Raw genomic sequence first — 57,671 nt, forward strand, 5'->3', positions numbered from 1 at the left:
TTCCAGGGCCAGGCCCTTGCTGGCGACCAGGGCGATGACCAGGTAACCGAAGTGGGCGATCGACGAGTAACCCAGCAGACGCTTGAGGTTGCTCTGGGTCAGTGCCAACAGGTTACCGACCAGGATCGAAGCCACCGCGATCACCGCCAGAACGGTGCTCAGCACGCCGCTGCTGGCAGCAGGGGAGAGCATGAACAGGCGCACGACCACGGCGAATACCGCAACCTTGCTGGCGGTGGCCAGGAACGCAGCGACGGGCGCCGGAGCACCTTCGTACACGTCCGGGGTCCACAGGTGGAACGGCACCAGCGACAGCTTGAAGGCCAGGCCGACCAGCATCATGCCCAGGCCCAGTTGTGCGACCAGGCTTGGCATGTTGGTGGCTGCCAGGGCTTTACCGATCTGGTCGAAGCTCAGGCTACCGGCATCGGCGTAAAGCAATGCCATGCCGAACAGCAGGAAGGCAGAACCTGCAGCCGACAGCACCATGTACTTGATGCCGGCTTCCAGCGAACGCTTGTTGAAGAAGGCATACGCCACCAGGCCATAGACCGGCACCGACAGCAGCTCCAGGCCGATGAACAGGCCGGCCAGGTGGTTGGCACTGACCAGCACCAGGCCACCCAGTGCCGACATCAGCAGCAGCAGGTAGAGTTCTTCACGGTTGCCCGGGAAGCCTTTGGCGCCTTCGCCAAGGTAGGCATGGGCCAGCGTGACGCAGGCCAGCGTGGCCACCAGGATGATCGCCATGTACAGGCAGGCGAACTTGTCGATGGTGATCAGCGAGGTCACCGCCAGGGGCGCGACCTTCAGTGCTGGCAAGATCGACAGCAAGGCCAGGTTCAGGCCCACGGTGGACAGTAGGAAGGTCTGCGAGTGGTTGCGCTTCCAGGCGATCGCCAGCATCACCACCACCGTGGTGATGGTGGTGATCAGCATCGGCGCCAATGCGATGAAGTGTTGAGTGGTGAATTCCATAGCGCTCTTACCGGGCCGAAGCGAGTTGAGTGAAAGCGGAACCAAGCCACTGCTGCACACCGCTCATGGTGGCGGCAGAAGTGTCGAGGAACGGCTGCGGGTACACACCAAGCACGATCAGCAGCACTGCCAGGCCCAGCACCATGATCAGCTCGCGGCCGTCCATGCCGGCCAGCACGGCGTCGCTTTTGCTTGGGCCGAAGTAGGCGCGGTGGATCATGATCAGCGAGTAGACCGAGCCGAAGACCAGGCCGGTGGTGGCGATCACGGTGATCCACGGCACGCTGGCGAAGCTGCCGATCAGGATCAGGAACTCGCCGACGAAGTTGCCGGTGCCTGGCAGGCCCAGCGATGCGGCGGCGAAGAACAGGCTGATCGCAGGCAGGTAGGCGATGCGGTGCCACAGGCCGCCCATTTGACGCATGTCACGGGTGTGCAGGCGCTCGTACAGCTGGCCGGACAGGATGAACAGCGCGGCTGCCGACAGGCCGTGGGCCAGCATCTGGATCACCGCGCCTTGCAGGGCTTGCTGGCTGCCGGAGTAGATACCGATCAGCACGAAGCCCATGTGCGAAACGCTGGAGAAGGCGATCAGGCGCTTGATGTCGGTTTGCGCGAAGGCCAGGAAGGCACCGTAGAAGATACCGATCAGGCCCAGGGTCATGGCGATCGGCGCAAACTCGGCCGAGGCGTTCGGGAACAACGGCAGGGCGAAGCGCAGCAGGCCGTAGGCCGCCGTCTTCAGCAAGATACCCGCCAGGTCCACGGAACCTGCAGTCGGTGCCTGGGCGTGCGCATCAGGCAGCCAGGAGTGGAACGGCACCACCGGCAGCTTGACCGCGAAGGCGATGAAGAAGCCCAGCATCAGCACGTACTCGACACCGGCCGGCAGTTCGGCCTTGAGCAGATCGCTGTAGTTGAAGGTGAGTACGCCGGTGGTGTTGTAGTTGACCAGCACCAGGCCAAGGATCGCCACCAACATGATCAGGCCGCTGGCCTGGGTGAAGATGAAGAACTTGGTTGCAGCGTAGATCCGGGTCTTCTTGCCGTCTGCGGAGCTGTGACCCCAGAGCGCGATGAGGAAATACATCGGCACCAGCATCATTTCCCAGAAGAAGAAGAACAGGAACAGGTCCAGGGCCAGGAACACACCGACCACACCGCCCAGGATCCACATCAGGTTGAGGTGGAAGAAGCCGACGTGGCGCTGGATCTCTTTCCAGGAGCACAGTACCGACAGTACACCGAGCAGGCCGGTCAGCAGGATCATCAGCAGCGACAGGCCGTCGAGGGCCAGGTGGATGCTGATGCCGAAGCGCTTGATCCACTCGACTTTGTATTCGAGTGCCCAGGCAGGTTCGGCGCCCGGAGCAGGGGCCAGGGTGTAGTCGCCGGTGCCCCACAGGTACAGGCCGATGCCGAGCAGCAGGGACATGGTCAGCAGCGCGATCCAGCGCGGCAGGGTGGCGCCGAAGCGCTCACCCAGCCAGCACAGGAAGCCGCCGATGAAGGGGATCAGGATCAGCCAAGGCAAAATCATGACGGGTTGGTTTCCTTTGGCAAAGTCGCAAGATTCATAGTCATACCGCGGCCACTACCACAGCGCCGAGTACCAGCACGGCGCCGACGGCGATCGAGGCGGTGTACCAACGCAGCTGGCCGGTCTCGGTCTTGCTCATGGCGACGTGGCCGCCACGGGCCATCCGAGGGATCAGGCCGATACTGCGGTCAACCGGGTCCTTGCGCAGGATGTGGCTGATCAGCAGGTAAGGTTTGACGAAGAGCTTGTCGTAGATCCAGTCGAAGCCCCAGGCAGCGAACCACCAGGCCGACAGGACGCGGCCGATGCTGCTGTTGGCGACGGCGCTGACGAAACGACGCTTGCCCAGGAACAGCAGGGCCGACAGCAGGATACCGGCGATGGCGATGGCACCCGAGGCGATCTCCAGCGAGTGCTTGGCGTCGCCACCGGCATGGCCGGCGCTTTCAGGCAGTACACCGGCCAGTGGCGGGGTGATCCAGGCGCCGACGAAGGTCGACAGCACGATCAGCACGCCCAGCGGCAGCCAGTGGCTGATGCCGTGGCCCGCGTGGGCTTCGGTCTTGGCTTCGCCGTGGAAGGCGATGAAGATCAGGCGGAAGGTGTACAGCGAGGTCATGAACGCACCGACCAGGCCGGCGTACAGCAAACCGGTGTTGCCGCTGGCGAAGGCTTCCCAGAGGATCTCGTCCTTGGAGTAGAAGCCCACGGTGACGATCGGCAGGGCAGCCAGGGCGGCACCACCGACCACGAAGCTGGCGTAGGCCAGCGGCAGTTTCTTCCACAGGCCGCCCATCTTGAAGATGTTCTGCTCGTGGTGGCAGGCAACGATCACCGCACCGGAGGCAAGGAACAGCAGGGCCTTGAAGAAGGCGTGGGTCATCAGGTGGAAGATCGCCGCGTCCCAGGCGCCAACGCCCAGGGCCAGGAACATGTAGCCGATCTGGCTCATGGTCGAGTAGGCGAGGATACGCTTGATGTCGGTCTGAACCAGCGCGGCGAAGCCGGCCAGTACCAGGGTCACACCGCCGACTACGCCGACCAGGTGCAGGACGTCCGGCGCCAGCAGGAACAGGCCGTTGGTACGGGCGATCAGGTATACGCCCGCGGTCACCATGGTTGCGGCGTGGATCAGTGCCGAAACCGGGGTCGGGCCCGCCATTGCGTCGGCCAGCCAGGTCTGCAGCGGCAGCTGGGCCGATTTACCGACCGCGCCACCCAGCAGCATCAGGGTAGCCAGGACCATCCAGGTGTCACCCGCCTGGAACTTCTGCGGTGCCAGCACCAGCAGTTCCTGCACGTTCAGGGTACCCAGCTGGGCGAACAGGATGAACAGGCCGATAGCCATGAACACGTCGCCGATACGGGTGACGATGAAGGCCTTGAGTGCTGCGTTACCGTTGTTGCGGTTGCTGTAGTAGAAACCGATCAACAGGTACGAGCACAGGCCCACGCCTTCCCAGCCGAAGTAGATGAACAGCAGGTTATCGCCCAGCACCAGGAACAGCATGCTGGCGATGAACAGGTTGGTGTACGAGAAGAAGCGCGAGTAACCGGCTTCGCCACGCATGTACCAGGACGCGAACAGGTGGATCAGGAAGCCTACGCCGGTGACCACGCCGAGCATGGTGACCGACAGGCCGTCCACGTACAGGGTGAAGTTCGGCGCAAAGCCGTCCACCGACATCCACTGCCACAGCAGCTGGCTGTACGCACCGCCTTCAGGCGGGGCGACATTGAACTGCCAGATGACGTAGGCGGCTGTCGCGGCCGAGAGGCCCACCGAGCCGACGCCGATCAGGGCGGACAGGTTCTCCGAGAACCGCCCGCGCGAGAACGACAGCAGCAAGAAGCCGATCAGGGGGAAGACGAAAGTCAGGAAGATAAGGTTCATCCGCGCATCTCACTGGCAGCATCGATGTCGAGAGTGTGGAAGCGGCGATACAGCTGCAGCAGGATAGCCAGGCCAATACTGGCCTCGGCGGCTGCCAGGCTGATCACCAGAATGAACATCACCTGCCCGTCGGGTTGGACCCAACGGGCACCGGCGACGATGAACGCCAGGGCAGAGGCGTTCATCATGACTTCCAGGCTCATGAGCACGAAGAGGATGTTGCGGCGGACCATCAGGCCAACCAGACCTAAGCAGAACAGGATGCCGGCGACCGCCAGACCATGCTCGAGAGGGATAGCACCCATGATTTACTCCTTCGCCTCAACGCGGCCCAGGTGGAAGGCGGTGACGGCTGCGGCGAGCAGCAGCATCGACGCCAGTTCGACCACCAGCAGGTACGGGCCGAACAGGCTGATGCCCACGGCCTTGGCGTCCACGGTGGTACCGCTGATGGCTGCGCCGCTTGGGGTGACGAACAGCACGTACAGCAGCTCGAGCAGCAGCAGGGCGGCGAGGATCACCGGCCCGGCCCATATGCCAGGCTTGAGCCAGCCGCGCTCCTGGGCGACCGACGCCGGCCCCAGGTTGAGCATCATTACCACGAAGACGAACAGCACCATGATGGCGCCGGCGTAGGCGATCACTTCCAGGGCGCCGGCGAACGGCGCACCCAGGGCGAAGAAGATCATTGCCACGGAAATCAGCGAAATGATCAGGTAGAGCAGGGCGTGCACGGGGTTGGTGCCGGTCACCACCCGAAGGGTGGAGACCACGGCGATCCCGGATGCGAAGTAGAAAGCGAATTCCATCTTTCTGTCCTTATGGGAGCAAGCTCTTCACGTTGATCGGCTCGGCTTCGTTCTGTGCAGAACCTTTCGGCTTGCCAGCGATCGCCATACCCGCAACACGGTAGAAGTTGTAGTCAGGGTTCTTGCCGGGGCCGGAGATCAGCAGATCTTCTTTCTCGTACACCAGGTCCTGACGCTTGAACTCGGCCATTTCGAAATCCGGAGTCAGCTGGATCGCGGTGGTCGGGCACGCCTCTTCGCACAGGCCGCAGAAGATGCAGCGCGAGAAGTTGATGCGGAAGAACTCGGGGTACCAACGACCGTCCTCGGTCTCGGCCTTCTGCAGCGAAATGCAGCCGACCGGGCAGGCCACCGCGCAGAGGTTGCACGCTACGCAGCGCTCCTCGCCGTCGGGGTCGCGGGTGAGGACGATGCGGCCGCGGTAGCGCGGCGGCAGGTACACCGCTTCTTCGGGGTACTGCAGGGTGTCGCGCTTGCGGAACCCGTGGGAGAACACCATGGCCAGGCTGCGCAGCTGAGTGCCGGTGCCCTTAACGATGTCGCCGATATACTTGAACATGGGTCAAATCCTCACTGGGCCGCGACGGCTGGCGTGTTGTAAAGCACGATCGCAGCGGTCACCAGCAAATTGATCAGGGTCAGCGGCAGGCAGAACTTCCAGCTGAAGTCCATCACCTGGTCATAGCGTGGGCGCGGGATCGAGGCGCGCAGCAGGATGAACAGCATGATGAAGAACGCGGTCTTCAGCGCGAACCACAGGAACGGCACCTGAGGCAGCAGGTCGAACGGACCGTGCCAGCCGCCGAAGAACAGGGTCACCAGCAGCGCCGAGATGAGGATGATGCCGATGTACTCACCGACGAAGAACATGCCCCATTTCATGCCGGCATACTCGATGTGGTAGCCGTCGGCCAGTTCCTGTTCCGCTTCCGGCTGGTCGAACGGGTGACGGTGAGTCACGGCGACGCCAGCGATGAAGAAGGTGCAGAAGCCGAAGAACTGCGGAATGATGAACCACAGGTTCTGGGCCTGGTATTCAACGATGTCGCGCATGTTGAACGAACCCACCTGCACCACCACGCCCATCAGCGCCAGGCCCAGGAACACCTCGTACGAGACGGTCTGTGCCGATGCCCGCAAGCTGCCCAGCAACGCGTACTTGTTGTTCGACGACCAACCGGCGAACAGCACGGCGTACACCGACAGGCCGGCCATGGCGAAGAAGAACAGCAGGCCGATGTTCAGGTCGGCGACGCCCCAGCCCGGTGTGATCGGGATGATCGAGAAGCCGATCAGCAGGGCGCTCATGGCCACGACCGGCGCCAGGGTGAAGATCATCTTGTCAACGAAGGGCGGGTTCCAGTCTTCCTTGAAGAACATCTTCAGCATGTCGGCGGCGATCTGGAACATGCCGAACGGGCCGACACGGTTAGGACCGTAGCGGTCCTGCCACCAGCCCAGCAGGCGGCGCTCGACGAAGCTGAGCAGCGCACCGCAGACGACTACGGCCAGCAGCACCACGATAGCCTTGACGACCTGGATGATCACATCGATCACTTCGGGGGTGAACCAGCTCATTGTGCTGCCTCCTGCAGGCCTTCGACGGGTGCACCGAAGATGGCAGGCGGAATGCCAGCCAGGCCTTTCGGCAGCGCGACCAGGCCAGCGCCCAGCTCTTCATTGATGCGCAGCGGCAGACGCAGTGCCACGCCCGCCACGTTGAGGCTGAGCAGCGCACCTTCGTTGACGCCCAGGCGGTCCGCTTCGGACTTGGCCAGGCCAACGTAGGCAGCAGGGATGCGCTCTTGTACCGGAGCGGCGCGCGAGGAGTTCTCTTCGCTGCCGAACAGGTGGAAGAACGGCACGGCGGTCCAGGTGCCACGGGCCGGGTTGAATGCGCCCGGGATGGCGTTGAACCAGTTCAGGCGATCACCTTGCGATTCGATCAGGCGCACGCCCGGGTCACCGGCACGCAGATGGCCACCGACCTCGTCCTGGAACTTGTTCCAGGCTTGCGGCGAGTTCCAGCCCGGCGACCAGGCGAACGGCACTTGTTGGCGCGGTTCGACGGAGCCCGAGTAACCTTCCATCGAGAAGGCGAACGCGGTGTCCTTGTCTTGCGGGGTACGCGGCTCGTGCACGCTGATGTTGGCGCGCATGGCGGTACGGCCGGAGTAGCGCAGCGGCTCACGGGCCAGTTTCATGCCCTTGATGCGGAACGCGGCGGAAGGCGCTGCGTTGACGATGCCAGCCAGTTGTGGGGCGGCTTCGGCGCAGGCGCTGGTGACGTGGTCCAGTTGGGTCCAGTCGACCGGCTTGTTCAGCAGGGTCGCACGCAGGGCGTGCATCCAGCGCCAGCCTTCGTGGACCAGGATGCTGCTGTCCAGGTATTGCGGGTCGAACACCTGGAAGAAGCGCTGGGCGCGGCCTTCTTGGCTGACCAGGGTGCCGTCGCCTTCGGCGAACGAGGCTGCCGGCAGCACCAGGTGAGCGCGTTCCAGGGTGGCGGTGTTGGAATGGTCGGCAACGATCACGACTTTGGCTGCAGCCAGGGCGGCATCGACCTTGGCGGCCGAGACGCGGGTGTACAGGTCGTTTTCCAGGACCACGATGGCGTCGGCTTTGCCGCTGATGACCGCGTCCAGCGCGGCATCGACGGACTCACCGCCCAGCATCGCCAGGCCGAAGCTGTTGGCTTCAGGCACGACCAGGCTCAGCGAACCGTTTTTCTCGCGCAGCTTCAGGGCCTTGGCGATGTTGGCGGCGGCTTCGATCAGCGCCGGGTCGGCCAGCGAGGTACCGGCAACTACCAATGGGCGCTTGGCCGCAACCAGGGCATCGGCGATGCGCTGGGCCAGGGCCTTGGCTTCTTCGTCCAGGCCTGCAACGGCCGGGGCGCTCGGGTCGATGGCGTGGGCCACGGCGAAGCCGATGCGGGCCAGGTCAGCCGGGGCTGCGTGTACACATTCTTCAGCGACGTCATCCAGCTTGGTTTCAGCCAGGCTGGCGATGAACAGCGGATACAGCGCGTGCTGGCCGATGTTTTTCACCGCGGCGTCCAGCCAAGGCTGCACTTTCATCGCCTCGGCCATGGCTTCGGCCTTGCCTTTGGTGGCCTGGCGTACGGACAGGGCAACGCGGGCGGCGGTCTGGGTCAGGTCTTCGCCAAGCACGAACACAGCGTCGTGGTCTTCGATGTCGCGCAGGGTCGGCACCGGCAGCGGGCTGTTGTTCAGCACGTTCAGGGCCAGGCGCACACGGGCCAGTTCGCCCGCTTCCATACCCGAATAGAAGTAGTCGGCACCGACCAGCTCACGCAGGCCGTAGTTGCTTTCGAGGCTGGCGCGCGGCGAGCCGATACCGACGATGGTGCGCCCGCGCAGCAGGTCGGCGGCCTTGTCCAGTGCGGCGTCCAGGCTCAGCTTGGTGCCATCGGCCAGGCGTGGCTGGCGGGGGCGATCGGTGCGGTTGACGTAGCCATAACCGAAGCGGCCACGGTCGCACAGGAAGTACTGGTTGACCGAGCCGTTGAAGCGGTTTTCGATGCGACGCAGTTCGCCGTAGCGTTCACCTGGGCTGATGTTGCAGCCACTGGAGCAGCCGTGGCAGATGCTCGGTGCGAACTGCATGTCCCACTTGCGGTTGTAGCGCTCAGAGTGGGTCTTGTCGGTGAATACGCCGGTCGGGCAGACCTCGGTCAGGTTGCCGGAGAACTCGCTTTCCAGCACGCCGTCTTCAACGCGGCCGAAGTACACGTTGTCGTGGGCGCCATAAACACCCAGGTCGGTACCGCCTGCGTAGTCCTTGTAGTAGCGCACGCAGCGGTAGCAGGCGATGCAGCGGTTCATCTCGTGTGCGATGAACGGGCCGAGGTCCTGGTTCTGGTGGGTACGCTTGGTGAAACGGTAGCGGCGCTCGTTGTGGCCGGTCATTACCGTCATGTCCTGCAGGTGGCAGTGACCGCCTTCCTCGCACACTGGGCAGTCGTGCGGGTGGTTGGTCATCAGCCATTCGACGACGCTGGCGCGAAACGCCTTGGACTCTTCATCTTCGATGGAGATCCAGGTGCCGTCGGAGGCAGGGGTCATGCAGGACATGACGATACGACCACGGGTGTCGTTCTCGTCGGTGTACTGCTTGACCGCGCACTGCCGGCAGGCGCCAACGCTACCTAGCGCGGGGTGCCAGCAGAAATAAGGGATGTCGAGGCCGAGCGACAGACACGCCTGTAACAGGTTGTCTGCACCGTTGACTTCGAGCGCTTTGCCGTCTACGTGGATAGTGGCCATTGTTCAAAGTTCTTCGTTGGCCCGCGTGAGCGGGCGTGGCTAATGGAAATCTGTACGCCTGCGGCCCGCCGCGAATCGTTCGGGCCGGCCTGCAGGCTGGCGGGTGGCACGGACCACCCGCAGCTCATCTTGTTATGCGCCGACCACGATCGGCCCGCTCGGTACTGGCTTGGCCAGGTTCGGGCGCAGGGCATCGGCAGCACTGGCTGGGGCGACACCGGCCTCGAACTCGGAGCGGAAGTATTTGATGGCACTGCCCAACGGCTCGACGGCACCCGGTGCGTGAGCACAGAAGGTACGGCCTGGGCCGAGGAAGTTGACCAGGCCCAGCAGGGTCTCGATGTCTTCGGCGCGGCCTTGGCCTTGCTCCAGCGAGCGCAGCATTTTCACGCTCCACGGCAGGCCGTCACGGCATGGGGTGCACCAGCCGCACGATTCGCGGGCGAAGAACTCTTCCATGTTGCGCAGCAGCGAGACCATGTTGATGCTGTCGTCGACCGCCATGGCCAGGCCAGTCCCCATCCGGGTGCCAACCTTGGCGATGCCGCCGGCGTACATCTGTGCGTCGAGGTGCTCGGGCAACAGGAAGCCGGTACCGGCGCCACCTGGCTGCCAGCACTTGAGCTTGAAGCCGTCGCGCATGCCGCCGGCGTAGTCTTCGAACAGCTCACGGGCGGTGACGCCGAATGGCAGTTCCCACAGGCCAGGGTTTTTCACCTTGCCGGAGAAGCCCATCAGCTTGGTGCCGTGGTCTTCGCTGCCTTCGCGGGCCAGCGACTTGTACCAGTCGTTGCCGTTGGCGACGATGGCCGGCACGTTGCACAGGGTCTCGACGTTGTTCACGCAGGTCGGCTTGCCCCATACGCCAACGGCGGCAGGGAAGGGCGGCTTGGAACGTGGGTTGGCGCGACGGCCTTCCAGCGAGTTGATCAGTGCGGTTTCTTCACCGCAGATGTAGCGGCCGGCACCGGTGTGCACGAACAGCTCGAAGTCAAAGCCCGAGCCCAGGATGTTCTTGCCCAGGAGGCCAGCGGCCTTGGCTTCGTCGATGGCGCGGTTTAGGTTTTTCGCTGCGGTGGTGTACTCGCCACGCAGGAAGATGTAGCCGCGGTAGGCCTTCAGGGCGCGGGCGCTGATCAGCATGCCCTCGACCAGCAGATGGGGCTGTTGCTCCATCAGCATGCGGTCCTTCCAGGTGTTCGGCTCCATTTCGTCCGCGTTGCACAGCAGGTAGCGGATGTTCATGGATTCGTCTTTAGGCATCAGGCCCCACTTCACACCCGTGGGGAAGCCTGCGCCGCCGCGGCCCTTGAGGCCGGAGTCTTTGACGTTCTGCACGATGTCGTCTTGCGACATCTCGCTCAGTGCCTTGCGGGCAGCAGCGTAACCGTTCTTGGCCTGGTACTCGGCAAGCCACACCGGCTCGCCGTCGTCACGCAGACGCCAGGTCAGTGGGTGGGTTTCGGCCGAACGCGCGATGCGGTTGGCCGGGCCGAAGGAAGTAATGGTCATACGTAACCCTCCAGCAGTTTGGAAACGCCAGCAGGCTGCACGTCGCCAAAGGTGTCATCGTCGATCATCAGGGCCGGGGCCTTGTCGCAGTTGCCCAGGCAGCAGACCGGCAGCAGGGTGAAGCGCCCGTCGGCGGTGGTCTGGCCGAGGCCGATGCCCAGTTCGCTTTGGATCTGGCTGACCACCGACTCGTGGCCACCGATGTAGCAGACCATGCTGTCGCACACACGGATGATGTGGCGGCCGACCGGCTGACGGAAGATCTGGCTGTAGAAAGTCGCCACACCCTCGACGTCACTGGCCGGGATGCCCAGCACTTCGCCGATGGCGTGAATGGCGCCGTCCGGCACCCAGCCACGTTCCTTTTGGACGATCTTCAAGGCTTCGATGGACGCCGCGCGCGGGTCCTCGTAGTGATGCATCTCGTGCTCGATGGCCGAGCGCTCGGTTTCGCTCAGGGCGAAACGGTCTGTCTGGATAAGCGTGCTGTTCATGCTTAGCGGTCCACGTCAGCCATAACGAAGTCGATACTGCCCAGGTACGCAATGAGGTCGGCGACCATGCTGCCTTTGATCACCGAAGGGATCTGCTGCAGGTGCGGGTAGCTCGGGGTACGGATCCGGGTGCGGTAGCTCATGGTGCCGCCATCGCTCGTCAGGTAGTAACTGTTGATGCCCTTGGTCGCTTCGATCATCTGGAACGACTCGTTGGCCGGCATGACCGGGCCCCACGAGACTTGCAGGAAGTGTGTGATCAAGGTTTCGATGTGCTGCAGGGTGCGCTCTTTCGGCGGCGGCGTGGTCAGCGGGTGATCCGCCTTGTACGGGCCTTCCGGCATGTTGCGCAGGCACTGGTCGATGATGCGGATACTCTGACGCATCTCCTCGACACGGACCATGCAGCGATCGTAGGCATCGCCGTTGTGGGCCAGCGGTACTTCGAACTCGAAGTTTTCGTAGCCGGAATACGGGCGCGCTTTACGCAGGTCGAAGTCGCAACCAGTGGAACGCAGGCCGGCACCGGTGGTGCCCCATTCCAGCGCTTCCTTGGTGTTGTACGCGGCGACGCCGACGGTACGGCCCTTGAGGATGCTGTTCTGCAGGGCGGCCTTGGTGTATTCGTCGAGGCGCTTAGGCAGCCAGTCGACGAAGTCCTTGACCAGCTTGTCCCAGCCGCGCGGCAGGTCGTGGGCGACGCCACCGATGCGGTACCAGGCCGGGTGCAGGCGGAAACCGGTGATCGCTTCGATCACGGTGTAGGCGCGCTGGCGGTCGGTGAAGGTGAAGAACACCGGGGTCATGGCGCCGACGTCCTGGATGTAGGTACCCAGGAACAACAGGTGGCTGGTGATGCGGAAGAATTCGGCGAGCATGATGCGAATCACGTCGACCTTCTGCGGCACCTTGATGCCGGCCAGCTTCTCTACCGCCAGTACGTACGGCAGGTTGTTCATCACCCCGCCGAGGTAGTCGATACGGTCGGTGTAGGGGATGAAACTGTGCCAGGACTGGCGCTCGGCCATCTTCTCGGCGCCACGGTGGTGGTAGCCGATGTCCGGGACGCAGTCGACGATCTCTTCACCGTCCAGCTGCAGGACGATACGGAACGCACCGTGGGCAGAGGGGTGGTTGGGGCCGAGGTTGAGGAACATGTAGTCCTCGTTGGCGCCCTGGCGCTTCATACCCCAGGCTTCCGGGTTGAAACGTGCCGATTCCTCTTCAAGCTGCTGCTTGGCCAGGGTCAGGCTGTAGGGGTCGAACTCGGTGGCGCGGGCTGGGTAGTCCTTGCGCAGCGGGTGGCCTTCCCAGGTGGGCGGCATCATGATGCGGCTCAGGTGCGGGTGGCCGGCAAAGTCGATGCCGAACATGTCCCAGACTTCGCGCTCGTACCAGTTGGCGTTAGGCCAGATGCCGGTCACGGTCGGCAGGTTCAGGTCGCCTTCGCTGAGCGACACCTTGATCATCACGTCGCTGTTACGCTCGACCGACAGCAGGTGGTAGAACACGCTGAAATCGGCGGCGGGCAGGCCGCGGCGCTGGGTGCGCAGGCGCTCGTCGACGCCATGCAGGTCGTACAGCATGCTGTACGGCTTGGCGACGTTGCGCAGGAAGCTGAGTACTTCTTTGAGCTGTGCACGTTTTACCCACAGCACCGGCATGCCGGTGCGGGTTTCCTGGGCGACGAATGCGTCGGCCCCAAAACGGTTGTGCAATTCGACGACCACATCCTGGTCGTCAGCCTTGTAAGGCGGAATATAAATAGCGGTGTCCGCTGTCATGGTCTCGGTCGCTTTGAGTCAACGTAGAGAATGAAGCCAGGCCGCCGGCTCCTTGGGGAGCGGGCGGCAGGTCGCTGGATCAGACTTCGTCGGGGCTGCGCAGGTTGGTTACCGCGATACGCTGTTCACGACGCAGGTCTTTCTGGGCAGGCATCTCGGCACGGTAAATGCCTTGATCACCAACAACCCAGGAAAGCGGGCGTCGCTCCTGGCCAATCGACTCCTGCAGCAGCATCAAGCCTTGCAGGAACGCTTCAGGGCGAGGCGGGCAGCCAGGCACGTAAACATCCACGGGGAGGAACTTGTCGACCCCCTGAACGACCGAGTAAATGTCGTACATGCCACCGGAGTTGGCGCACGAACCCATGGAGATGACCCACTTCGGCTCGAGCATCTGCTCGTACAGGCGCTGAATGATCGGCGCCATCTTGATGAAGCAGGTACCGGCGATGACCATGAAGTCGGCCTGACGCGGCGAGGCCCGGATGACTTCGGCGCCGAAGCGGGCGATGTCGTGGGGCGCCGTGAAGGCTGTGGTCATTTCCACGTAGCAGCAGGACAGGCCGAAGTTATACGGCCAGAGGGAGTTCTTGCGACCCCAGTTGACCGCGCCACGCAGCACATCTTCGAGTTTCCCCATGTAGATGTTCTTGTGGACCTGGTCCTCGAGCAGTTGGTCGGTGACGGTTTCCCGTTCACCTACCGGGTACTGCTCGTTGGGCGCATCCGGATCGATTCTGGTGAGATTGTATTGCATTGCCAAAGCCTCATTGTTTCAGCTTCGCTTGCCGCTTGCGGCGACCTTCGGGAGCCCAATCAAGAGCACCGACGCGCCAAAGGTAGACAAGACCTGCCAACAGAATTGCTATGAAAACGAGCGCTTCGACGAACCCGGTCCAGCCGCTTTCGCGGACGGACACAGACCATGCAAAGAGGAAGAGGGCTTCGATATCGAAGATCACGAACAGCATCGCGACCAGATAGAATTTGGCGGACAGACGCAGGCGGGCGCTGCCGACGGGCAGCATGCCGGATTCGAAGGGTTCGTTCTTGGCGCGGCCCCAGGCCTTGCTACCGAGCAGGCTGGACAGACCGAGCATGAAGGCACACAGGCCGACGACACCCAAAAGGAAGATGGCAAAGCCCCAGTTGTGGGCGATGAGTCCTGCCGAATCGGACATGCTAGAGATCCTTATACAGAGACCCAGCTCTGCAGTCTGAAATAAGTAGAGCGGCGACCTGGTGTCGCACATGCAGTGACCAAATGTCGCAGCTGAATCAATCGCGCTGATTTTATGGGTAAACCCGGTGCAAGTAAAATTTCTGTGGCAATTTATTCGTAGGATTAAGAACAAAAATCTTTCGTAACTGGCTGAAAGCCTTGAATTTCGGGCATTGCGCGCGTTTTTGTTAATTATGTTTCTTGCGCGATGTAACGAATTCCTAATTATTTAATGATAATTAATCGCATTGAGCCTGGTGCGGTGAAATTCTCCTCTTGTGAGCCTTGCAAAGTTGCCCGGGCGGGTTGGCTACTTGCAAATGCGAAAAAGGCTCGTTCTAACAGCTTCCAGCGCCTTGCGCACCGCTCTGGGTCAATACTTTATCGGTTAAGCCGTGGCGGGCCGATGAAGCGATTGCCCACTGGCCCAGCCAGTAAGCGACGATGATCAGGTAAGGCGCAGCAGCGAACGGGCTGACGAAGCGGTCGATACCGATCAGGCTGTCAGAAAATACGAACATGCACGCGCCGAGCCCGGCGATACCGCCGCATGCCAGAGCGCGCCAGAGCATGGCACTGATCGCCAAGGCATACAGCGCCACTGGGGCCAGGAGCGGGCCGAGGCCGTGGCTGGCCAGCACCCCCAGCAGCGTCGAGCCCGTCGCCGCGCTCAGCAGCAGAGCTGGCAGGGCCGGGCGTAACGTCAGGTTGCAATAGGCACGCAGGTAAGCCAGGTGGGCGCAGAGAAACGCTGCCAAACCGAACACGAACAGGTCGGCTGGGACGGCCAGAAGTACGTCACCCAGTACCGAGAAACCCAGGCCGATGACGATCCAGTGGCGGTATACAGTGTCGGGTCCCTGGTAGAGCCAGGCGATCAGTGCCAGTACCGGAACGGGTTTGACCAGCAGGCCAAGCAGCGCATTGTCGCTGGCCAGTGCATAGAGATAAAAAGCAGCGGCTGCGACGGCGATTGTGATCAGGTGGCTTGGACGAAGCATGGGCAGTCCTTGCTACTGTGCTGCCACAAGCATAGTCCGGATCCTGGGTTTTGCTTTCGTCTGCACTGGCCTCTTCGCCGGCAAGCCCGCTCCCACAGCTATCGCGCCATGCTTGAATAGGCGCAGAACCTGTGGGAGCGGGCTTGCCCGCGAAGAGGCCAGTGCAGGTAAAAAAGAAGGCCCGAGACGCTTGCGAGTCCTGGGCCTTCCTTCAACAGCCCGCTGTTATCAGTGGAACTGCTCTTCCTCAGTCGAACCGGTCAGCGCAGTCACCGACGAAGCCCCACCTTGAATCACGGTGGTCATGTCATCGAAGTAGCCAGTGCCCACTTCCTGCTGGTGCGCAACGAAGGTGTAGCCTTTGCTGGCATCAGCGAATTCCTGCTCCTGCAGCTTGACGTAGGCAGTCATGTCGTTGCGGGCGTAGTCGTGCGCCAGGTTGAACATGCCGTGCCACATGTTGTGAATGCCAGCCAGGGTGATGAACTGGTGTTTGTAGCCCATGGCCGACAGCTCGCGTTGGAACTTGGCGATGGTCGCGTCGTCCAGGTTTTTCTTCCAGTTGAAGGAAGGCGAGCAGTTGTACGACAGGATCTGGTCCGGGTATTCCTTCTTGATCGCTTCAGCGAAGCGGCGGGCTTCGTCCAGGTCCGGCTTGGCGGTCTCGCACCAGATCAGGTCGGCATACGGTGCGTAGGCCAGGCCGCGGGAGATTGCCTGGTCGAGGCCTGCACGCACTTTGTAGAAGCCTTCACGGGTGCGCTCGCCGATCACGAACGGTTGGTCGTACGGGTCGCAGTCGCTGGTCAGCAGGTCGGCGGCGTTGGCGTCGGTACGGGCCAGAATGATGGTCGGTACGCCCGAAACGTCAGCTGCCAGGCGCGCGGCAACCAGCTTCTGTACAGCTTCCTGGGTGGGTACCAGTACCTTGCCACCCATGTGGCCGCATTTTTTAACCGAGGCCAGCTGGTCTTCGAAGTGCACGCCGGCAGCGCCCGCTTCGATCATGTTCTTCATCAGCTCGTAGGCGTTCAGTACGCCGCCGAAACCGGCTTCGGCGTCAGCTACGATTGGCGCGAAGTAGTCGATGTAGCCTTCGTCGCCTGGGTTCTTGCCGGCTTTCCACTGGATCTGGTCGGCGCGGCGGAACGAGTTGTTGATGCGCTTGACCACGGTCGGTACCGAGTCGACTGGGTACAGCGACTGGTCGGGGTACATGGACTCGGCCGAGTTGTTGTCGGCGGCAACTTGCCAGCCAGACAGGTAGATTGCCTGGATGCCGGCTTTGACTTGTTGTACTGCCTGGCCGCCGGTCAGGGCGCCCATGCAGTTGACGAAATCTTTTTCTGGGCGGAAGGACGGGTGGGCACCCTGGGTGACCAGCTTCCACAGTTTTTCTGCGCCCTGGCGGGCCAGGGTGTGCTCCGGCTGCAGGGAGCCACGCAGGCGAACGACATCAGCGGCGGTATAGGTACGGGTCACGCCTTTCCAGCGCGGGTTTTCGGCCCAGTCTTTCTCGAGGGCTGCAATTTGCTGTTCGCGTGTCAGTGCCATGGAAATAAACCTCGTCGCATCGATCTTGGGGTAATTGTGCTGATGCTCGGGTGCAGATCAGAGGCCTGGCGGCTGTCCTGTTCGGGGGCGTGCGGCGGCGAACGCGAAGGCTCGAAGGGGAAGGGGGTGCAGGCCAGGCGAAGGTGTGCGCTGCAGGTCGGCTCGTGGTTGCCTTGCTGCGGTGCTACGCGATTGCCAGAACTGCGGTGATGCGCTTCCGTCCCTCGGGACAACTTCTTCGTTGCAGTCGCAATCCCGTCGAACCGCCTTGTGGGCCGTATAGACACGAGGCGCCTCCAGGGGTGGGAGGAGCACGCCTCGAAGGCCCTTGCCAGGGCCCCTGATTAGCGGGAGCGAGGCCATCATGCCCTTGAGAAAAAGTACCTGTCAAATGTTTTGTAGTGACTTTTTTCACTTACTACATCTTTGGTCTAATACGACTCGGCAGTCAGTTTCTAGGCCATTGGTCGAGGCCTTGAATTGCCTGGGATCAGTCCAGAAGGTCGACTTTTACACGTAAAGTCATGTTTTCACCGCGCTGGGTACTGTAAGTGTGGCTTGACGCGCTACGATCGGACTGGCTCTGCTGGTTGAACCCCGCCAAGGTGATCCATTCCCCGAGCTTGCCGGTGACTGTCGTGTCGGTGCTTTGCACTTTCACTACATCTGCACGTTCCTGGCTGATGCGATCATTATTGGTGCTTATTTGCAGACGAACCGTTTCGCCGCTCAGGCTGGGGGTAACGTAGAAACCTTGGGTCACATTGCGGTATTCGGTGTTGCTTTGAATGCGCCCATAACCGTCGGTACTGGTGCTGGTGACCGGGATGCTCTGGCCAACCTGGATCAGCGCGGCCTGGCCTTCGCTGGCCTGAACCTGCTGCATGCCGCCTTCGCGGTTGCTGGTGCCGTAGCGGATGACGTGAGCGTTGCCGCGGGTGTCCTGGAAGTTGCTGTCGTTGTTGTCGACGCTGATCAGCAGGCGCTTGGGCGCGGTGTCCAACTGTTGCAGCAGGCTGCGCAGGTCGTCGATGCGCTCGGGGCTGGCATTGACGATCAGCTTGTTCTCGAAGGCGCTGACGGTGCCGTCCTTGCCGATGAACGATTGCGCAGCGGGCAACAGTTCGGCGCTGCTGCGGTACTGCAAGGGGAGGACTTCGGTGGCGGCGTGAGCGCTGAGGGTGGCAGCCAGCAGCAAGGAAGTGAAAAGCGGGCGTAGCGGCATGTCCATGATCTCCGCAGTGGGTATCAACATGATGGCAAATTTGCCCAGGTTGTGCAGGTTATGCATCAAGGGGCGGCATCCTGCACGTTTGAGCGGTGGCCGCTGTCAGACAAATTCCGTAACATCGCGCCCCTCGATTGCCAGCCCCTCCGCCTGGACCGCCTCACAGGAACTTCATGAAACCCGTACGACTGCGCGCCGACCTGCTCGCCGGCCTGACCACCTCGTTCGCCCTGGTGCCTGAGTGCATCGCCTTCGCCTTAGTGGCGCACCTCAACCCGCTGATGGGCCTGTATGGCGCTTTCATCATCTGTACCCTGACTGCACTGTTCGGCGGCCGTCCGGGCATGATTTCTGGTGCTGCCGGATCGATGGCGGTGGTGATCATCGCGCTGGTGGTGCAACACGGGGTGCAGTACTTGCTGGCCACGGTGCTGCTTGGCGGGGTGGTGATGATCTTGTTTGGCCTGCTGCGCCTGGGCAAGCTGGTGCGCCTGGTGCCTTACCCAGTGATGCTGGGCTTCGTCAACGGCCTGGCGATCGTCATCGCCCTGGCTCAGTTGGAGCACTTCAAGCAGGGCGGTCAGTGGCTCAGCGGTTCGCCGCTGTACCTGATGATCGGCCTGGTGGCGCTGACCATGCTGGTGGTCTACATACTGCCCAAGCTGACCCGTGCCGTACCGCCCGCGCTGGTGGCCATCCTGGGGGTAGGCCTATTGGTGTACCTGCTGGGTTTGCCGACCCGCACCCTTGGCGACATGGCGCACATCGCCGGTGGCCTGCCGCAAGTAACGCTGCCGGATGTGCCGTGGAACCTTGAAACGTTCAAGATCATCGCACCCTACGCGGTTCTGATGGCCATGGTCGGCCTGCTGGAGACCCTGCTGACGCTTAACCTCACCGACGAAATCACCGAAAGCCGTGGCTTCCCAGACCGTGAGTGCGTGGCCCTGGGCGCCGCCAACATGGTTTCGGGCCTGTGCGGTGGCATGGGCGGCTGCGCGATGATCGGGCAGACGGTGATCAACCTCAGCTCCAATGGCCGCGGCCGGCTATCGGGCGTGGTTGCCGGGGTGATGATCCTGCTGTTCGTGTTGTTCTTGTCGCCGCTGATCGAGCGTATTCCGCTGGCAGCCCTGGTGGGGGTGATGTTCGTGGTTGCTCAGCAGACCTTCGCCTGGGCCTCGTTGCGCGTGTTGCACAAGGTGCCGGTGAACGATGTGCTGGCAATCATTGCGGTGACCATCGTCACGGTGTTCACCGACCTGGCCGTAGCGGTACTGTTTGGTATTGTCATCGCGGCGGTGAACTTTGCCTGGCAGCATGCGCGGGAGCTGTATGCCGACAGCCACGAGGAAGCGGGCGGCGGCAAGCGTTATCAGGTACATGGCACGTTGTTCTTTGCCTCGACCGCCTCGTTCCTCAACCAGTTCGATACGGCGAAGGATCCGGTGCAGGTTACGCTGGACTGCCAGCATTTGAGCTTTGTCGATTATTCGGCAGTTGCGGCGCTGAAAACCTTGCGTGAGCGGTATACCAAGGCGGGCAAGCATCTACGCGTGGTGCACTTGTCGGAGCGGTGCAAGAAGCTGTTGAAGCGGGCTGGCGAGCAGCTCTGAGAAGGTTATTACCTGCACCGGCCCCTTCGCGGGCAAGCCCGCTCCCACAGGTATGCCACCGGATTCAAGGCGAATGGAGTTCCTGTGGGAGCGGGCTTGCCCGCGAAGGGGCCGGCACAGGTGAATGAATTATTCCCCGCGGTTCTTCTTCACGATCCCGTCAGCAATGCTGGCCGGTGCCTCGGCATAGCGGATGAACTCCATCGTGTAGCTGGCGCGGCCCTGGGTCATCGAGCGCATGGAAGTGGCATAGCCGAACATTTCGCCCAGCGGCACTTCGGCGCGTATCACCTTGCCGGCTGGCGTCTCGTCGCCATCCTGGATCATCCCGCGACGCCGGCTCAGGTCGCCCATGATGTCGCCCTGGTATTCCTCTGGGGTCACCACCTCAACCTTCATCACCGGCTCTAGCAGCACTGCCCCGCCTTTTTGCGACAGCTGCTTGGTGGCCATGGACGCGGCTATCTTGTAGGCCATTTCGTTGGAGTCGACGTCGTGGTAGGAGCCGTCGAACACCGCTGCCTTCAAGTTGATCAGTGGGTAGCCGGCGAGCACGCCATTCTTCATCTGCTCTTCGATACCTTTCTGGATGGCCGGGATGTACTCGCGGGGTACCACGCCACCGACGATCTCGTTGATGAATTCCAGGCCTTCCTTGCCTTCGTCGCCCGGGGCGAAGCGGATCCAGCAGTGGCCGTATTGGCCGCGCCCGCCGGATTGGCGAACGAAGCGGCCTTCGATCTCGCAGGTGTTGCGGATCTTCTCGCGATAGGCCACCTGCGGCTTGCCGATATTGGCCTCGACGTTGAACTCGCGGCGCATGCGGTCGACGATGATGTCCAGGTGCAACTCGCCCATGCCGGAGATGATGGTCTGGCCGGTTTCCTCATCGGTGCGCACGCGGAACGACGGGTCTTCCTGGGCCAGCTTGCCCAGGGCTATGCCCATTTTTTCTTGGTCGGCCTTGGTCTTAGGCTCCACGGCTACGGAGATCACCGGGTCGGGGAAGTCCATGCGCTCTAGGATGATCGGCTTATCGATGTCGCACAAAGTATCGCCGGTGGTGACATCCTTCATGCCGATCAATGCGGCGATGTCGCCGGCGCACACATCCTTGATTTCGGCGCGCTGGTTGGCGTGCATCTGCACCATGCGGCCGATGCGTTCCTTCTTGCCCTTGACCGAGTTGAGCACGGCATTACCGGAGCTGAGCACCCCGGAATACACTCGGGCAAAGGTGAGGGTGCCGACAAACGGATCAGTGGCAATCTTGAAGGCCAGGGCCGAGAAGGGCTCTTTGTCGTCGGCGTGGCGCTCAAGGTGCTGTTCTTCATCGTCCGGGTGGGTGCCCTTGATTGCCGGGATTTCCGACGGTGCGGGCAGGTAGTCGATGACCGCATCGAGCATCAGCGGCACGCCCTTGTTCTTGAACGACGAGCCAAGGATGGTCGGCACAATTTCGTTAGCAATGGTGCGCTGGCGCAGGGCGGCCTTGATCTCGTCGATGCTGAGTTCCTCGCCTTCGAGAAACTTCGTGGTCAGCTCATCGTTGGCCTCTGCCGCGGCTTCGATCATGTGCGCGCGCCATTCGTCGGCGAGCGCCTGGAGCTCGGTAGGGATCGCTTCTTCGCGGTAGGTGGTGCCGTTGTCGGCATCGTTCCAGTAGATGGCCTTCATCTTCACCAGGTCGATCTGGCCGACAAAGTGCTCTTCGCTGCCGATGGCCAGCTGGATCGGCACCGGGTGATGCCCCAGGCGCTTGTCGATCTGCTTGACCACGCGCAGGAAGTCGGCACCCTGGCGGTCCATCTTGTTGATGTAGGCCAGGCGCGGCACGTGGTACTTGTTGGCCTGGCGCCACACGGTTTCCGATTGCGGTTCGACCCCGTCGGCGCCGCTGAACACCACCACCGCGCCGTCGAGCACACGCAGCGAGCGTTCTACCTCGATGGTGAAGTCGACGTGGCCAGGGGTATCGATGATGTTGAAGCGGTACTTGTCGGGGAACTGCTTGGTCGAGCCCTGCCAGAAGGCCGTGGTGGCTGCCGAGGTGATGGTGATGCCGCGCTCCTGTTCCTGGGCCATCCAGTCCATGGTCGCGGCGCCATCGTGCACCTCGCCCATCTTGTGATTGACCCCGGTGTAAAACAGGATGCGCTCGGTGGTGGTGGTCTTGCCGGCATCCACGTGGGCGACGATGCCGATATTGCGATACAGCTCGATGGGCGTTGTACGGGCCATGGCGGACTACCTGCGGATGGGCGGATTCTCCCACGTTAGCAGACCGGAAGAATCCTGCTTTACCGCCGGGCCGTCAGTCGACCTGAGCCTGTAGCAGCCATTGGCCGTCCACTTCACGGGCCAGGCCGCTAGCAGGCAGCAGGGCCAGCAAGCGCTCGTGCAGGGCGTCGTCGGTGAAGGTCTTGAGCTTGGCCATGTCCAGCGCGCCGACCAGGTTGAGGTCTTCTTTGTGGTACGACAGCCAGGCTTTTTTCAGCACCAGCAGCACATCGCTGCCTGCGGTGTTGGCGAAGCGGCGGTTGAGCGGGCGGCCTTCCAGGGTGAAATTGTGCGCGTGGCTGTAGCTGCTCTGGTCGCCACCGTCACGGCAGCGATGGCACTGGCACGGGCCTTCGGCGAACGCGTTGCGCAGGTAAGTGTTGAAGTCCACGACGGGCTTGAGGGACAGGCGTTTGTCGACCTCGAACAGGTCGGCGATCAGGGGTTCTTCGGCGCTCACTCGGGATCCTCGTGTGGTGTGGCGTGCATCGGCGGGCACCCTAACAGATCGGGGCGGGGGAGGCCATTTTGATCTGTTGATGACGGCCACCCAGGTGCCAGGCATGACGCTGTACCTGTGGGAGCGGGTTCACCCGCGAAGAGGCCAGTAGAGACAACAGGCAAAGGCTGCCGTACTCTACGCGCCAAAACGCCTACACATCTAATTGAGGTAACCCCGCTTGAGCAGCAAGTACCCGTACACCGCCACCGTGACCATCAGCGCTGAAGACCGCGGGGGCGACATCGAGGCCTCGGAAAACCCCAGCATGCGCGTGGGCCTTGAAGCGGTGACCGAAACCCTGAAGAAGGTGCATTTCGTCGGTACGCTCGCAGCTCCCGAAAAGCCGGCCACGCACATCTGCGTTACCCTGGAAAACGGCCTGACCTACTACGGCCCGATCGTCAACGGCCACGCCGAACTCGAAGGTGGCTGGATCGCCTTCGAGTCCGACATGCTCACCCCTGAAGAGCTGGGCCTGTAAGCCTCAGTTCAACTCTGCCAGGCACTGCTCGAGGATATCCAAGCCTTCTTCGAGCACCTCGGCTTCGATGGTCAGTGGTGCGAGCAGGCGGATGATATGCCGCGCCTTGCCGCTGGGCATCAGCAACAGGCCTTTGCCGCGCGCTGCTTCCATGACCTTGGCCAACTGGGCCGGTGCCGGGCTGCCATCGGCGTTGACGAATTCGATGCCGCGCATCGCGCCGACACCGGTCAGCCTCCCGATGAACGGGTACTGGGCTTTCCAGCGCTCGACGCGGCTGACAATCGCCTGTTCCTGGCGTTCGCCCCAGGTGGCGACGTTCTCGTCGGTCATCTGCGCCAGGCTCGCCAGCGCCGCTGCGCAGGCAATCGGGTTGCCCGAATAGGTCCCGCCCAGGCCACCCTTGGGCAGTGATGCCATCAATTCTTTACGGCCCACGACCGCACCCAGTGGCATGCCGCCTGCGATGCTTTTGGCCAGCAGCAGCAGGTCGGGCTCGATGCCCAGGCGCGGGAAGGCAAAGCGCTGGCCGGTACGGCCAAAGCCCGACTGGATCTCGTCGATAATGATCAAAATGCCGTGCTTGTCGCAGAAGTGGCGCAGTGCCTGGGCGAATGCTGGGTCGAGGGCGAGGAAGCCGCCTTCACCCTGGACCGGTTCGAGGATGAAAGCTGCCACATCTTCAACCGCCAGTTCGACGCTGAACAGCCGGTCCATGGCCTTGAGTGCCTGTTCGCAGGTGACGCCGGTGTCGGCACTGGGGTAGGGCAGGTGGTAGACCGGGCCTGGCAGATCGCCGACGCGTTGCTTGTACGGGGCGACCTTGCCATTGAGGTTCAGGGTTGCCAGGGTGCGGCCATGGAAGCCACCGTCGAATGCAATCATCGCGCGCTTGCCGGTGGCGCCACGGGCCACTTTCAGGGCGTTTTCCGCCGCTTCCGCGCCACTGTTGGTGAGCATGCCGGCCAGCGGGTAGCTGACCGGGACAAACTCGCTGAGGCGCTCCATCAGGGCAAGGTACGGGCCGTGGGGGGCTGCGTTGAAGGCATAGTGGGTGAGGCGGGTGGCCTGGGCCTGGATCGCTTCGACCACGGCTGGGTTGCAATGGCCCAGGTTGAGTACGCCGATACCGCCGACGAAGTCGATATAACGTTTGCCGTCGGTGTCCCAGACTTCCGCATTCTTGCCGTGGGAAAGTGTAATTGGGTGAACGATGGCAATGGACTGGCTGATACTTTCCTGATTCATGGTGCACGCGGACCTTGTTCGAGTTTCCCACTATCGAAGCGTGCCGGGGCTGTATTGCACAAACGAATTATTTGATTGCGATCATTCCTTGGATTCGTGATGTTGTAAGATTTTGTGTTACCTGCACTGGCCTCAATCCCCTTCAGCCACCCGCTCGCGAATCCACTGCACGAAGGCCCTGACCTTCGGCACCTCCGCCGCATGCTCGGCATGGGCGATGAAGTGCCTGCCATTGCTCGGCACCGGGTGGTCCCAGGCCACCACCAGCTTGCCTTCGTTCAACTCCTCCGCCACCAGGTACCGCGGAATCAGGGCAATGCCACAGCCGGCGATAGCGGCCCGGATGCACAGGTAGAACGTGTCGAAGCGCGGCCCGTGGTAGCTGTTCTGGCTGTGCAACCCCAGCCCCAAAAACCATTCATGCCAGGCCTCCGGGCGCGATACACACTGCAGCAGGCGGTGCTCGGTCAGCGCCTCGGCGCTGGTGAAACGGTGGTTGGCGAGCAGCTCTGGGGCACACACCGGCACCACTTCTTCGCTGAACAGCTCGATACACGTCGCCCCAGGCCAGGTGCCCTGGCCGAAGAAGAAGGCGATGTCGGCCTTGGACTGCACCAGGTCGAAGGGTTCCAGCTCGTTACGGATATCCAGGTGAATACGCGGATAGCGATCACCAAACCCCTTTAGCCTGGGCACCAGCCAGCGCGCGCCGAAGGTCGGCTGGGTGGCGATGCGCAGCACTTCGGTCTCATCGCCATAGCTGAGGATGTAGCGGCTGGAGATGTCGATCTGGGTGAGGATCTTGTTCACCTCGGTCAGGTACAGCGCACCGGCCGGGGTCAGGTGCAGGCGCCGGCGAATGCGCTGGAACAGCGAGTGCGACAGCATGTCCTCCAGTTGCGCGACCTGTTTGCTGACCGCGCTCTGGGTCAGGTGCAGCTCTTGCGCCGCGCGGGTGAAGCTCAGGTGGCGGGCAGCCGCTTCGAAGCACTGGAGGGCGGTGGTCGAGGGCATCAGGCGTTTGGACATGACAGGCGCGTACCGAGCAAAAAAGGAAGAAGTTCATTCCGTATTGGAATCATGTGCTTCGAAAAGGTCGTTTGTTGACCCAGGCCTATAGATTAATACTGACCTGGATCAACGATTACAACCGGTCGTGCGAAGAGGAGGGAAGTAGCCACCGCCGGCATCTACAAAACAACAAAAAACGCACACCCGAAATTAATAAGAATTCTGCTCCATTTTTTAGCCGTCCCACGACGGCGACCCATTCGAGGGTTCTCCATGGCTTCGCTAGAAAACAAGAAACAGCGGTCCTTGCAGCACGGCCTGACGTCCCGTCAGGTGTCCATGATCTCCATCGCCGGCATCATCGGCGCCGGCCTGTTCATCGGCTCCTCCAACGCCATTGCCACCGCCGGCCCGGCCATCCTCATCTCCTACGCCATGACCGGCCTGCTGGTGCTGCTGGTGATGCGTATGCTGGGCGAAATGGCCATCGCCAACCCCAACAGCGGCTCGTTCTCCACGTACGCTTCCGAGGCCATCGGCCCTTGGGCAGGCTTCACCATCGGTTGGTTGTACTGGTGGTTCTGGGTGCTGATCATCCCGGTCGAGGCGATTGCTGGCGCAGACATCCTGCATGCCTACTTCCCCGGGGTGCCATCGTGGTTGTTCGCCTTCCTGATCATGGTCGTGCTGTCGGGTACCAACCTGATCAGCGTGAAGAACTTCGGTGCCTTCGAGTACTGGTTCGCGCTGGTCAAGGTGGTTGCCATCGTTGCCTTCATCATCGTCTGCAGCCTGGCCGTGTTCGGCTTCTGGCCGTTGGCCGAGGTCTCGGGCGTGAGCCGGCTGTGGGACAATGGCGGCTTCATGCCCAATGGCTTCGGCACTGTGCTGGGTGGCGTGCTGATCACCATCTTCTCGTTCTTCGGCGCCGAGATCGTCACCATTGCCGCTGACGAAACAGCCAACCCGAAAGACAAGATCCGCCGTGCCACCAACCTGGTGGTGTACCGCATCGCGATCTTCTACCTGGCCTCGATCTTCCTGGTGGTGTCTCTGGTGGCCTGGAACGACCCGGCCCTGAAAGCCGTGGGCTCGTTCCAGCGGGTGCTGGAAGTGCTCAATGTGCCGGGCGCCAAGCTGCTGGTCGACCTGGTGGTGCTGGTGGCGGTCACCAGCTGCATGAACTCCGGCCTGTACACGGCCTCGCGGATGCTCTACTCCCTGGGTGCCCGTGGCCAGGCGCTGAGCATGACCAAGCGCATTTCGGGTGCTGGCGTGCCAACGGTAGCGGTCATCTTCTCGACCCTGGCAGGCTTTGCCGGTTGCTTCGTCAACTATGTGTTCCCCGGCAAGGTGTTCGGTTTCCTGCTGTCCACCACCGGCGCCATTGCCTTGCTGGTGTACCTGGTGATCGCCGTGTCTCAGCTGCGCATGCGGGCCCGTGCAGACCGTGAGGGCACGCCGCTGGAGCTTAAGATGTGGCTGTTCCCTTATCTGACCTGGCTGGTGATAGGCACCATCGTCATGGTCCTGGGCTACATGCTGTTCAGCGATGCCTACCGCTACGAGACGCTGATGACTGCCGGGGTGACGCTGTTCATCCTGCTGGTGTCGCTGACCCAGCGGCGCGGCAAGGTGGTCGCACAGACTGCTTGATCCAGAGGGGGCGCTTAGCGCCCCTTTCTCATTGGCGCTGGCCCAGCGCGGCGCTACCATCGACGCTTGCCTCACTTCCCATTCCAACAAGCACAGGAAGCGTATGAACGAGCACACCCTTTCCCTCCAGCAGTTGGCTGCACCGGAAGGCACCTGCTACGGCTGCGGCTGCTCCCACCCCAGCGGCCTGCACCTGCAAAGCCATTGGGACGCCGACGGCATCCACCTGCTGTGCCGCCATGCACCCGACAGCACCTTCATTGGCTGGCCCGGCCTGGTTTATGGCGGCTTACTGGCCATGCTGGTCGATTGCCACTCCAACTGGACCGCCATGGCCTACCACTACCGCAACGAAGGCCGCGAACCGGGCAGCCTGCCGCGTATCGACTGCGTCACGGGCACACTCAACCTCAGCTACCTGAAACCGACCCCCATGGGTGTCGAGTTGCTGCTCAAGGCACGCGTAGAAGGCGAAGTTGGGCGCAAGAGCCGGGTTATCTGCGAGGTCTGGGCAGACAATGTACTCACGGTGACGGCGGACTCGGTGTTCGTTCGGGTCGACACCGAAAAGCTCAAGCTCAAGGCCCACGGCCAGGCTTGAGCCGCCTGTGCCGATGAAGGGTCGGTGATGGTCAGCCACGCGGGATGTCACTAAAGTAACAGCTCCATTCCCCAGGCAAGGTTGACCATGACCGATCTGAGCGCATTCCCCATCACCCGCAAATGGCCCGCCCAGCACCCTGAGCGCCTGCAGCTGTATTCGTTGCCGACGCCTAACGGGGTCAAAGTGTCGATCATGCTCGAAGAGATCGGCCTGGCGTACGAGCCGCACAAAGTCAGCTTCGACAACGATGACCAGTTGAGCCCGGAGTTCATTTCCCTCAGCGCCAACAACAAGATCCCCGCCATCCTCGACCCGAACGGCCCTGGCGGCCAGCCGCTTCCGTTGTTCGAGTCGGGCGCGATCCTGCAGTACCTCGCGGAAAAGAGCGGGCAGTTGCTCAGCCAGGACCCCGCCACCCGTTACCAGACCCTGCAATGGTTGATGTTCCAGATGGGCGGCATCGGGCCGATGTTCGGCCAGGTCGGGTTCTTCCATTTCTTTGCGGGCAAGGAATACGAAGACAAACGCCCGCGGGATCGCTACGTCAACGAATCGAAGCGCTTGCTGGGTGTGCTGGACCGCCACCTGCAAGGCCGCGAGTGGATGGTCGACGAATACAGCATCGCCGACATCGCTATTTTCCCTTGGGTGCGCAACCTTGTGGAGCGCTACAACGCCCGTGAGCTGGTCGGGTTCGATGCGTTCAAGGAAGTGCAGCGGGTGCTGGCGACGTTTTTGGAGCGGCCGGCGGTTCAGCGTGGCCTGAAAATCCCGGGGTGATCGGGCATCCTTGAACCTGCGGGCTTGCCCGCGAATGCTGTGGTAGGTCCACCATCGCATTTGCGGGCAAGCCCGCTCCCACAGGTTCTTTAATTGCAGCCTAGAAAATCTGGTTAAGAAGCCAGTACAGGCTACCTGCCAGCAGCATTGCCGCGGGCAGGGTCAGCACCCAGGCCATCAGTAAGTTGATCAACGTACGCTGCTGAATCCCCGAGCCGTTGGCGACCATGGTCCCAGCCACACCCGAGCTCAGCACGTGGGTAGTCGAGACCGGCAGCCCGAACATGTCGGCCGCCCCAATGGTGCACATCGCAACCACCTCCGCCGATGCACCTTGGGCATAGCTCAGGTGGGTCTTGCCGATCTTTTCGCCCACCGTCACCACAATGCGTCGCCAGCCGACCATGGTCCCCAGCCCCAGCGCGATGGCCACGGCCACCTTGACCCACAGGGGAATGTAGCGCGTGGCATCGTCCAGCTGTGTCTTGAACAGTTGCACATGGCTGCGGGTGTCGGCATCGAAGGTTGTCAGCTGGTGCTTGTCGAGCAAGCGGATGGCTTCGCTGGTCAGGTACATGTCATTGCGCACGTTGGCCATGGCTTCGGCCGGCACGCGCTTGAGCGAACCGTAACCCTTCACCTCTTCGCCGATCATGCCGGTGAGGGCGGCCAGGGCTGGTACCAGTTGCGGGTTGGGCTTGGGCTCGGCGATGAACGCTGTCAAGGTTTGGCGCGGGTCTGCGGGCGCCGCTTGCGGGTCATGGCGCACCAGGGCCTGGCGCGTCACTTCGGCCACGGCCGAAAACTGCAGGGCCTGCTCGCTGGGCATGGTCTTGTTCAGTGCATACGCCATCGGCAGCGTGCCGACCAGAATCAGCATGATCAGCCCCATGCCTTTTTGCCCATCGTTGGAGCCATGGGCAAACGATACCCCGGTGCAGGTCAGGATCAGTACGCCGCGGATCCACCACGGTGGCGGCGTCTGGCCTTCTGGCGCCTGGTACAGCTCTTTACGCTTGACCAGTGCGCGCAGCGCCAGCAGCAACAGGGCGGCGCAGGCAAAGCCGATCAGTGGCGAAAACAGCAGGGCATACCCCACCTTGCTGGCTTGGGCCCAATCCACGCCGCTGGTGCCGTCGCGCCCATGCATCAGCGCATTGGCCACGCCTACGCCGATGATCGAGCCGATCAGCGTGTGCGAGGAGGACGCCGGCAGGCCCAGCCACCAGGTGCCCAGGTTCCAGATGATCGCGGCCAGCAGCAGGGCGAAGACCATGGCGAAACCGGCCGAAGAACCTACTTGCAAAATCAGCTCGACCGGCAACAAGGCAATGATGCCAAAGGCCACCGCGCCGCTGGAAAGCAGCACCCCCAGGAAGTTGCATAACCCCGACCAGACCACAGCCACCGGTGCCGGCAAAGAGTGGGTGTAAATAACCGTGGCGACGGCGTTGGCGGTGTCATGGAAACCGTTGACGAACTCGAAGCCCAGGGCAATCAGCAGCGCCAGGCCCAACAACAGGAAGGGGGTGACGGTGGTGATCACCGTGCCGCTGGCGCTGACGTCCTGTTTCAGGCTCCAGGCGGTGTAGGCGATGCCTGCCAGTAGCAGGCCGAAGAACAAAACCAGGGTGGCACGCCCGGGCTTGTGGGACAGCTGCGGGCGGGAATCGCGTTGGGCCAGTGGCGGCTGGCTGGCCAGGGACGGGGTTGCCATGGGGGCTCCGGTTGGCGTCGGGCGAAGGTGCCGAAGGCTGTGAGCTTAGGAGCAATTCGTGACCGGTCCGTGACCTCGGTCAATGAATTCACTAGGCTCAAGACAGACGGTAAATGCGGGAGAAAGCCATGATCCGCTGCAAACGTGTCTACGAAGCAGCCGCCGACGAAGATGGCCAGCGCGTGCTGGTCGACCGCCTGTGGCCGCGCAACAAACGCAAGGAAGACCTGCAGGGCCAATGGTTGCGCGAGGTGGCACCCTCGGACGAATTGCGGAGGGCGTTTCACCAGGGTGAGGTGGATTTCGCCGGTTTTACCCAGCGCTACCAGCAACAGTTGGCCGCCCACCCCGAGCACTGGTACCCACTGCTGGACCTGGCGGCCAAAGGGCCGCTGACCTTGCTTTATGCCGCCAAAAACACCGAGCACAACAATGCCCAGGTGCTCGCCGAGTGGCTGGAGGATGAGCTGGAACGCCGTGGCCCAGGCAGTTCGCCGGTGTGCTACGCCACCTGAGCAGTGCACAATAATGGCCATGAACCTCGTACCTGCCACCGACGCCCACCGCACCTTTGCCCGCGACCTTACGCGCCGGGCCATGCTGCCGTACTACCGTGAGTTCGACCTGTTGTGGCTCGAAGACGCGTTCGATCAGGCCTGGGGCTGGCGCGAGCAATGGCTGGTGATGGACGGTGACACGGTGCTGGGCTACTGCAGCCTCAGCCAAGACCGCCAGGCACTGTTCATTCGCGAGTTGCACCTGTTGCCCGAGCACCGCGGGCGCGGTATTGGCAGTTGGGTGTTGGAGGCGCTCGCCGGTTGGGCGCAGCAGCGGCGCCTGCCACTGCTGCGTTTGATGGTGTTCCGCAGCAACCCGGCCAGGCAGTTGTATCAGCGCAGGGGCTTTGTCGAAATGGGCGAGGATGAGTGCTTCGTGCGCATGCAGCGCACAATCGACTGATAGCTCAGTGATGGCTTGTCGTGGCCGGTGACCATGGGCATAGTGGACCCAGGAATTTACAGCTGCTTACAGGAAGGTGAGCGGCGTTGGATGATGTCTAGGGATTAAGGAGATGCACCCTATGAATGGATTCGGTCCGCGACTGCGGGAAGAACGTGAGCGGTTGGGGATGACCCAGCGGGTGTTTGGTGACATTGGCGGAGTCGAGCCCAATGCCCAGGGTAAATACGAAAGTGGCGAGCGCACGCCGCGTGCCGATTACTTGGCCGCAGTGGCCGCCCATGGCGTGGATGCCCTCTACGTGCTCAGCGGTGTGCGCACCCCGGCGCCGCTGGAAAACATGACCCAGGATGAGGCCGAATTGCTGGGGGCCTTTCGGCAATTGCCGCTCGCCGATCAAGCAGCGCTCTGGCACTTGCTGGGGCGTTTGTCAGGTGAGGTTAAAAGCCGCGAAACAGTGAGGCCTTTCACACTTGGCCGTCAGGCCTATCTGACAGAAGTTTTGCGTTAGGCCCGCCATGAAAAATTTTGTTAAGGTGGCGGGATCCAATCGCCCTGTAGACGAGGTGTGTGCTTGATTAGGGTCTTAGTGGTCGATGATCACGATCTGGTACGAACCGGTATTACACGCATGCTGGCCGACATCGACGGCTTGCAGGTGGTGGGTGAGGGGGATTCAGGGGAGGCGGCGCTTAAGCTGGCCCGGGAACTGAAGCCGGACGTCGTCCTGATGGACGTGAAAATGCCGGGCATCGGTGGCCTGGAGGCTACCCGAAAATTGTTGCGCAGCCACCCCGACATCAAGGTGGTCGCGGTCACCGTGTGCGAGGAAGACCCATTCCCCACGCGCCTGCTGCAAGCCGGCGCAGCCGGTTACCTGACCAAGGGCGCCGGGCTCGACGAAATGGTCCAGGCCATTCGCCTGGCCTTTGCCGGCCAGCGCTACATCAGCCCGCAAATCGCCCAGCAACTGGCGCTGAAGTCGTTCCAGCCGCAAGGCTCGCCGTTTGACGCCTTGTCCGAGCGGGAAATCCAGATCGCCTTGATGATCGTCGGCTGCCAGAAGGTGCAGATCATCTCGGACAAGTTGTGCCTCTCGCCCAAGACCGTCAATACTTACCGTTATCGGATCTTTGAAAAACTCTCGGTCACCAGCGACGTCGAACTGACCTTGCTGGCCGTTCGCCACGGTATGGTTGACGCAAGCCTGTAAACCTCATGTCCCAAGCTTTTGATGCCAGCGCGTTCCTGGCGACCTGCAGCGGTCGCCCGGGCGTTTACCGTATGTTCGACGCCGAGGCGCGGCTGCTCTACGTGGGCAAGGCCAAAAACCTCAAGAAGCGTCTGGCCAGCTATTTCCGCAAAACCGGCCTGGCCCCCAAGACCGCTGCGCTGGTGGGCCGTATCGCCCAGGTCGAGACCACCATCACCGCCAACGAGACCGAGGCGCTGCTGCTGGAGCAGAACCTGATCAAGGAATGGCGGCCGCCGTACAACATCCTGTTGCGCGACGACAAGTCTTACCCTTATGTCTTCCTGTCTGACGGCTACTTCCCGCGCCTGGGCATCCACCGCGGTGCAAAAAAAGCCAAGGGCCGTTACTTCGGCCCGTACCCCAGCGCCGGCGCCATTCGCGAAAGCCTCAGCCTGTTGCAAAAGGCCTTTTCGGTGCGCCAGTGCGAAGACAGCTACTACGCCAACCGCACCCGGCCCTGCCTGCAATACCAGATCAAACGCTGCAAAGGGCCGTGTGTCGGCCTGGTGGATAAAGACGAGTACGCCGACGATATCCGCCACTCGGTGATGTTCCTCGAAGGCCGCAGCCAACAGTTGGGCAACGAGCTCAATGCCGAAATGGAGAAGGCCGCCATGGCCCTCAATTTCGAGAGGGCCGCCGAACTGCGCGACCAGATCGCCCTGCTGCGCCGCGTGCAGGACCAGCAGTACATCGAAGGCGGTACCGGCGACGTCGACGTCATCGCGGCCTTCGTCAACCCCGGTGGCGCCTGCGTGCACCTGATCAGCGTGCGCGGCGGGCGGGTGCTGGGCAGCAAAAACTTCTTCCCGCAGGTGGGTATCGAGGAGGAGGTGGCTGAAGTCATGGCCGCGTTCCTGTCCCAGTACTACGTGGGCAACGCCGAGCGTGAACTGCCTGGCGAACTCATCGTCAATGTGGTGCACGAAGACTTCGAAGCCATCAGCGAAGCACTGCAGACGCTACGCGGCCGCGAGCTGACCATCACCCACCGGGTGCGCGGCACTCGGGCCCGCTGGCAGCAATTGGCCGTGACCAACGCCGAACAGGCCCTCAACGCCCGCCTGGCCAACCGCCAGCACATGGCCGCGCGCTTCGAGGCCCTGGCCCAGGTGCTGGGCCTGGACGAAGTGCCGCAGCGCCTGGAGTGCTACGACATCAGCCACTCCAGCGGCGAAGCCACCGTGGCCAGCTGCGTGGTGTTCGGCCCCGAAGGCCCTATCAAGTCTGACTACCGCCGCTTCAACATCGAAGGCGTCACCGCCGGTGACGACTACGCTGCCATGCACCAGGCCCTGACCCGCCGCTACGGGCGCATCAAGGACGGCGAGGGCAAGTTGCCCGACGTCTTGCTGGTGGACGGCGGCAAAGGCCAGTTGAACATGGCCCGCGACGTGATGCAGGAGCTTGCCTTCACCGACCTGACCCTGCTCGGCGTGGCCAAAGGCGTGACCCGCAAGGCCGGTTTCGAAACCCTGTACCTCAACGACGTGCACCACGAGTTCACCCTCAAAGGCGACTCACCGGCGCTGCACCTTATCCAGCAGATCCGCGACGAAGCCCACCGCTTCGCCATCACCGGCCACCGCGCGCGCCGCGGCAAGGCCCGTCGCGTGTCCAGCTTGGAAGACGTGGCGGGGGTCGGCCCCAAGCGCCGGCGCGACCTGCTGAAACACTTCGGCGGCCTGCAAGAGCTCAACCGCGCCAGTATCGATGAGATCGCCAAAGCCCCCGGCATCAGTAAAAAGCTTGCCGAGTCGATTTATGCCAGCCTGCATAGCGAGTAGAATGCCGGGTTCAACCCGCAGCCAGTCGTACCGATGAATATTCCAAACCTGCTCACCGTTCTACGCGTCCTGCTCATCCCGATCTTCATCCTGCTGTTCTATATGCCCTATCACTGGAGCTATATGGCCGCCAGCAGTGTGTTCGCCGTTGCCGCCGCCACCGACTGGCTGGACGGCTACTTGGCGCGTCGCCTGCAGCAGAGCACGCCGTTCGGTGCCTTCCTGGACCCAGTGGCAGACAAACTGATGGTCGCCGTGGCGCTGGTGCTGCTGGTGCAGGTACACGCCAACTTCTGGCTGACCTTGCCCGCAGCCGTGATCATCGGCCGCGAGATCGTCGTTTCGGCGCTGCGCGAGTGGATGGCCGAACTGGGGGCGAGGGCGCACGTGGCGGTGTCCAACCTCGGCAAGTGGAAGACCGCCGCACAGATGCTGGCGCTGGTCATTCTGCTGGGCAACCCACCTGCGGTGACGATGTGGGTGATTCTGGGTTACGGCCTGCTGCTGGTAGCGGCAGGGCTGACGCTGTGGTCGATGGCGCATTACCTGCTGGCCGCCTGGCCGCACTTGCGCGAAGGCTCGGAACAAAAATAAAACTTTTTTGAATCAAGGGGTTGACGCCGTTTTAGATATCGCTAGAATGGCACCCATCACGACGCGGGAATAGCTCAGTTGGTAGAGCACGACCTTGCCAAGGTCGGGGTCGCGAGTTCGAGTCTCGTTTCCCGCTCCAAATTCGATCCTCAGTGCGTCGCTGGGATCACAAAGAAGAGGCCTTAGGGCCTCTTTTTTTGTGCCTGGGATTTGGTGTTTGGGTCGCGCGCTGTGGGGTTTGTCCTGTGCTTGTAGGTGCTGGCTTGCTCGGGCGCCGGACTGTGGTAGTGGGCCGTAACGCCGTCCCGGGGCACTACATGTGTGCATGGCTTCATGCCTAATCAGGATTTTTCTGCCCACTGAAGCCGAGGGCGGGCTGCCCCTGTTCGCTCGGTCAAGCCAGGTTACCCTCAATCAAAACGACAGAGCTTGTGTGAGTCATAGTCTTGGGGAGCCGCTGTTCATCGCCATCGCTGCCCCAACCGGTGAAGTCATCGCGCCAGCATCGAAGCACCGAATTCCTCGCGTTCCTGAGGGAAATCGACGCATCAGTTCCTGCTGAGATGCCGATTCACCTGATCATGGATAACTACGCAACACACAAAATCGAAAAGGTCAGGGCATGGCTTGCGGGGAGCCCGCGCTACAACATCTACTTCACGCCGACTTCGGCGTCATGGCTTAATTTGGTTGAGCGATTTTTCTCAACGCTGAGCGAGAGGTGGATCAAGCGCCAGGCCCATGTCAGCGTCAAGGAGCTTGAAGCGTCGATCGAGCACTACCTGTAAACCTACAACCAAAGCCCGAAGCCATATCGGTGGCATAGAAAGGGCGAGGACATCCTTGCCTCAGTCACCCGCGCGGCACGAGTTTTGAGCAGTTAATTTTCAGTGGTATTTCTGAAACACCGCACCAGTTGACTAAGCTATGGACGCTGCCGTGAGATGCGCTGGCGATCAAGCTTACGCCGCATAGGATCCTCTATGTGACGAAGCAGCTTGGCTTCGGGTCTGGGTCGTGTTCATATGCTTGCAGCAGGATAGTGTTCCAGGAGGCGCACTTCAGAAACATTACATTCTGGATATATCCATTTCTCCCAGTTAGCTATCAGCCACTCAAGGCGAACACCTCGCCCTAACTGTGACTCGCATTCAGCAGGGAGTCTAACTAAAATTAGTCCCGCCTTTTGCCCTGTGGTGACGACAAGTCCGAATCCGGACTCATCATCGGGTATGCTGGTAAGCATTAAATCTACGGTGTCTTCATATGGCCATTTAGCAGGGAAGCGTAAGATGGTTCCATTTGATACAATGCCTTCAGGGTGCTCAATCAATTTGTTCATTTATTTTACTCTCAGGTCATGTCCGCCACTAGGGTCAAGGGAATTTAATATGGGCTTTAGACTCATGTCAACTTCACCCACATGCTTGCCATTTTTTAAGCTAGACTGCTCGAATCGTCCATGCTGAGTATCTACGGAGTAGTAGTGTTTTCCATCCGTGTAAATCGTTCTGCCTCGGTTGAATCTCTCAATCTTGGTTGCTCTCTTCCAGTTGCGCGTGCTAGCAACACTGCTGGCCATCTCCCTAATCAGTGCTACTCGCTCATTCGCAGGGAGTTTAGAAAGGGCTCTTTCAAATTCGAGTACTTGAGTTCCATTCGGTAGTAAGTTGCAAGGTGACCATCCGAAAGGATCAATCCACAATAGGGGGTTTGGTGCGTATAGGTAAAGATTAATCCCGCCTTTTAGGCTAATCGGATCGCACTGTGTAAATCGTCCGATCTGCGGATCAAGATATCTGAATGTGTTGTAGTGCAGGCAAGTTTCCCGGTCAAGGTACTGTCCCTGATGCCGCAGATTCTGCTCCCGCGTCTGCCGCTGGCTGTGCCACTCGTCCCGCGATGTACCCCATCCCCGATAATCACTGCGCCAGAGCGTCTCTCCGTCCGCATCCGTCAGTTGCTCGGGCAGCCCGGCAAGGTTGGTGTGGAAGTACTGGAGGTCCTCTTGCCCCGGCTTCCCGTCGATCCTTGCCAGGGGTTCGTAGTTGTCCGGACTGGCGTAGACATAGACGCTCGACAGGCCTCGCTGCACTTCCTGCAATAGCCGTAGCCCTTGCCAGTGAAACAACGTGCGTCGGGTTGGCTCGGGGTGTTCTTCCTGATAAATCTCCTTGCTGATGCGCCTGCCTAGCGGGTCGTAGCCGAACACCACGCGCTCGCGCAGCAAGCTCTTGCACTGGTCGACGCAGATCAACCGGTGCTCGGCGTCATACTCGAAGTACTGCACCCAATGGCTGCCAATGCGCTTTTCGCACAGGCGACCGAAGCGGTCGTAACGGTAGCGTTTGTCCTGATAGACCAGCACACGGTTGTGTTTGATCAGGCCGTTGAGCTTGGGCCCGTCGAACAGGTTACCGGCCTTGTCATACTTGAAATCCTCGACCTGTGTTGCCTGCCAGTTGGGGCGTGATTGGTGGGTGGTCTGCAGTTGTTCGCTTGCGTCATAGCCGTAACGGTTGCTCCCGGTGTAGCTCTTGCCGGAGTGAGGCGAATGATGAAAGTGGCCAATGATCTGTTCTAGCTGGGCGGTGCCATCAGTAGCAGTGCTACCAATGCCACGACGCCGAGTCTGGGTTAACACCTCAGCAACCAGGTTGTCACTGGCGTCGTAGCGATAGCACTTCTCCAGCAACGGCAGCACTTCTGCAGGGACATCGCGATAGTGAATGGCCTTGCTGCCCAGCCGACCGCTCTGGTCATAGCGTGTGCGTGTGACCAAGCTTCCTTGGGTACGCAGCACTTCGTCATGTAGCGCGTCACGTTCGAAGTCGCTGATGACGCGGCCATTCAAGTTGATCTGGTGAAGGTGGCCGCTGCCATAGTACAGGTAGTTCAGCGTTCGCTGATCAGGCAGGGTCAACGTCTGCAGGTTGCCGAGTTCGTCATAACGGTACTGCAACAAACCGGCGCTGTTGGTTTCGCTGAGCAACTGTCCGGTCGTATCGTAGGTGTAATCAAGCTGTTGTTTCGCGCCTTGGTTGTCCGTGAAGGCAATGGACAGCAGATTGTCGGCAGCGTCGTAGCTATAGTCCGTGTTGCCATCCTCGGTGTGTTTGCGTGTGAGGCGGCCAACCGCATCACGCTCGAAGTCATGTCGGATCGAGGTTGTTCGTGTCGGTGGGGCGTTATCGGACAGCGGTGGTTGTGCGTAGGAAGAGGGCACATGGGTGAGGCTGGTGACTTCATCCAGGACGTTGTATTCATAGAGCCGGCCACTGCCATCCAAATCCTGTTGCGCGACCAGTCGGTCCAGTTTGTCCCAGCCAAATCTGTAGGACTCGTTGTTCTCATTGGTCAGTTGCAGCAGCCGGCCATAGGCGTCGTAGCTGAACTTCACGCTGTAGCCCATGGCATCGGTGCGCTCGATCAAGCGGCCGCAGCGGTCGTAGCGAAATTGCAGTTTATTTTGCGCAGGATCGATGTAACGTGTCAGTTGGCCGGCGATATCAACTTCATAACGGTCGAGTCGACCATCGGGTCGTTCGCTTTCTACGAGGTAGCCGCGAGCGTCGTACCTGAAGTGGGTTATTTCTCCGCGGGCATTGATGCTTTCGCTAAGACGGCCACCCAGGTTGTAGTGGTACAGTGTCTGGTTGTTGCTGCAGTCGCGGTAGCTGAGCAACTGGCCACGGGTGTTCCACGCCAGATGTTTGGTTTTTTCTAGGGCATCGGTAATGCGGGTAACGCGACCTTCCGGGTTGTATTGATACTGGGTGCTGCGTCCCAGTGGGTCCCGTTCCCAAAGCATATTGCCATGAGTATCGTAGCCGTAGCGTTGGGTGCGCCCAGTCGTGCTTGTGATCTGGACCGGCAAGGCCCAGTGACGCAGATACTGGATTTGTTCGCTGCGACACAGAGGGTCACATGTTTCAATCAAACGGCCAATGTCGTCGTAGCTATAACGCCACTCACCGCCTTGTGGGTCAATGCTCCTGATCAGTTGGCCAGCGATGATCTCCTCCTGCCAGCACTGCCCGAGGGGATCGACGTGTTTGTATACCTCGTAGAGCGGGCCCCAATAGTAGTGATCTTTGCGTCCAAGGCTGTCTGTAACCACGGTTTCGCCGTCTTCGAGGTTGTACTCGAATCGGTATTCCTCTCCGTCGCTGCCCCAGTGGCGGACCACTCTCCATTCGTGATCGGGTTGTGGCTCCAGCAGGGGCGGCAACCTGTAAGGCGTGCCGTCAGCACGCTGAGGGATGGGACGCTTGGCGGGAACGAGGAATTTTGCCCACTCGTATTGACGAACTGCGCCGCTGGCAAGTTGATGGCTATTCAGATAGCCCTCAGCGGTGTAGGTGAAGCGGCGCACCAGCTGGCCTGTCGCGTCTAGCACTTCGTATAACTGTCCGCTTCCCGTGTATTGGTAGCTGACCAGTAACTCGTTGCGTTCGATGGCCGGTGTTTCGCCGCCCTTCAGGAATACTTGCGAAATTTTACAGACGCGCTGAGGGTGCCTGGCTTCATAGTGAAGCTGCACCACCGTTTTGCCATATTTGTCGTAAATTACCTGCAGCCTGCCGCGGTCGTCGTACATCAAGTCGATGACATTGAGATTGCGGTCACCCAGGCGAACCAGTCTTGAACGAGTAGGGTCGAGCGGGTCGACATCAAAAACTTTGTAGCGGCCCTCGTGCGTATCTTCGACAACCGTTTGGCCATCCTCTAACTGGAAGAACGCCAAGCCGTCAACGACACTGACGAATGCATCGCCGGCGTTCAGGCGTCCTAGTTCCAGTCGATTGCTTTCCTCATCGACATAGATTGACAACTCGCCGCCTTCAGGATGAGGAACACGGACAAGTTCCACCTCATAAGGAACACTCCAGCCCATTCCAAAGAGGCCATTGGAACGTTTGTCATTGCTATCGTACCCTCTCGCCCAATCAATGCCGATCAAGCCTGGCAGGTTGAAGTCAACATCTTCAGGGCCAAAGAGTACCTTGCTGCCAGCAGATACAAGTACGGGACTGCCCTTGTACGAGCAGGTTTGCGATTTAGGTTTCGGTACCGCGATGTTCGCAGCGCGCCGCCGCGGTACTCTGATGCGTCTTGACAGCAGTATGCCCGCGATGATCCCCGTAAACATCGCAATCTTGCTCTTGCCATTGCGAATATCGCGTACCGTCGCCGTTCCGCCACCAATGCGTACATTCGGTGAGACGTTTTCATTCACATCGATCGTGGCGTCGCAGGTGGTCTTGTCACCCGATCGCGCTGCAGGCTGGTCGTTGATGAAGACCTTGTCCGACCCTTGCGCAATATAGGTTTCGGGCATCGGGGGATGGCGGCTACATGAGATCTCATCCTTGCTCTCGTCTTGCGCGCCGGGGTCCTTTGGTGTGGTGACGGGCGGGTTGAAGACATCGCGGATCGCCATGGCCAAACCCACCACAGGCATCAGCAAGGACGTCGCCGCCATGGCCATCGAACCCACGTTCTCCAGAATTGAGGGTTCCGCTTGCTCGGCATCGGCCGCTCCCCCGCCTGGTGGCCCAGTGATTCCAGCTGCCCGTGCGGCCGGCTTGCTGTTGATAAACACATTGCCTGACCCGCTTTCGATCTTTCCGAAAGGCTCGGGAGCGGCGACGCTGTTGCCAAAGTTGTCGCAAAAGCTGGATATCGCATCGCCGATGGTCTGGTTATCACCAACCGAGAGGGTGCTCACTGCACCGACTGCCGCCCCTGCGACGATTCCGATGACGATGCCTGCTGCGCCACCGGTCGCCACGGTGCCCACAACCGCCAGGCTTACGGCGGCAGCTACGGCAGCTACGGCTGCTGTGGCTGCGGCATAAATAGCGACCTCGGCGACCGCGCTGACCATTTCGGCCAAGAGGGAGGGATGCAGTATTTCGTCGCCCATCCGGGCGGCGTGAACGATCTGCGCCATGAGTTGTTAGTCCAAGCTATTGAGTAGGTGTTGTTTTTCGCCGGCGTGGGCTTTAGTTGAATCGGAGCTTCTGCTTGATTGCGCGCCAGTGCTCGATGTCGTCGGTGTTCAACGGGCTTGGCTTGCTGTAGTTCAGTACCAGCAGCCGGTGCTGGCCTGGAATGAGACAGGCCGCCTGGAGCTGGAAGTGGGACTTGTTACCCACCATGAATTCAATGCCCATCTCGCGGGCTTCCACTGGCTGGTCATCCACCCCCAAACGCGCGATCTTTGTGGGCGTGATGGTCATTGCCTTGGACTTTTCACGCAGCATTTGCAGCTGGTCTTCGATAGCCTCGTCTAACGTCTTGTCATCGGCGACAGGGCTGCGGGCCATTACCAGCGTGGTGTCTCGGGCACGGAAACGCAGCATGTTGAGCGTCAGGTCTTCAGGTACTTCTTCGCCTAGATAGAGGATCAGGTCGTGAGTCAGGTATTCCGTCATTGCAAGAGTCCTTTCGGGATTTGATTACGTACGGGTAAGTGCAAGCAGGTGCTTGAAATGCCCATCTACTTCAGTCTTCAAAGCCCCACTGTCGCGTCCATCTGCGGCGGCACCCGCCGTCCCACCTGTAGGGTTAAGATCGAGCTTCGCTGCAGGCGTGTTGATCTGTCCGGTTTGTTGCCCGGTGAGGTTGAAGGTCTCGCAGGTGATATTGAGCGTGCCGTTGGACTGCATCTCGATCAGCGTCTTGCCGCACTTGAGGCGCAGGGAGTTGCCTGCTTCGATCTCGTAGTCGCCGGCAATGAGGTCGTTTTTTCCGCCGCCGACTTTCAAGGTGTCGTTGGCTTTCACGACGCGCAGACGATTGCGGCCGATGACAACTGCCTCGTCCTGGCCGATGCTCTGAGTACGATCAACACTTACAGTGAGGGATTGATTGTTGTTGACCTGCGTTTTTTGGTCCTTCTGGGCATGGATGAATACTTCTTCTTTGCCCAGCTCGTCTTCGAAGCGCAGTTCGTTATAGCCATCACCTTTGTGGGACTGGCTCTTGATGGTCATGCGGGTCTTGTGGTCGGGCAGATCGTAGGGCGGTAACTGATCGCCGCAGTAAGTGCGCCCGGTGATCATCGGCTGATCGGGGTCGCCGTTGACGTACTGGATGATCACGTCCTGGCCGATCCGTGGGATGGCCATTGAGCCCCAGCTGCCACCGGCCCAGCCTTGTGACACGCGTACCCAGCAGGAGCTGAACTCATTGTTCTGGCTTTCGCGGTCCCACGGAAAGCTGACCTTTACCCGGCCCCACTTATCGCAATGGATCTCTTCTCCCTTCGGGCCGACCACGGTAGCCATGTGCGGGCCGTCGATTCGCGGCTTTTCCAATGGGGCAGGGCGCCATTCGGTCCGACCGGGAACCAGCACGGCTGTCTGCTCGTAGCGCGTGCTGACATCGGCGCTGGCGGCCTCTTCCTGCAGGCTGGTGAACTGGCTGCCTTTATGGGTAACGGTGTTCACCCGCCAATGCACATTGAGATCGTCACGTGGGTGCCCAGTCAGGGTGAAGCTCAGGCCCGGTTGCAGGCGAACATCGTCACCTTGGACTTCGGCAGTGCGTACATCATGGCGAAGCGCGGTGATGCGGTTTTCGGTGAACGGCTTGCCCACGGCATCGCATTTGTAGCGGCCTGGGTAATCAAAGTATTCGTACTCCTTGGACTGATGCTCCAAGAAGGGCCCGGCGGCTCTGTGTTCCTGGCGGTAGGCCGGGTGGGTAAAGGTGTAATCGCGCTGAACCTGGCGAGCGGTGCGCACCTGCTCGCTGTAGCGCAATCGACGAAGGCAGGGTTTGGCTTGATCGCCACCGCTGTTGGCTTGGTACAAGACGGTGTTGGGGTCTACAGGCTGGTCGTCGAAGAAGCCCTCGTCTTCATCCTCGGTTTTGATGGCGCCATGGCTGATCAGGCCGAGGGACTGCAGCCGATCGGTGATGATCAGCTTGTGCAGCTTTTCACTGTGCGCGAAGCGGTAGACAAAGCCTTCTTCGGCAGCAAGACGGGCGATGAACGCAAGGTCCGTCTCACCGGCCTGAACGCAGAATTCGCGTACCTGATGGTCCATGCCGGCGCGCAGTTCGTACTGGTTGATGCCCTGGCGCTGGAGCATCAGCTCAAGAATCTGCGGGACCGTCTTTTGCTGGAAGATGCGCCAGTTCGAGCGAAGATCGGCACGGGCCAGTTGGGGCTCGACCAGCGCGTGGTAGTAGGTGCGGTAGAAGCCGCTTTCAGCTTGGCTGAAACGGCTGACAAGGCCGTGCACGTAACGTACCGGGCGATTCCCTTCCCAGATGGTGAAGAGCACCGGTTTGTCGAGCAGGTGGCCGAAGTCGACATCGTTGTCGAAGCTGATCAGTTTCAGCTCCAGCTCGAAGGGTGTGCTGATCCCTTCTCGGAGTTCGAACGACACCACTTCGAATTCAGCGTTGCCAACCAAGGGTTGGAAGCTGTAACGCAAGTCAGATTGGCTAGGCATGAGAAATCCTTCCGCCGACTGAGAGTTTGAAAACCCCTGGCAGGGCTTGCCTGCCAGGGATGTTCAGCCGGGTCAGACGGTCGGTTTGCGCCAGTCGTCGGAGCCTTCGGTGCCTGCGGTGACATGGGTCCAGGCAATTTTGCGATACGACATCGCCACTTCGATCAGTTGCGTGTAGTTCGCGTTCTTGGCGTTTTGGGCATGAGGCAGCACGGTGTTGATGTCAACGATGGTGGCGTCCACCAGCTTGGTGGTAAAGAAGTGCTCTTGCTTGCCTTCCACCGATGTGCGGTACCAGTTGACTTCCACGGTCGGCAGCATTTCACCGCTGGCCAACGCCTGGTACATAAGTGGTGTCGCCTTATTCAGCGAGCTGGTGAAGATGAACGGCTTGTGTACGCGCTGGCCGGCGGGCTGGCCGCTTTGCGGGTCTGTGGGCACGGTCACTTGGTGCTTGATTTCCTGCACCAGGATCTCGTCCTCATGGCCTTCGACGAACACGTTGCCCACCGAGTCGGAGGTGAAGGCGCCCGCGGTGATGTTACCTTGGGTTTGGCCTTCGATCTTGATGTAAGCGGGTGTTGGCATGGCAGTCTCTCCTGCGTCCATGTGGATAAACACGCGCACTCAGGGTGGCGTGGCCATCGGGAACGATGGGCTTGTCAACGAAGCAAACGCCTCGCTAATTCGTTGAAATCAGTTGCGCCGTATGCCGGCTTGCTACTGCTGCAAAATGCCGTTTAGCGACTCCAGCACCTCTGTGGTAATCAGGTGCAGTCGGTAGCTGTAGATGCCGTAGGCCACCGCCATTGCGAGGGCGGAGAGTGCCAGCGGGCTCCACCACGGCCATTGCCGATTCATGCGGAAGTTGCGCGGGGCGACGTTGGTGTACGGATCGCAGACGGTCTCCGGTGTGGGGCCGCGCAGCTCGCGAATAATCCCGTGGAGTTGATGTATCAATGCATTGAGGGATTCTTCGCCTTTCGGCGCGATGGCGTACTTGCCCTTCAAACCGAGACACAGCGCGAAGTACATGAACTCCAATACGTCCTGGTAACGCGTGGGTTCCTGCATGAGGCGGGAGAGCACGGTGAAGAACTTCTCTCCACCCCAGGTTTCGTCGTGGAAGATGCTGAGCAGGGGCTCATGGCTCCAGCAGCTGGTCTTACCCCAAGGTCTTTCCATGACAGCTTCATCGATGAACAGGCAAAGACCGTAGGAGTACGCCAGCAACTGAGCGGGTTCGTAGCCGTGCTGGCGTATTTCCTCGCGAATATTGTCGATCTGGTTGCGCACCTGCTGGTGCACATCCTTGATGTTGGGCAGCGCATCCAGTGTGCGCAGGCGTATCACCAGGCCGAACAGCGGCGCTGCGGCATCCAGCATCAGGTTGGCGTAGCCGCCACGTAGCTGGAAGTCTGGATCTGCCGGGTATCCTTCGTAGACTGGCTCAGCCTTCGGCGTTCGTTCAGCGATATCAGCCGCAGCCGGTGCGCGTGAGCCGTTGGACAGTGACTCCTCAAGCATCGCGTGAAGTTGTCCACTTTCAATCTGCGCGGCATCAATAGTGCGGCTGTTTTCATCTTTCACGTTGTTCACTCCTGATCGCCCAGAACTGCAGCTCCAGCCCAGGGAAGTCCCCTGCAACATGAATCCCAAAGCCATTGGCTGTTTTCATGCACGCCCACGCCGGGTCACGCCGGTCCAGCTCGAAATAGCTGAAGCCTGCGTGGAAGGGCAGGTCGCGAGGTGCCACCGGCAAGGCGTTCAAGGGAATGCCGGGCAATTGCAGCGGCACCAGGTCCTCCAGTGCTTCGAGTGAGGTGATCTTGGCCTTCTGAATGAACATCTGGCGCAACGCCTGGGGTGGCAGATCGGCGCGCACTGCCAGGATGAAGGTGGCCTCATCGATCAACCGGCGGTCGTCCAACGCGGCTGTCATGACGCCGTACTCCAGCGTCTCCAGCGGCAGCGAAACGGCGCGTGGTTGCAGGACCGTGCTCAGTGCCCGGCGTAGTGTGTCCTCCAGCGGTTTGAAGGAGGTGCGCAGCGCGGTGTGGTGATACGCCGGGTGTTCCTGCGGCAATCTGCTTTCGTCGGTAAAGGTCACGAACTCGCCACACGCCTGGCTCATGCACAGGTAGAGCTGCTCGGGGTGGGTCTGCCCCTGGCGAGCCAGATGCTGGAAGCACGGCCACCAGCGGTTCATGGCCTGAAGCAGATTGAAGTCGCGAATGTCGGCGATACCGGACTGCCCCGAGGCGCCAATGCGGGCGGCGAGGTTACGTGCGCGTTCGCGCAGGGAGTTGGTGATTTCTTCAAGGAAGCGTTGCAGCGCTGGTACGGCGCGCACCGAAACGCTGGTGGGATAGAACCCTTCATCCAGCTGCAGGCTACCATCGGGGCGCCGTTCTAGGATGCGTGCCAAGGCCAACCGCGTGTAGGCGCTGCTGTCGTCGGCCTTGCGTTTGAGCTGCAGGTTCGGCACTGCCAGGTCTACCTGAACCAGATCGCCGTCGGCGCTGTGGGTGTCCTTGATCTCCTCGGTCTGGGCGCTGTAACGGAAGTTGGCGGCATTGTCGGGCCAGCTCACCTCGCGGCCACCCTCGTTACGCAGCGGTAAGCACAGGTAGATCTCGCTGTCTTTGGCGCCGTCGTCTTCGATTTCCAGCGGTGGAGGGGGCGGCAGGTCTGCTGGTATATCGAACACCGTGCCGTCCGGCATGATGCCCCGTGCACGGGTGATGGCAATCTTGCCCAGGCTCAGGTATTCGTCGTTCAACTGCAGCTCGCTGAAGCCATAGAAGGCTGCGTTCAGGCTGCCAAGACGTTGATGCAGGGCCGCTTCGGCGGCACGGGCAGCTTGTTGGAAATGCTGCGGTTTGACGAACAGGCCTTCAGGCCACAGGACGGGGTTACGTGAACTCATGAGCGCTCCGTGTCTGCGTGAGTAAGCGAGAAGAGCAGGGCTACAGGCGGCATCAGTCTTCCTCCTTGAGCAGTACCTGCGTGTCGTTGAGCAACACCGACAGGATGATCTGGTGGCCGCGGGGCGGAATGCGTAGCACTTGGCTCCAGGTGGCGTTTTCCTGGTTCCGGTAGTCGGCGATCACCGCCACGAAGCGCGTCTCGGGCTCGATGGGCGCAAACGGGATGAACTTGAACTGGCCAGGCCGTAGCAGGTAATCGTCATCGCGGATGTACGTGTTTCGCAGCGCCTTGGCAGGGTCTTTGTCCAACAGCTCGTAAACACTGTTGCGCAGGAACGAGTCGTCGCGCAGTTGCAGGATCTTGATGGCCATGGGTGTAGCGACGGGCTCGGCAGCCACAGTGGTGGTGCGCGGTAAGGTCAGCACTACGGTCGGGTCGTCGTAGCTACCTGGGGAGCTTTCCTCCAGGGGGGAGCGCGCCGGATCCTCGCCATTGTCAACGGGCATATCGACGGGCGACATGGCTGGGAAGTGTTCCTGGAGGTACTCGAACAGCGCTCCAACTTTTTCCGTCAGCACGTAGGGGTCACCTGCGCTCAGGCTAACGGCATAGGGGCTGGGCTCGATGACAGGTTCCAACTCGGACGCCAGCTCAAGGCTGTTCGGATTGCTATTGAGTGTTGGGCTGGCATTGATGCTGAACGCGACTTGGGTGGGGTGGTCCTTGGGCGGGCCGACGGGTACCGAGGGGTCCATGACCACTTGGCCGATTTTGCTCAGGGAGGTGCAACCGGAAAGTCCGAGAAGCGCAATCAGCAGACCAGCCACCAATGACGGACACTTCATGGGCGTTCTCCTGCAATCAGGTGTTCCAGCGGGCTCTCTTGCGCTCGCCCTGTCGAGGTGTCCAGTGCTGCCAGGGGATCGTTGCCGATACTTGGCGCGAAGGCTGAGCAGATGTCAGCGACGGCGTGCTTGGCGCCTGAAGTGGGTTGCCAAGCGTTGGCTGGAATATCCAGTAGCCAGTGATCAAGGGTGCTCTGTTCAGGACTGAACAGGTCTTCCAGTGAGCGTGCATCGGCCTGTGAAAACTGAACCTGCAGCCGATAGGCGCCAATGCGCAGTTGGTCACCTTCAAGCAGACGCCTGGCGGTGCCCGCCCCCACGCTGTCTAGGCTGTCGTTCAGGTAGGTACGCTGACAACGGTCAATGACGCAGAAGCTGCCCTCAATCCAGCGAATCTCGCAATGGACCGGTGCAATGCTCTGCTCACGATCGTTGATCAGCCAGGTGGCCCCGGCGCTGCCGAGGGTGCCGCCTGTGCAATCGAACTGATGTCGGGCAGTGACGTTGTGCTGCAGCTGATCAAGGTTGGTGATGCTCAAGGTCAATGTGCTCATGAGCGCCCCCGGAACCGCACGACAGGGCTGATCTGACCGTGGCGGTCATCGACAAAGCTGGTCCAGCCCAGGTAGGCGCCTTGGCTACGGTGCAGGCAGAAGGGGGACAGTGCGTTCTGCTTCAGGCGCAGCTCCAGGTCGTATGCCAGGCCGTCACGCAAGAGAAAGTCGATCAGTGCACGCAAGCGATTGAAATTGATGCCGCTGGGCAACAGGTCACGTAACTGTTCCTTATCGAGCTCGCTGATCACGATGGTGAACTTACTGCTGCGGGTGCGTGTGCGGCTGCCGACCATGAAGGAGCTGCCCAGCTCGCCATTGCTGCAGCCAAGGCTGACCAGTTGCCTGGTCGTGGTGGGGACCGAGCGGGTTTCGAACTCGCGGATTTGCACATGCTTCAGGTCGAAGCAATGGCCAATGATGCCCGCGACGGTACCGGGCGCGCGGCTGCGACTGGCGATTACCCCAGCAAAGCTGAGCAGCCGGCTCCAGGGCAGTGCCGTGTCACCTCGCAGCTGCTTGTCATTCAGCCCGAGCAGGGCAAAGACGTACTGTGAGAATCCATCTTTGGCGCCTGGCTGAAAACGGATGTAGTAGCGGTACTTGCGCCAACCGCGATGCAACAGGCTCAACAAGTAGTGGTTGAAGAAGTCGAAAAAGGCCGGACGCACGCCGATACCCTGCGCATGCTCATAGGCCACCTGTTCCAGGTAATAGGTGGGTAAAGGCGAATCTGTGCCGTGCAAGCCCATGAAGGTGGTGCAGACACGGTAGCGTTGCTCCTCATCGGGCATACGCTCGGCTTTGTAGACATCCGAGACCGGAAAGGTCAGCCGCGGGTCGCAGGCCAGCCGCACGCGCAACCGGGTGGCCTCGTTTGGCCAACGGGGCTCCAGGTCATCTCCGTGCAAGCCATGCAAGCGCTCCAGCAACTGGAAGTAGTTGTAGCGGTGCGCGTCGGCGAGCAGCTTGTCGGCTAGATCAGCGGTTGTTTGCCGGTCTGGATTGGCCATGTGTAGTGCTCGTTGTTGGTGATATTGATCACTTCCAGTTGATGGAAGGAATTGATGCTGGCGTACAGGGCAAAGAAGTGCGCCAGCACACAGCTGAAGAGGTACAAGTCGCCCTCGCAAAGAAAGGCGGCCTGGTCCAGCTTTAGGCGGCTGCGCAGGCCGCGAATGGGTTGCCCTTTGATCAGCCAATCCATGGGTTCTGTGTGGATCTCGCGGATGCCGTCGAGGCGCTTGCGGGTGGTGCGTGTTTGCTGGATGTCGTGCAGGGCCGCGAAGTCGTAGGCGCGGATGATCTCTTTTAGCGGGTCGGCCGAGAGCAGCGACAGGTAGTTGAGCGACATGTTTGAGATCAAGGCCCACTGCAATTCGCCGTCCAGCACCGGCCGATAGGCACGGGTGGGGGGACGGATGTTGGAGTAGGTCGCCAACGGCGGCGTAAACTCGGTTACAACGTTGATGTCATCGACACCCAGCGCCTGTGGCAAATCTCTGTTGGTGCAGGTCAGGTCAATGGACGCCGTTTCCAGCTCGCCGATGTAGTGGCTGGCATCGGCGCGGACGAAAGCGATGCTGTGGGTGACGCCATCGCCACGCAGGGAGTCTTCGAGCTGGTAGCGGTAGTACAGGGCCGTGCGCCCTTGAACATGTTCGATTTCATGTGCAAATGAGTCGAAAGGACGAAAAGTCCGTAAGTGTTCAGGGGTACTGCCATCGGACGTCGTTCGGGTGCTGATGACCTGATCGACACTGAAAATCTCGTAAGCGTATTGTTCTGCGCCTTTAGGTTTCAGCTGCACGTGGGCGGCATTACAGGACAGGTCAATGGGCTCGGCACTGTGCTTGAACAAGTTGACCGCGGGGGTACAGAACAGGTTGAAGTCGTTCTTTCCAAGACGCAGCGTTTCCGGCAACGGACGTGAGAACTGGAATTCGATGATTACCTGCGGGCTGTGTTGTGCCGGCCATAGTTTTTGCAGATCGGTGATGCTGAAGAAATGGAACCGTTGAGGGAAGACGAAGTATTCCTGCAGGATCCGATAGCCATCGAAGACATTCTGCGGATAGGGCAGCAAGGCCTCTTGAGGGCTAAATCCGGGAAAAGCGATACAGCTGGCGGGTAGTCGGCGAACCTCATCATTGATGGTCACGCTGACATGCTTGAGGTATTGCGAGAGCCACAGGTACAACGTGCGTGCAGCGAGATCGTCCCCACCCAGGTGAAAGTCCAGTCGTGTACAGCCCAGGGTATTCAGTGGGCGTTCGACCAGCGTTTCGAGGTCGATGCGTACAATCGAGTTGTCCAGTGTCTGTGTGGAGCCCACACTGCATATCGCAAAAGGGTGCACCTTCACTTCCGTGCAAGTGCGGTACTCGCAGGCGATACCGTCTACAAGCTTGGAAAAGAGACGCGAGCCCTTTGGGATACTCTGCGATTGACTCAGCGACTGCTTGCGTGGCGTGAACTGGATAATCGTTGCGCTTGGCAGCGGCCGCAGGTAGTTCGGCCACAGTAACTGCAGCATGGGGTGCGTCAGTTCCGGCAGGTCATCTTCCAGCTTGAGCCGCAGCTTGGCCGTCAGGAAGGCAAAGGCTTCCATCAGCCGCTCGACATCGGGGTCGCTACCACTGCTTCCAAGAAACCGGGCAAGCTGTGGATTATCCTTGGCGAAGTCATTTCCCAGCTCACGCAAGTAGCGAAGCTCTTCGCTGAATCGGTCCTTCAATGACATGGTTCACCTTACTCGGGTGTGTCGGTTGTGCCCGTTGACCAACAACTCCAATTGCAACTGTTCCGTCTGGTTGTTGACCTGCACATGGCAGTCCAGCCTGAAATGCAGCTCGAGCGGAGCGTGACAATCGGGCACTGCCTTAAGTGCACGTACCTTGATGCGTGGCTCAAAGCGCTGGAGGGTGCGGCGGATATCCGCACTCACCTGTGCGAGCAAGTCGCCGCTGCTTACGTCATGCCCGTTGAAGTCGCGCAGGCCCAGTTCAGGGCTGCTCTGGGAGCACCCCTGACGAGCGTTGAGCAGGGTTTCGAGGTGGCGTTTGATGGCGGCGAATTTTTGCGAAGTACTCTCCTGCCGGGATGTTTGCCGGCAGATGGACTGATCCGCCATCAAGCGATCAAAGAAACCGGTCATTGCGTGTCGAGCCGCCCAACCAGTGAGATCTCAAAGTTCGCGCCCATGTATTTGAAATGCGGGCGAACGGAGAGCGAGACTTGGTACCAGCCCGGATCGCCGGGAACGTCGGAGACTTCAACCCTGGCAGCACGCAGCGGGCGACGACTGCGAACATCGGCCGAGGGGTTTTCCTGGTCGGCGACGTATTGCTTGATCCATTTGTTGAGCTCGGATTCAAGGTCGCGCCGTTCCTTCCAGCTGCCGATCTGTTCGCGCTGTAGCACTTTGATGTAGTGAGCCAGGCGATTGACGATGAACAGATAGGGCAACTGGGTGCCGAGCTTGTAGTTGGTCTGAGCCTGCAAGCCTTCGGGGGTCTTGGGGAAGTTCTTAGGTTTCTGCACCGAATTGGCGGAGAAGAACGCCGCGTTGTCGCTGTCCTTGCGCATGGTCAGGGTGATGAAGCCCTCTTCAGCCAACTCGAACTCCTTGCGGTCTGAGATCAGCACTTCGGTAGGGATCTTGGCCTGCAGTTGGCCCAGCGATTCGTACAGATGAACCGGCAGGTCTTCGACGGCTCCCCCCGATTGTGGGCCGATGATGTTCGGGCACCAGCGGTAGCGGGCAAAGCTTTCGTTGATGCAACTGGCCAACAGGAAGGCAGAGTTGCCCCACAGGTAGTTATCATGCCGACCGTTGATGTTCTCGTCGTAGTTGAAGCTTCTGCACGGCTGGTCTTGATGATGGTAAGCGGAGCGAAGCATGAAGCGTGGTCCGGTCAGGGCGGTGTGGCGAGCATCTTCGCTTTCACGGAAAGCTCGCCATTTGGCATGGCGGGGGCCGGCAAAGATGTCCTTGATCTCCTTGAGGTTGGGCAAGTCTTCGAAGGTGCTCAGGTTGAAGAATTCAGGGGCCGGTGCAGCCAGGAAGGGCGCGTGGGACATGGCACCGACAGAGGCCATGTAACTCAAGAGCTTGATATCGGGTGAAGAAGGCCCGAAGCTATAGTTGCCAACCATGGCAGCAACCGGCTCCCCCCCGAACTGTCCATAACCTGCGGTATAAACATGTTTGTACAGTCCGCTGCAGGTGATGTCGGCGGCGTTCTCGAAATCATCGAGCAATTCTTCCTTGCTGACATGCAACACTTCAAGCTTGATGTTCTCGCGGAAGTCCGTTCGATCGACGAGAAGTTTGAGGCTGCGCCAGGCCGACTCAAGTTGCTGGAACTCAGGTTGGTGCAGAATGGCATCCATCTGCTTGCCGAGCACCCGATCCAGTTCCGCAATCATTTGATCGACACGGTGCTTGTTGATGAGTTGATCTGGATCATTACTCTTGAGGATCTCGGCAATAAAGGCTGATACACCTTGCCTGGCGACTTGATAGCCCTCTTGAGCCGGCACCAGTTTGGTTTCCGCCATGATCTGATCCAGCAGCGTGGCATTGCTCAATGTCTCGGTAGTTGTGTCGACGGCGACAGGGGTGCTGTTCTGCTTTGGCATGGGGACGCTCCGTGGTCTCAATCTTCTTTTGGCGCCTCAAGCACCAGGTCCAGTTCTTCGGCGAGCTGCTTGCGGGCCTGCTCGTTGTTCAACAGGTGTTGCAGCTGCTTGCGAAATGTCGGCACGTTGCCGAGTGGGCCTTTAAGGGCGACCAGCGCTTCACGCAGCTCCAGAAGCTTGTTCAGCTCCGGTACCTGCTGGGCGATCTGGTCTGGCCCGAAATCGTTGATGGACTTGAACTGCAGGTTTACAGCGAGCTCGGCGTCTGGAGTTGCGCTGAGCATGGAAGGCACGGACATGGCCAAGCTCACATCAGCGTCATGCAACACGTTGTTGAAACTGTGTTTATCGATGCGCATGACCGGGCGGTCTTCCAGTGCGCGGCTGTCCTCCAAACCGAAATCTCCCAGTACCAACATCTTGTGTGGCAGCTCTATTTCGGCCTGCTCATCGCCGGTGGCAGGGACGTACTTGATGTTGATGCGCTCTTTTGGCGCAACGGAGCCAATGTTCTTAGACATCAATCCATAACTCCATGGTGTGGATTTTGGTGTTGCGTGGTAGGTTTTTTATTGAATTTTAAACGTGGTGGTTATTCTTCTTTATGAGTTTTGGGAAATTTCCTACATGTCGCTGATTGAGGTGGTTAGTTTCCCTTCGCTATAAAAACCATGCATGTGACAAGGACTTTTGGTCGAGTTGAAAAATGTAAGTAAATATTTATTTGTGTGCAATTGATTGTGTGTACTAGGCTCGTGGCGGAGCACTTCTTGGTGATGTGGGGTGGCGAGGAGTTAATGGAGTAGTGTTGTAGGAAAATTTACTCATTGACGCATATGGGTGTTCGTGTTGTTTGGCAAAGAGTGAGTATTTAATGATTATTCGCAGCGCATATGGCGCTGGTGTTTGGCTACTGTTTTGTTTGCAGCCAGCGTTGGCCAGTCATGCCCAGAACTGTCCTGGGATCGTGTCTAACATCGAGCGTCTGGCGTGTTTCGATCAGGCGGCTGGAACACCCGCGCATACAACCCAAAAGCCATGGTCCGCCCCTGAGCACGAGGCGCCCAGTGTGTTGCGCGTGATGGCCAACGAGGCCGCACGCAGGGCGGATGACCTGACGTTTCGCAGCGGGGAACGAAGCGAGGGCAGTGACGTTACTGAACTGGTCATTTCCGCACCCGCTATTGCATCAGGTGACCAACGTTCTTACCTGGTCATCAGCTGCATCCAAAACATCTCCCGGCTCCAGTTGATCACCCATAAACACATCAATACGGGCTGGGTCACGGTGCGTCTGAGAGGGGACGGCGGTTCTACGAATGAGACCCCCTGGAAGGTGATGGAAAACGGGCAAGTGCTCGATGCGGGACGAGGCCTCCCTGCCATCGAGCAGATCAAAAAGTTGATTGGGGCCCATCGAATAGAAGTGACGAGCAACCACAGCGAGGTCGATGGGCTGACGTTCGATGCCCAAGGTCTAGACCCGCTGATCCGTCAGGCGCGGAGCACATGCCGGTGGTAGTGCGGGTATCAGGGGATGAAGTCACTCGGCTGCTCATGCCGATTGAGCCAGCGGTTCCGGCCGGGCTGTTCGACATCGAGGATGAAACCTACCAGGCCATTGACCAGGAGATGGTCAAACTGGGTGGTTTGCAGGCGTCTTCAATCGACTGGACCTACATCGAAGAGGCGTCCCGGCAGTATTTGGGCCAGCAGTGCAAGCACCTGCGGATCGTCGCGCACTTGAGTGTCGCGTGGCTGCGCAGCGGCTGCTGGGAGCGTTGGGGGTTCACCCTGGCGTTGTTAGCCGGCATGGTCGAATCCTATTGGGAATCTTCACATCCCAAGCCAGGGCCCAAGGGTTTCCTTGGCAAGCGTAAGCTGGTTGGCCTGGTCCTCAATCGCTTGACTGATGCGTTGCCGCGCCTTGACCGCTTCACCTATACCCCGACTCATGCAACTGCAGCACAGCATGCTTTAACACGCTTGCAACAGCAGCAGGCCGTTGCGCAACTGGACACGGCCGTCATCCATGAACTTGAGCGCCTTCTGCGCAAGCATGCAGAACTTGGCGCGGGTGTCAGCGAAGACGCAGCGCCCCAGGCGCCTGCCGCAAACATCAAGCCTGTACCTTTGGCCGATGTCATGGCGGCACCCATCCCCCGTGTATCCATTGGCAATGAGCGCGAGACACGGCGAGCCGTGTTGAGCATGGCCGAGTTCATCAACCAACAGGATCCCTATGACCCTACCGGCTACCAACTACGTCGCTTTGGCTTGTGGGCGCACATTCAAGCGGCGCCTCAAGCGAGGCAAGGTAACCGCACGGAGTTGATGGCGGTGCCGGTGGATATTTCCGGAAGCTATGACGATGCCATCGCCGGAACGGCAATTGACCCCGCGTTACTCCAGCGTATCGAAAAAAGTGTCGCAGCCTGCCCTTACTGGATTCGAGGCAGTTTTTTAGCCGCAACCGTCGCCACGCGGCTGGCGATGGGCGAGGTCGCGGAGGCTATTCGCTGCGCGACTGCGCGTTTTGTGCAGCGCATGCCAGCACTGCAGCAGTTGTGCTTCAGCGACGGCACAGTGTTCGTCGATGACGCCTGCCTGGCCTGGCTCAAGGGGGCGCAAGGGCAGGGCGACCATGGAGCATGCACCGCTGAGTTCAGCAGCCTGCGCGAAGAACTGGTGAGTCAGCTGGACACGGCAGGTGTAGAGCCAGTCCTCCTCCGCTTGCAAAGCCTGCAAGCGGAGCTCCGTACGCCGCGTGAGCGCTGCCACACCACAATAATTGCCGCCGACTTGTTGGCCGCACGCGGCGTGTCCTGGTTAGCCCAGGACCTGTGCGCCGGTGTTGCCCAGACGATGCAGCGAACGACCGCCGATGCCTGGGAGCCTGAGGTATTCCAGCGGCTCCTGCAGTACGCCACCTCTCCAGCGTTAGCTGATCAGAACAAGGTTTAGGAGCCCTCATGAACCCACTATGGAAACAACTCAAACGATGGGGCATACCGTTGATTTCGCGCATCGGCTTGGCGATGCCGCTGTTGCTTGGGCTCGGTGCTGTACTGATGCTGATCGCCATTTGGTGGCTCGGCCCGCAATGGACGTGGCGAGAGCACCAACCCCTCGCCAGCGTGGCGCACCGCAGTGTGGCCAGTCTGGTGCTCGTACTGATGCCATTGCTGTGCTGGCTTATTGTGTTGCGCACGCGCTTTCAGCGCCTGCAAGCGGAGCACAAGGATGCAGTGGCCGCCGAACTGGATCGTGTATTGCCGTTGGTTCGCACACAAGAGAAGGCGTTGAACCAGGCGCTTTCGCGTTACCTCGACAACGCGGGTGGGCGAAGGGCGTTGTACCGATTGCCATGGTATCTGGTGCTGGGTGACGAACAGGCTGGCAAAACCAGCTTCATTGATCGCACTGACCAAAGTTTTTCCTTGACCCGCATCGACAAGGCCCAGGCACGTGGCCGACAAGCGCAACCTCTCGCATACCCGGTCGGCTGGTGGGTCAGTAATGACGCGGTAATCATCGACCCGCCCGGTGCTTTCATCAGCCAAGCGTCTTCGGCTGGCACGGTGCCCGGGAACGCCAATGAGTCTGAACCTTCCATACCTCCCGGAACCTCGGCCAGGTTGTGGCACCACCTGCTGAGTTGGTTGCTGCGCAATCGCAGCCAGCGGGCACTCAATGGCCTGTTGCTGGTTATTGATCTGCCTGCGCTGTTGCAGGGTACGCCTGAGCAACGTGTCGCACTGGCTCATGTATTGCGTACACGGCTGTATGAAGTCAGCAGTCAGCTGGGTTCGCGCCTGCCCTTGTATGTGGTGTTATCCAAGTTCGATCTGCTCGATGGCTTTGACGCGCTTTACAGCAAGCTCTCAGCGGCTAAGCGAGAGAACCTGCTGGGCTTTACGTTCAAGCTGGATGCAGTCGACTCTTACGACGCTTGGTTGGAGGAGTACAGCCACTTCTATGATCGCTTGATCAGGCTGTTGTTCGAGCAGGTCGTGGACCAGATTGATGGGCTGGGCAGCGCACCGCATCGATCGCGCTTGTTTTCGCTGCATGCCCAGTTGGTGGGATTGCGCCCGATTTTACTGGGCTTCTTGCGTGAGACCTTGGCAAGTGATCGTTTCACCACGCCTACCCTGGTGCGTGGGGTGTATTGGTCGTCGGTCGAGCAGCAAGGCGACATGCTCAATGCATTCGTGCGTGAGGCGGCGCAGCCATTCAAAACCAAGCCCCCACTGCGCGAAGGCAAGCCGCACGGCAAAGCGTTAGTCTACTTCATCCAACAGGCTTTCGGTCGTGTCATCTACCAGGAAGCCGGGCTTGCTGGGGATAACGTCAGAGTGGCGCGTAGCAAGCGGCGATTGCTCTGGGTGGGCTCTGGTGTAGGTGTGCTTGCTTTGTGTATTGCCATTGCCAGTTGGCAGCGCTACTTCGATGTCAATGGTGCCAAAGCAGCCAGCGTGCTTGCAAAAAGTCGAGAATTCAGCAACCACGAAGTGGACCAGCGCCTGGACCCGACAGGGCGTAACCTGCTGCAACCACTGGATCAAATCCGTGATGCAGTATCGGTATTCGGTGACTATCGCGCCGCCTGGCCGGGTGTGGCTGATTTCGGCCTGTATCAAGGGCGCGCCATCGGGCCTCGGGTCGACGAAGCTTACTTGAGCCTGCTCTCCAGGCGTTTCTTGCCGGCGTTGGCCAGCGGCGTGATTGAAGCCATGAATGCGGCACCGCCCGGCAGTGAACAGCAGATGGCTTCGCTTAGGGTTTACCGCATGATCGAGGACCGCCAGAGTCGCCGACCCGAGTGGGTCGAAGACTGGATGGCCCAGCAGTGGCAACAGGCCTTCCCAGGGCAGGGACAATTGCAGCGCGACCTCATGCAGCATCTGAAGTACGCCTTGGCCTATGCCGATACCGACCTGCCGCAATACAAGCAGCGCGTCAGCGAAGTGCAGCAGATATTACGTAAAGTGCCTATGCCACAGCGCGTGTACGCAAGCCTCAAGCAGCAGGCCCAAGAACAGTTGCACGCCGGCTTGGACTTGCGTCACCAGGTAGGGCCAGCCTTCGATATCGTTTACACATCTTCTTCCGGGTCGAAGCTGGGAGATGATGGCGTCCGGCTTGCTCCCATGCTGACGGCCAAAGGGTATAGGGACTATTTTGAGCCCCGTAGCCAGCGCTTCGCCGAGATGGCGATGATCGATCAGTGGGCATTGGGTGAGCGCGCTCAACTCGACTATTCAGACGCCGACCGCAAGGCATTGAGCGAGCGCGTACGTAACCTCTACAGCGCGGATTACATCGACAGCTGGCGACGTGCCTTGAATGCCTTTTCAGTCGCTGACTTCAGTGATCTAGACCATGGTGTCGACATTCTGGAGCAACTGACCGGTCCTGCGGCGCCGC

The 57,671-nt window shown here is 60.5% G+C and carries 49 protein-coding genes, 1 tRNA gene and 1 pseudogene (2 of these 51 only partly in view); 16 read left to right on the top strand and 35 right to left on the bottom strand.

Translation table 11 applies throughout. From position 1 onward, the window contains the following. The 16 genes from nuoN to HU750_RS14670 form a co-directional block, all read right to left on the bottom strand. Positions 1–978, bottom strand: the 5' portion of a protein-coding gene (gene nuoN / locus HU750_RS14595) for an NADH-quinone oxidoreductase subunit NuoN (protein WP_186680781.1). Its footprint begins 492 nt before the window's first position; only the first 978 of its 1,470 coding nucleotides appear in the window; the start codon lies at positions 976–978; its stop codon lies off the left edge, out of view. Positions 979–985: 7 nt separating this feature from the next. Continuing rightward, entirely contained in the window at positions 986–2,518 is a 1,533-nt protein-coding gene (nuoM, locus tag HU750_RS14600; RefSeq protein WP_186680783.1) for an NADH-quinone oxidoreductase subunit M, read from the bottom strand. A 40-nt stretch (positions 2,519–2,558) separates the two neighbouring features. Beyond that, positions 2,559–4,412 (bottom strand): NADH-quinone oxidoreductase subunit L, encoded by a 1,854-nt coding sequence (nuoL, locus tag HU750_RS14605; protein ID WP_027592816.1) that lies wholly within the window; start codon positions 4,410–4,412, stop codon positions 2,559–2,561. Beyond that, the gene (nuoK, locus tag HU750_RS14610) at positions 4,409–4,717 is read right to left on the bottom strand and encodes an NADH-quinone oxidoreductase subunit NuoK (protein ID WP_008096201.1); all 309 of its coding nucleotides are present in this window, start codon (positions 4,715–4,717) and stop codon (positions 4,409–4,411) included. Before nuoK ends, nuoL begins: the two co-directional genes overlap by 4 nt. A 3-nt stretch (positions 4,718–4,720) precedes the next feature. Further along, positions 4,721–5,221 carry an NADH-quinone oxidoreductase subunit J gene (nuoJ, locus tag HU750_RS14615; RefSeq protein WP_186680785.1) on the bottom strand — a complete coding sequence of 167 codons (501 nt, stop codon included), beginning with the start codon at positions 5,219–5,221 and terminating at the stop codon, positions 4,721–4,723. Between the two features lie 10 nt (positions 5,222–5,231). After that, positions 5,232–5,780, bottom strand: coding sequence for an NADH-quinone oxidoreductase subunit NuoI (gene nuoI, locus HU750_RS14620; protein ID WP_027592814.1), 549 nt, complete (start codon positions 5,778–5,780; stop codon positions 5,232–5,234). Positions 5,781–5,791: 11 nt separating this feature from the next. Continuing rightward, the gene (nuoH, locus tag HU750_RS14625) at positions 5,792–6,799 is read right to left on the bottom strand and encodes an NADH-quinone oxidoreductase subunit NuoH (RefSeq protein WP_027592813.1); all 1,008 of its coding nucleotides are present in this window, start codon (positions 6,797–6,799) and stop codon (positions 5,792–5,794) included. Next, positions 6,796–9,510: an NADH-quinone oxidoreductase subunit NuoG gene (gene nuoG / locus HU750_RS14630; protein WP_099454799.1), complete on the bottom strand. Its 2,715-nt coding sequence runs from the start codon at positions 9,508–9,510 to the stop codon at positions 6,796–6,798. Before nuoG ends, nuoH begins: the two co-directional genes overlap by 4 nt. Before the next feature lie 132 nt (positions 9,511–9,642). After that, positions 9,643–11,022 carry an NADH-quinone oxidoreductase subunit NuoF gene (nuoF, locus tag HU750_RS14635; RefSeq protein WP_027592811.1) on the bottom strand — a complete coding sequence of 460 codons (1,380 nt, stop codon included), beginning with the start codon at positions 11,020–11,022 and terminating at the stop codon, positions 9,643–9,645. Continuing rightward, on the bottom strand, positions 11,019–11,516 hold the full coding sequence (gene nuoE, locus HU750_RS14640; protein WP_003251433.1) for an NADH-quinone oxidoreductase subunit NuoE: 498 nt from the start codon (positions 11,514–11,516) through the stop codon (positions 11,019–11,021). Before nuoE ends, nuoF begins: the two co-directional genes overlap by 4 nt. A gap of 2 nt (positions 11,517–11,518) precedes the next feature. After that, positions 11,519–13,300 carry an NADH-quinone oxidoreductase subunit C/D gene (gene nuoC / locus HU750_RS14645; RefSeq protein ID WP_027592809.1) on the bottom strand — a complete coding sequence of 594 codons (1,782 nt, stop codon included), beginning with the start codon at positions 13,298–13,300 and terminating at the stop codon, positions 11,519–11,521. A gap of 79 nt (positions 13,301–13,379) precedes the next feature. Beyond that, positions 13,380–14,057, bottom strand: a complete 678-nt coding sequence (locus tag HU750_RS14650; RefSeq protein WP_012313769.1) for a NuoB/complex I 20 kDa subunit family protein — start codon at positions 14,055–14,057, stop codon at positions 13,380–13,382. Between the two features lie 10 nt (positions 14,058–14,067). Next, positions 14,068–14,481 (bottom strand): NADH-quinone oxidoreductase subunit A, encoded by a 414-nt coding sequence (locus HU750_RS14655; protein WP_003251427.1) that lies wholly within the window; start codon positions 14,479–14,481, stop codon positions 14,068–14,070. A gap of 379 nt (positions 14,482–14,860) precedes the next feature. Then, the gene (locus HU750_RS14660; RefSeq protein ID WP_186680788.1) at positions 14,861–15,523 is read right to left on the bottom strand and encodes a lysoplasmalogenase; all 663 of its coding nucleotides are present in this window, start codon (positions 15,521–15,523) and stop codon (positions 14,861–14,863) included. A gap of 228 nt (positions 15,524–15,751) precedes the next feature. Next, the gene (aceA, locus tag HU750_RS14665) at positions 15,752–17,077 is read right to left on the bottom strand and encodes an isocitrate lyase (RefSeq protein ID WP_012273289.1); all 1,326 of its coding nucleotides are present in this window, start codon (positions 17,075–17,077) and stop codon (positions 15,752–15,754) included. 490 nt (positions 17,078–17,567) lie between these two features. Continuing rightward, positions 17,568–18,302, bottom strand: a complete 735-nt coding sequence (locus HU750_RS14670; protein ID WP_225935700.1) for a secretin N-terminal domain-containing protein — start codon at positions 18,300–18,302, stop codon at positions 17,568–17,570. A gap of 176 nt (positions 18,303–18,478) precedes the next feature. Here HU750_RS14670 and HU750_RS14675 point away from each other — a divergent pair, with 176 nt between their 5' ends. Then, the gene (locus HU750_RS14675) at positions 18,479–19,921 is read left to right on the top strand and encodes a SulP family inorganic anion transporter (RefSeq protein ID WP_186680790.1); all 1,443 of its coding nucleotides are present in this window, start codon (positions 18,479–18,481) and stop codon (positions 19,919–19,921) included. 129 nt (positions 19,922–20,050) lie between these two features. Here HU750_RS14675 and fusA read toward each other — a convergent pair whose 3' ends face one another. Both fusA and HU750_RS14685 read right to left on the bottom strand, forming a co-directional pair. Continuing rightward, entirely contained in the window at positions 20,051–22,162 is a 2,112-nt protein-coding gene (fusA, locus tag HU750_RS14680; protein WP_186680792.1) for an elongation factor G, read from the bottom strand. A 73-nt stretch (positions 22,163–22,235) separates the two neighbouring features. Further along, positions 22,236–22,661: a hypothetical protein gene (locus HU750_RS14685; RefSeq protein WP_186680795.1), complete on the bottom strand. Its 426-nt coding sequence runs from the start codon at positions 22,659–22,661 to the stop codon at positions 22,236–22,238. 220 nt (positions 22,662–22,881) lie between these two features. On the opposite strand from HU750_RS14685, the gene HU750_RS14690 reads away from it, so the two are divergent. Then, entirely contained in the window at positions 22,882–23,184 is a 303-nt protein-coding gene (locus tag HU750_RS14690) for a hypothetical protein (RefSeq protein ID WP_186680798.1), read from the top strand. 3 nt (positions 23,185–23,187) lie between these two features. On the opposite strand, the gene HU750_RS14695 is transcribed toward HU750_RS14690, so the two are convergent. Further along, on the bottom strand, positions 23,188–24,432 hold the full coding sequence (locus HU750_RS14695) for a 2-aminoadipate transaminase (RefSeq protein ID WP_186680800.1): 1,245 nt from the start codon (positions 24,430–24,432) through the stop codon (positions 23,188–23,190). A gap of 132 nt (positions 24,433–24,564) precedes the next feature. Further along, positions 24,565–25,461, bottom strand: a complete 897-nt coding sequence (gene gcvA, locus HU750_RS14700; protein WP_027592802.1) for a transcriptional regulator GcvA — start codon at positions 25,459–25,461, stop codon at positions 24,565–24,567. Positions 25,462–25,716: 255 nt separating this feature from the next. Here gcvA and HU750_RS14705 point away from each other — a divergent pair, with 255 nt between their 5' ends. The 3 genes from HU750_RS14705 to HU750_RS14715 all read left to right on the top strand — a co-directional run bounded on the left by HU750_RS14705 (position 25,717) and on the right by HU750_RS14715 (position 28,483). After that, on the top strand, positions 25,717–27,099 hold the full coding sequence (locus tag HU750_RS14705; RefSeq protein WP_027592801.1) for an amino acid permease: 1,383 nt from the start codon (positions 25,717–25,719) through the stop codon (positions 27,097–27,099). Positions 27,100–27,202: 103 nt separating this feature from the next. Beyond that, entirely contained in the window at positions 27,203–27,700 is a 498-nt protein-coding gene (locus HU750_RS14710; RefSeq protein WP_099454790.1) for a PaaI family thioesterase, read from the top strand. Positions 27,701–27,787: 87 nt separating this feature from the next. Continuing rightward, positions 27,788–28,483 (top strand): glutathione S-transferase N-terminal domain-containing protein, encoded by a 696-nt coding sequence (locus HU750_RS14715; protein ID WP_027592799.1) that lies wholly within the window; start codon positions 27,788–27,790, stop codon positions 28,481–28,483. 100 nt (positions 28,484–28,583) lie between these two features. On the opposite strand, the gene HU750_RS14720 is transcribed toward HU750_RS14715, so the two are convergent. Further along, positions 28,584–30,200, bottom strand: a complete 1,617-nt coding sequence (locus HU750_RS14720) for an inorganic phosphate transporter (protein WP_186680803.1) — start codon at positions 30,198–30,200, stop codon at positions 28,584–28,586. A 128-nt stretch (positions 30,201–30,328) separates the two neighbouring features. Here HU750_RS14720 and HU750_RS14725 point away from each other — a divergent pair, with 128 nt between their 5' ends. The 8 genes and pseudogenes from HU750_RS14725 to HU750_RS14760 all read left to right on the top strand — a co-directional run. Further along, the gene (locus HU750_RS14725; protein ID WP_027592797.1) at positions 30,329–30,715 is read left to right on the top strand and encodes a DUF488 domain-containing protein; all 387 of its coding nucleotides are present in this window, start codon (positions 30,329–30,331) and stop codon (positions 30,713–30,715) included. Positions 30,716–30,728: 13 nt separating this feature from the next. Beyond that, positions 30,729–31,160 carry a GNAT family N-acetyltransferase gene (locus HU750_RS14730; protein WP_186680805.1) on the top strand — a complete coding sequence of 144 codons (432 nt, stop codon included), beginning with the start codon at positions 30,729–30,731 and terminating at the stop codon, positions 31,158–31,160. Between the two features lie 121 nt (positions 31,161–31,281). Then, the gene (locus tag HU750_RS14735) at positions 31,282–31,671 is read left to right on the top strand and encodes a helix-turn-helix domain-containing protein (RefSeq protein ID WP_027592795.1); all 390 of its coding nucleotides are present in this window, start codon (positions 31,282–31,284) and stop codon (positions 31,669–31,671) included. 63 nt (positions 31,672–31,734) lie between these two features. Then, positions 31,735–32,373, top strand: coding sequence for a response regulator transcription factor GacA (gene gacA, locus HU750_RS14740; protein ID WP_027592794.1), 639 nt, complete (start codon positions 31,735–31,737; stop codon positions 32,371–32,373). 5 nt (positions 32,374–32,378) lie between these two features. Beyond that, positions 32,379–34,202 (top strand): excinuclease ABC subunit UvrC, encoded by a 1,824-nt coding sequence (gene uvrC / locus HU750_RS14745; protein ID WP_186680807.1) that lies wholly within the window; start codon positions 32,379–32,381, stop codon positions 34,200–34,202. A 33-nt stretch (positions 34,203–34,235) separates the two neighbouring features. Next, entirely contained in the window at positions 34,236–34,796 is a 561-nt protein-coding gene (pgsA, locus tag HU750_RS14750; RefSeq protein WP_027592792.1) for a CDP-diacylglycerol--glycerol-3-phosphate 3-phosphatidyltransferase, read from the top strand. A 63-nt stretch (positions 34,797–34,859) separates the two neighbouring features. After that, positions 34,860–34,935 (top strand) — tRNA-Gly (locus HU750_RS14755). 358 nt (positions 34,936–35,293) lie between these two features. Beyond that, positions 35,294–35,680, top strand: a pseudogene (locus tag HU750_RS14760) (transposase); the annotation flags it as partial. Between the two features lie 137 nt (positions 35,681–35,817). Here HU750_RS14760 and imm45 read toward each other — a convergent pair. The 14 genes from imm45 to tssB form a co-directional block, all read right to left on the bottom strand. Then, entirely contained in the window at positions 35,818–36,138 is a 321-nt protein-coding gene (imm45, locus tag HU750_RS14765; RefSeq protein ID WP_186680809.1) for an Imm45 family immunity protein, read from the bottom strand. Further along, positions 36,139–40,752: an RHS repeat-associated core domain-containing protein gene (locus tag HU750_RS14770; RefSeq protein WP_186680811.1), complete on the bottom strand. Its 4,614-nt coding sequence runs from the start codon at positions 40,750–40,752 to the stop codon at positions 36,139–36,141. Between the two features lie 52 nt (positions 40,753–40,804). Continuing rightward, positions 40,805–41,236 (bottom strand): DcrB-related protein, encoded by a 432-nt coding sequence (locus HU750_RS14775; RefSeq protein ID WP_186680813.1) that lies wholly within the window; start codon positions 41,234–41,236, stop codon positions 40,805–40,807. Positions 41,237–41,260: 24 nt separating this feature from the next. Then, positions 41,261–43,267, bottom strand: a complete 2,007-nt coding sequence (locus tag HU750_RS14780; protein WP_186680815.1) for a type VI secretion system Vgr family protein — start codon at positions 43,265–43,267, stop codon at positions 41,261–41,263. A gap of 72 nt (positions 43,268–43,339) precedes the next feature. After that, entirely contained in the window at positions 43,340–43,855 is a 516-nt protein-coding gene (locus HU750_RS14785; RefSeq protein ID WP_186680817.1) for an Hcp family type VI secretion system effector, read from the bottom strand. Positions 43,856–43,987: 132 nt separating this feature from the next. Continuing rightward, on the bottom strand, positions 43,988–44,794 hold the full coding sequence (icmH, locus tag HU750_RS14790) for a type IVB secretion system protein IcmH/DotU (protein ID WP_238348912.1): 807 nt from the start codon (positions 44,792–44,794) through the stop codon (positions 43,988–43,990). A 52-nt stretch (positions 44,795–44,846) separates the two neighbouring features. Beyond that, a complete protein-coding gene (gene tssK, locus HU750_RS14795; protein WP_186680819.1) occupies positions 44,847–46,196 on the bottom strand; it encodes a type VI secretion system baseplate subunit TssK in 1,350 nt (449 codons plus the stop codon). Positions 46,197–46,248: 52 nt separating this feature from the next. After that, positions 46,249–47,043, bottom strand: coding sequence for a type VI secretion system lipoprotein TssJ (tssJ, locus tag HU750_RS14800; protein WP_186680821.1), 795 nt, complete (start codon positions 47,041–47,043; stop codon positions 46,249–46,251). Then, the gene (locus HU750_RS14805) at positions 47,040–47,597 is read right to left on the bottom strand and encodes an FHA domain-containing protein (RefSeq protein ID WP_186680823.1); all 558 of its coding nucleotides are present in this window, start codon (positions 47,595–47,597) and stop codon (positions 47,040–47,042) included. The genes tssJ and HU750_RS14805 overlap by 4 nt, the downstream gene beginning before the upstream one ends. Beyond that, positions 47,594–48,610 carry a type VI secretion system baseplate subunit TssG gene (tssG, locus tag HU750_RS14810; RefSeq protein ID WP_186680825.1) on the bottom strand — a complete coding sequence of 339 codons (1,017 nt, stop codon included), beginning with the start codon at positions 48,608–48,610 and terminating at the stop codon, positions 47,594–47,596. Before tssG ends, HU750_RS14805 begins: the two co-directional genes overlap by 4 nt. After that, complete coding sequence (tssF, locus tag HU750_RS14815) at positions 48,574–50,340, bottom strand: type VI secretion system baseplate subunit TssF (protein WP_186680827.1); 1,767 nt, start codon at positions 50,338–50,340, stop codon at positions 48,574–48,576. Before tssF ends, tssG begins: the two co-directional genes overlap by 37 nt. Positions 50,341–50,343: 3 nt before the next feature. Next, positions 50,344–50,754: a type VI secretion system baseplate subunit TssE gene (tssE, locus tag HU750_RS14820; protein WP_099454781.1), complete on the bottom strand. Its 411-nt coding sequence runs from the start codon at positions 50,752–50,754 to the stop codon at positions 50,344–50,346. Further along, positions 50,751–52,241, bottom strand: a complete 1,491-nt coding sequence (gene tssC, locus HU750_RS14825) for a type VI secretion system contractile sheath large subunit (RefSeq protein WP_186680830.1) — start codon at positions 52,239–52,241, stop codon at positions 50,751–50,753. Before tssC ends, tssE begins: the two co-directional genes overlap by 4 nt. Positions 52,242–52,258: 17 nt before the next feature. After that, positions 52,259–52,762, bottom strand: a complete 504-nt coding sequence (gene tssB, locus HU750_RS14830; RefSeq protein WP_186680833.1) for a type VI secretion system contractile sheath small subunit — start codon at positions 52,760–52,762, stop codon at positions 52,259–52,261. 353 nt (positions 52,763–53,115) lie between these two features. Between tssB and vasI the strand changes: the two genes are divergently transcribed. The 3 genes in view from vasI to tssM are tightly spaced (at most 8 nt apart) and all read left to right on the top strand, a layout consistent with a single transcriptional unit that may run on beyond the window. Then, entirely contained in the window at positions 53,116–53,763 is a 648-nt protein-coding gene (gene vasI, locus HU750_RS14835) for a type VI secretion system-associated protein VasI (protein WP_186680836.1), read from the top strand. Next, complete coding sequence (gene tssA / locus HU750_RS14840; RefSeq protein ID WP_186680838.1) at positions 53,751–55,205, top strand: type VI secretion system protein TssA; 1,455 nt, start codon at positions 53,751–53,753, stop codon at positions 55,203–55,205. The genes vasI and tssA overlap by 13 nt, the downstream gene beginning before the upstream one ends. A gap of 8 nt (positions 55,206–55,213) precedes the next feature. After that, a protein-coding gene (gene tssM / locus HU750_RS14845) for a type VI secretion system membrane subunit TssM (RefSeq protein WP_186680840.1) crosses the window boundary here: on the top strand, positions 55,214–57,671 show its 5' portion. The gene runs 1,166 nt beyond the window's last position; 2,458 of the gene's 3,624 nt are visible here — the first part of the coding sequence; its start codon is at positions 55,214–55,216; the stop codon falls past the right edge of the window.

Source organism: Pseudomonas sp. SWRI50 (assembly GCF_014269095.1).
Taxonomy (GTDB): Bacteria; Pseudomonadota; Gammaproteobacteria; order Pseudomonadales; family Pseudomonadaceae; genus Aquipseudomonas; species Aquipseudomonas kermanshahensis.

Bases quoted from the DNA above. Each gene is read 5' to 3' on its own strand.
- HU750_RS14805 (WP_186680823.1), bottom strand. From the start codon at position 47,597: ATGAGCACATTGACCTTGAGCATCACCAACCTTGATCAGCTGCAGCAC.
- tssK (WP_186680819.1), bottom strand. From the start codon at position 46,196: ATGAGTTCACGTAACCCCGTCCTGTGGCCTGAAGGCCTGTTCGTCAAA.
- uvrC (WP_186680807.1), top strand. From the start codon at position 32,379: ATGTCCCAAGCTTTTGATGCCAGCGCGTTCCTGGCGACCTGCAGCGGT.
- aceA (WP_012273289.1), bottom strand. From the start codon at position 17,077: ATGGCACTGACACGCGAACAGCAAATTGCAGCCCTCGAGAAAGACTGG.
- nuoJ (WP_186680785.1), bottom strand. From the start codon at position 5,221: ATGGAATTCGCTTTCTACTTCGCATCCGGGATCGCCGTGGTCTCCACC.
- nuoK (WP_008096201.1), bottom strand. From the start codon at position 4,717: ATGGGTGCTATCCCTCTCGAGCATGGTCTGGCGGTCGCCGGCATCCTG.
- nuoL (WP_027592816.1), bottom strand. From the start codon at position 4,412: ATGAACCTTATCTTCCTGACTTTCGTCTTCCCCCTGATCGGCTTCTTG.
- vasI (WP_186680836.1), top strand. From the start codon at position 53,116: ATGATTATTCGCAGCGCATATGGCGCTGGTGTTTGGCTACTGTTTTGT.
- HU750_RS14715 (WP_027592799.1), top strand. From the start codon at position 27,788: ATGACCGATCTGAGCGCATTCCCCATCACCCGCAAATGGCCCGCCCAG.
- nuoC (WP_027592809.1), bottom strand. From the start codon at position 13,300: ATGACAGCGGACACCGCTATTTATATTCCGCCTTACAAGGCTGACGAC.
- tssF (WP_186680827.1), bottom strand. From the start codon at position 50,340: ATGTCATTGAAGGACCGATTCAGCGAAGAGCTTCGCTACTTGCGTGAG.
- nuoH (WP_027592813.1), bottom strand. From the start codon at position 6,799: ATGAGCTGGTTCACCCCCGAAGTGATCGATGTGATCATCCAGGTCGTC.
- HU750_RS14770 (WP_186680811.1), bottom strand. From the start codon at position 40,752: ATGGCGCAGATCGTTCACGCCGCCCGGATGGGCGACGAAATACTGCAT.
- HU750_RS14785 (WP_186680817.1), bottom strand. From the start codon at position 43,855: ATGCCAACACCCGCTTACATCAAGATCGAAGGCCAAACCCAAGGTAAC.
- HU750_RS14780 (WP_186680815.1), bottom strand. From the start codon at position 43,267: ATGCCTAGCCAATCTGACTTGCGTTACAGCTTCCAACCCTTGGTTGGC.
- gcvA (WP_027592802.1), bottom strand. From the start codon at position 25,461: ATGTCCAAACGCCTGATGCCCTCGACCACCGCCCTCCAGTGCTTCGAA.
- tssA (WP_186680838.1), top strand. From the start codon at position 53,751: ATGCCGGTGGTAGTGCGGGTATCAGGGGATGAAGTCACTCGGCTGCTC.
- fusA (WP_186680792.1), bottom strand. From the start codon at position 22,162: ATGGCCCGTACAACGCCCATCGAGCTGTATCGCAATATCGGCATCGTC.
- HU750_RS14710 (WP_099454790.1), top strand. From the start codon at position 27,203: ATGAACGAGCACACCCTTTCCCTCCAGCAGTTGGCTGCACCGGAAGGC.
- tssG (WP_186680825.1), bottom strand. From the start codon at position 48,610: ATGGCCAATCCAGACCGGCAAACAACCGCTGATCTAGCCGACAAGCTG.
- HU750_RS14655 (WP_003251427.1), bottom strand. From the start codon at position 14,481: ATGTCCGATTCGGCAGGACTCATCGCCCACAACTGGGGCTTTGCCATC.
- nuoM (WP_186680783.1), bottom strand. From the start codon at position 2,518: ATGATTTTGCCTTGGCTGATCCTGATCCCCTTCATCGGCGGCTTCCTG.
- tssE (WP_099454781.1), bottom strand. From the start codon at position 50,754: ATGACCGGTTTCTTTGATCGCTTGATGGCGGATCAGTCCATCTGCCGG.
- HU750_RS14775 (WP_186680813.1), bottom strand. From the start codon at position 41,236: ATGACGGAATACCTGACTCACGACCTGATCCTCTATCTAGGCGAAGAA.
- tssB (WP_186680833.1), bottom strand. From the start codon at position 52,762: ATGTCTAAGAACATTGGCTCCGTTGCGCCAAAAGAGCGCATCAACATC.
- nuoI (WP_027592814.1), bottom strand. From the start codon at position 5,780: ATGTTCAAGTATATCGGCGACATCGTTAAGGGCACCGGCACTCAGCTG.
- nuoG (WP_099454799.1), bottom strand. From the start codon at position 9,510: ATGGCCACTATCCACGTAGACGGCAAAGCGCTCGAAGTCAACGGTGCA.
- HU750_RS14730 (WP_186680805.1), top strand. From the start codon at position 30,729: ATGGCCATGAACCTCGTACCTGCCACCGACGCCCACCGCACCTTTGCC.
- imm45 (WP_186680809.1), bottom strand. From the start codon at position 36,138: ATGAACAAATTGATTGAGCACCCTGAAGGCATTGTATCAAATGGAACC.
- HU750_RS14695 (WP_186680800.1), bottom strand. From the start codon at position 24,432: ATGAATCAGGAAAGTATCAGCCAGTCCATTGCCATCGTTCACCCAATT.
- HU750_RS14670 (WP_225935700.1), bottom strand. From the start codon at position 18,302: ATGCCGCTACGCCCGCTTTTCACTTCCTTGCTGCTGGCTGCCACCCTC.
- tssC (WP_186680830.1), bottom strand. From the start codon at position 52,241: ATGCCAAAGCAGAACAGCACCCCTGTCGCCGTCGACACAACTACCGAG.
- tssJ (WP_186680821.1), bottom strand. From the start codon at position 47,043: ATGAAGTGTCCGTCATTGGTGGCTGGTCTGCTGATTGCGCTTCTCGGA.
- nuoE (WP_003251433.1), bottom strand. From the start codon at position 11,516: ATGAACAGCACGCTTATCCAGACAGACCGTTTCGCCCTGAGCGAAACC.
- HU750_RS14705 (WP_027592801.1), top strand. From the start codon at position 25,717: ATGGCTTCGCTAGAAAACAAGAAACAGCGGTCCTTGCAGCACGGCCTG.
- HU750_RS14725 (WP_027592797.1), top strand. From the start codon at position 30,329: ATGATCCGCTGCAAACGTGTCTACGAAGCAGCCGCCGACGAAGATGGC.
- icmH (WP_238348912.1), bottom strand. From the start codon at position 44,794: ATGCTTGAGGAGTCACTGTCCAACGGCTCACGCGCACCGGCTGCGGCT.
- HU750_RS14675 (WP_186680790.1), top strand. From the start codon at position 18,479: ATGAAACCCGTACGACTGCGCGCCGACCTGCTCGCCGGCCTGACCACC.
- HU750_RS14650 (WP_012313769.1), bottom strand. From the start codon at position 14,057: ATGCAATACAATCTCACCAGAATCGATCCGGATGCGCCCAACGAGCAG.
- nuoF (WP_027592811.1), bottom strand. From the start codon at position 11,022: ATGACCATTACTTCCTTCGGCCCGGCCAACCGCATCGCGCGTTCGGCC.
- HU750_RS14660 (WP_186680788.1), bottom strand. From the start codon at position 15,523: ATGCTTCGTCCAAGCCACCTGATCACAATCGCCGTCGCAGCCGCTGCT.
- HU750_RS14735 (WP_027592795.1), top strand. From the start codon at position 31,282: ATGAATGGATTCGGTCCGCGACTGCGGGAAGAACGTGAGCGGTTGGGG.
- pgsA (WP_027592792.1), top strand. From the start codon at position 34,236: ATGAATATTCCAAACCTGCTCACCGTTCTACGCGTCCTGCTCATCCCG.
- HU750_RS14720 (WP_186680803.1), bottom strand. From the start codon at position 30,200: ATGGCAACCCCGTCCCTGGCCAGCCAGCCGCCACTGGCCCAACGCGAT.